This is a genomic window from Spirosoma luteum DSM 19990 (assembly GCF_000374065.1).
Classification (GTDB): Bacteria; Bacteroidota; Bacteroidia; order Cytophagales; family Spirosomataceae; genus Spirosoma; species Spirosoma luteum.
The window spans coordinates 173,015-230,685 of record NZ_KB893301.1; the positions used below are offsets into that span (position 1 = coordinate 173,015).

General features: G+C 52.5%; 45 protein-coding genes (2 of these 45 running past the window's edge). 27 read left to right on the top strand and 18 right to left on the bottom strand.

All coding sequences use genetic code 11. The features are described from left to right. From B156_RS0125480 to B156_RS0125495, 4 genes are all read right to left on the bottom strand, one after another. Positions 1-710: the start of a DUF6056 family protein gene (locus B156_RS0125480; RefSeq protein ID WP_018622632.1), read on the bottom strand. Its footprint begins 781 nt before the window's first position; 710 of the gene's 1,491 nt are visible here — the first part of the coding sequence; its start codon is at positions 708-710; its stop codon lies beyond the left edge, outside the window. 106 nt (positions 711-816) lie between these two features. Continuing rightward, positions 817-1,764: a DMT family transporter gene (locus tag B156_RS0125485; RefSeq protein ID WP_018622633.1), complete on the bottom strand. Its 948-nt coding sequence runs from the start codon at positions 1,762-1,764 to the stop codon at positions 817-819. Positions 1,765-1,876: 112 nt separating this feature from the next. After that, positions 1,877-2,953: an LptF/LptG family permease gene (locus B156_RS0125490; protein ID WP_018622634.1), complete on the bottom strand. Its 1,077-nt coding sequence runs from the start codon at positions 2,951-2,953 to the stop codon at positions 1,877-1,879. Between the two features lie 95 nt (positions 2,954-3,048). Beyond that, positions 3,049-3,702, bottom strand: coding sequence for a metal-dependent transcriptional regulator (locus B156_RS0125495; RefSeq protein WP_018622635.1), 654 nt, complete (start codon positions 3,700-3,702; stop codon positions 3,049-3,051). A 196-nt stretch (positions 3,703-3,898) separates the two neighbouring features. On the opposite strand from B156_RS0125495, the gene B156_RS0125505 reads away from it, so the two are divergent. From B156_RS0125505 to B156_RS0125535, 7 genes are all read left to right on the top strand, one after another. Next, the gene (locus B156_RS0125505) at positions 3,899-5,239 is read left to right on the top strand and encodes an Nramp family divalent metal transporter (protein ID WP_040586357.1); all 1,341 of its coding nucleotides are present in this window, start codon (positions 3,899-3,901) and stop codon (positions 5,237-5,239) included. Between the two features lie 94 nt (positions 5,240-5,333). Beyond that, positions 5,334-7,955, top strand: a complete 2,622-nt coding sequence (locus B156_RS0125510) for a sialate O-acetylesterase (RefSeq protein ID WP_018622638.1) — start codon at positions 5,334-5,336, stop codon at positions 7,953-7,955. A 219-nt stretch (positions 7,956-8,174) separates the two neighbouring features. Beyond that, on the top strand, positions 8,175-9,119 hold the full coding sequence (locus B156_RS0125515) for a hypothetical protein (RefSeq protein WP_018622639.1): 945 nt from the start codon (positions 8,175-8,177) through the stop codon (positions 9,117-9,119). 98 nt (positions 9,120-9,217) lie between these two features. Next, positions 9,218-10,036, top strand: a complete 819-nt coding sequence (locus tag B156_RS29885) for a PP2C family protein-serine/threonine phosphatase (RefSeq protein ID WP_018622641.1) — start codon at positions 9,218-9,220, stop codon at positions 10,034-10,036. A 5-nt stretch (positions 10,037-10,041) separates the two neighbouring features. Then, complete coding sequence (locus tag B156_RS29890; RefSeq protein WP_018622642.1) at positions 10,042-14,163, top strand: FtsW/RodA/SpoVE family cell cycle protein; 4,122 nt, start codon at positions 10,042-10,044, stop codon at positions 14,161-14,163. 26 nt (positions 14,164-14,189) lie between these two features. Beyond that, the gene (locus B156_RS0125530; RefSeq protein ID WP_157627178.1) at positions 14,190-14,978 is read left to right on the top strand and encodes an FHA domain-containing protein; all 789 of its coding nucleotides are present in this window, start codon (positions 14,190-14,192) and stop codon (positions 14,976-14,978) included. An 8-nt stretch (positions 14,979-14,986) separates the two neighbouring features. Beyond that, on the top strand, positions 14,987-16,804 hold the full coding sequence (locus B156_RS0125535; protein ID WP_018622644.1) for a serine/threonine protein kinase: 1,818 nt from the start codon (positions 14,987-14,989) through the stop codon (positions 16,802-16,804). 212 nt (positions 16,805-17,016) lie between these two features. Here B156_RS0125535 and B156_RS0125540 read toward each other — a convergent pair whose 3' ends face one another. From B156_RS0125540 to B156_RS0125550, 3 genes are all read right to left on the bottom strand, one after another. Further along, positions 17,017-18,588 carry a DUF1501 domain-containing protein gene (locus B156_RS0125540; RefSeq protein ID WP_018622645.1) on the bottom strand — a complete coding sequence of 524 codons (1,572 nt, stop codon included), beginning with the start codon at positions 18,586-18,588 and terminating at the stop codon, positions 17,017-17,019. Between the two features lie 85 nt (positions 18,589-18,673). Then, a complete protein-coding gene (locus tag B156_RS0125545; RefSeq protein ID WP_018622646.1) occupies positions 18,674-20,224 on the bottom strand; it encodes a DUF1800 domain-containing protein in 1,551 nt (516 codons plus the stop codon). A gap of 187 nt (positions 20,225-20,411) precedes the next feature. Further along, the gene (locus tag B156_RS0125550) at positions 20,412-21,662 is read right to left on the bottom strand and encodes an MFS transporter (RefSeq protein WP_018622647.1); all 1,251 of its coding nucleotides are present in this window, start codon (positions 21,660-21,662) and stop codon (positions 20,412-20,414) included. A 330-nt stretch (positions 21,663-21,992) separates the two neighbouring features. On the opposite strand from B156_RS0125550, the gene B156_RS0125555 reads away from it, so the two are divergent. From B156_RS0125555 to B156_RS0125580, 6 genes are all read left to right on the top strand, one after another. Beyond that, positions 21,993-23,126 (top strand): Gfo/Idh/MocA family protein, encoded by a 1,134-nt coding sequence (locus B156_RS0125555; RefSeq protein ID WP_018622648.1) that lies wholly within the window; start codon positions 21,993-21,995, stop codon positions 23,124-23,126. A gap of 124 nt (positions 23,127-23,250) precedes the next feature. Next, the gene (locus B156_RS0125560) at positions 23,251-24,396 is read left to right on the top strand and encodes a Gfo/Idh/MocA family protein (protein WP_018622649.1); all 1,146 of its coding nucleotides are present in this window, start codon (positions 23,251-23,253) and stop codon (positions 24,394-24,396) included. A gap of 46 nt (positions 24,397-24,442) precedes the next feature. After that, the gene (locus B156_RS0125565; protein ID WP_018622650.1) at positions 24,443-24,670 is read left to right on the top strand and encodes a DUF433 domain-containing protein; all 228 of its coding nucleotides are present in this window, start codon (positions 24,443-24,445) and stop codon (positions 24,668-24,670) included. Next, positions 24,667-25,029, top strand: a complete 363-nt coding sequence (locus B156_RS0125570) for a DUF5615 family PIN-like protein (protein ID WP_018622651.1) — start codon at positions 24,667-24,669, stop codon at positions 25,027-25,029. The genes B156_RS0125565 and B156_RS0125570 overlap by 4 nt, the downstream gene beginning before the upstream one ends. A 19-nt stretch (positions 25,030-25,048) precedes the next feature. After that, complete coding sequence (locus B156_RS0125575) at positions 25,049-26,101, top strand: sugar phosphate isomerase/epimerase family protein (protein ID WP_026261060.1); 1,053 nt, start codon at positions 25,049-25,051, stop codon at positions 26,099-26,101. Positions 26,102-26,165: 64 nt separating this feature from the next. Beyond that, positions 26,166-27,026 carry a YDG/SRA domain-containing protein gene (locus B156_RS0125580; RefSeq protein WP_018622653.1) on the top strand — a complete coding sequence of 287 codons (861 nt, stop codon included), beginning with the start codon at positions 26,166-26,168 and terminating at the stop codon, positions 27,024-27,026. A gap of 39 nt (positions 27,027-27,065) precedes the next feature. On the opposite strand, the gene B156_RS31610 is transcribed toward B156_RS0125580, so the two are convergent. From B156_RS31610 to B156_RS0125590, 3 genes are all read right to left on the bottom strand, one after another. Further along, on the bottom strand, positions 27,066-27,242 hold the full coding sequence (locus B156_RS31610) for a hypothetical protein (protein ID WP_342664451.1): 177 nt from the start codon (positions 27,240-27,242) through the stop codon (positions 27,066-27,068). Positions 27,243-27,273: 31 nt separating this feature from the next. Then, a complete protein-coding gene (locus B156_RS0125585; protein WP_018622654.1) occupies positions 27,274-27,978 on the bottom strand; it encodes a twin-arginine translocation signal domain-containing protein in 705 nt (234 codons plus the stop codon). Between the two features lie 349 nt (positions 27,979-28,327). After that, positions 28,328-30,070 carry a tetratricopeptide repeat protein gene (locus B156_RS0125590; RefSeq protein ID WP_245563838.1) on the bottom strand — a complete coding sequence of 581 codons (1,743 nt, stop codon included), beginning with the start codon at positions 30,068-30,070 and terminating at the stop codon, positions 28,328-28,330. 295 nt (positions 30,071-30,365) lie between these two features. Between B156_RS0125590 and B156_RS0125595 the strand changes: the two genes are divergently transcribed. The 3 genes from B156_RS0125595 to B156_RS0125610 all read left to right on the top strand — a co-directional run bounded on the left by B156_RS0125595 (position 30,366) and on the right by B156_RS0125610 (position 35,229). After that, the gene (locus B156_RS0125595) at positions 30,366-32,036 is read left to right on the top strand and encodes a putative maltokinase (protein WP_018622656.1); all 1,671 of its coding nucleotides are present in this window, start codon (positions 30,366-30,368) and stop codon (positions 32,034-32,036) included. Between the two features lie 169 nt (positions 32,037-32,205). Further along, positions 32,206-34,248, top strand: coding sequence for a 1,4-alpha-glucan branching protein GlgB (glgB, locus tag B156_RS0125600; protein ID WP_018622657.1), 2,043 nt, complete (start codon positions 32,206-32,208; stop codon positions 34,246-34,248). Positions 34,249-34,455: 207 nt separating this feature from the next. Further along, positions 34,456-35,229 (top strand): hypothetical protein, encoded by a 774-nt coding sequence (locus tag B156_RS0125610; protein ID WP_018622659.1) that lies wholly within the window; start codon positions 34,456-34,458, stop codon positions 35,227-35,229. 69 nt (positions 35,230-35,298) lie between these two features. Here B156_RS0125610 and B156_RS0125615 read toward each other — a convergent pair whose 3' ends face one another. After that, positions 35,299-36,261 carry an alpha-E domain-containing protein gene (locus B156_RS0125615; RefSeq protein WP_018622660.1) on the bottom strand — a complete coding sequence of 321 codons (963 nt, stop codon included), beginning with the start codon at positions 36,259-36,261 and terminating at the stop codon, positions 35,299-35,301. Between the two features lie 413 nt (positions 36,262-36,674). Between B156_RS0125615 and B156_RS0125620 the strand changes: the two genes are divergently transcribed. Next, a complete protein-coding gene (locus tag B156_RS0125620) occupies positions 36,675-37,478 on the top strand; it encodes an NIPSNAP family protein (RefSeq protein WP_018622661.1) in 804 nt (267 codons plus the stop codon). Between the two features lie 57 nt (positions 37,479-37,535). Next, positions 37,536-38,933 carry a Gfo/Idh/MocA family protein gene (locus B156_RS0125625; protein ID WP_018622662.1) on the top strand — a complete coding sequence of 466 codons (1,398 nt, stop codon included), beginning with the start codon at positions 37,536-37,538 and terminating at the stop codon, positions 38,931-38,933. A 26-nt stretch (positions 38,934-38,959) separates the two neighbouring features. Here B156_RS0125625 and B156_RS0125630 read toward each other — a convergent pair whose 3' ends face one another. Then, a complete protein-coding gene (locus B156_RS0125630) occupies positions 38,960-39,568 on the bottom strand; it encodes a hypothetical protein (protein WP_018622663.1) in 609 nt (202 codons plus the stop codon). A gap of 214 nt (positions 39,569-39,782) precedes the next feature. Here B156_RS0125630 and B156_RS0125635 point away from each other — a divergent pair, with 214 nt between their 5' ends. Further along, positions 39,783-40,076, top strand: coding sequence for a YidH family protein (locus tag B156_RS0125635; protein WP_018622664.1), 294 nt, complete (start codon positions 39,783-39,785; stop codon positions 40,074-40,076). Here B156_RS0125635 and B156_RS0125640 read toward each other — a convergent pair. From B156_RS0125640 to B156_RS0125650, 3 genes are read right to left on the bottom strand one after another with little or no spacing between them, the layout of a single operon-like run. Further along, positions 40,071-42,191, bottom strand: a complete 2,121-nt coding sequence (locus B156_RS0125640; RefSeq protein ID WP_018622665.1) for a xanthine dehydrogenase family protein molybdopterin-binding subunit — start codon at positions 42,189-42,191, stop codon at positions 40,071-40,073. The genes B156_RS0125635 and B156_RS0125640 overlap by 6 nt on opposite strands. A 17-nt stretch (positions 42,192-42,208) precedes the next feature. Further along, positions 42,209-43,216 carry an FAD binding domain-containing protein gene (locus B156_RS0125645; protein ID WP_018622666.1) on the bottom strand — a complete coding sequence of 336 codons (1,008 nt, stop codon included), beginning with the start codon at positions 43,214-43,216 and terminating at the stop codon, positions 42,209-42,211. Positions 43,217-43,229: 13 nt separating this feature from the next. After that, a complete protein-coding gene (locus B156_RS0125650) occupies positions 43,230-44,015 on the bottom strand; it encodes a 2Fe-2S iron-sulfur cluster-binding protein (RefSeq protein ID WP_018622667.1) in 786 nt (261 codons plus the stop codon). Between the two features lie 433 nt (positions 44,016-44,448). Here B156_RS0125650 and B156_RS0125655 point away from each other — a divergent pair, with 433 nt between their 5' ends. The 4 genes from B156_RS0125655 (at position 44,449) to B156_RS0125670 (ending at position 49,351) form a co-directional block, all read left to right on the top strand. Next, positions 44,449-46,044 carry a sodium:solute symporter family protein gene (locus B156_RS0125655; RefSeq protein WP_018622668.1) on the top strand — a complete coding sequence of 532 codons (1,596 nt, stop codon included), beginning with the start codon at positions 44,449-44,451 and terminating at the stop codon, positions 46,042-46,044. Between the two features lie 43 nt (positions 46,045-46,087). After that, complete coding sequence (locus B156_RS0125660) at positions 46,088-47,059, top strand: dihydrodipicolinate synthase family protein (RefSeq protein ID WP_018622669.1); 972 nt, start codon at positions 46,088-46,090, stop codon at positions 47,057-47,059. A 150-nt stretch (positions 47,060-47,209) separates the two neighbouring features. Continuing rightward, positions 47,210-48,451, top strand: a complete 1,242-nt coding sequence (locus B156_RS0125665; protein ID WP_018622670.1) for a Tm-1-like ATP-binding domain-containing protein — start codon at positions 47,210-47,212, stop codon at positions 48,449-48,451. 27 nt (positions 48,452-48,478) lie between these two features. After that, entirely contained in the window at positions 48,479-49,351 is an 873-nt protein-coding gene (locus B156_RS0125670; protein ID WP_018622671.1) for a phosphoenolpyruvate hydrolase family protein, read from the top strand. 261 nt (positions 49,352-49,612) lie between these two features. Here the strand turns inward: B156_RS0125670 and B156_RS29895 are convergent, their stop codons facing one another. Then, positions 49,613-50,251 carry a class I SAM-dependent methyltransferase gene (locus B156_RS29895; protein WP_018622672.1) on the bottom strand — a complete coding sequence of 213 codons (639 nt, stop codon included), beginning with the start codon at positions 50,249-50,251 and terminating at the stop codon, positions 49,613-49,615. 910 nt (positions 50,252-51,161) lie between these two features. Between B156_RS29895 and B156_RS0125690 the strand changes: the two genes are divergently transcribed. After that, entirely contained in the window at positions 51,162-52,742 is a 1,581-nt protein-coding gene (locus B156_RS0125690) for an arylsulfatase (protein ID WP_018622675.1), read from the top strand. Between the two features lie 70 nt (positions 52,743-52,812). Here B156_RS0125690 and B156_RS0125695 read toward each other — a convergent pair whose 3' ends face one another. Then, positions 52,813-53,964, bottom strand: a complete 1,152-nt coding sequence (locus B156_RS0125695; protein WP_018622676.1) for an acyltransferase family protein — start codon at positions 53,962-53,964, stop codon at positions 52,813-52,815. 59 nt (positions 53,965-54,023) lie between these two features. Beyond that, entirely contained in the window at positions 54,024-54,542 is a 519-nt protein-coding gene (locus tag B156_RS0125700) for a DinB family protein (RefSeq protein ID WP_018622677.1), read from the bottom strand. A gap of 262 nt (positions 54,543-54,804) precedes the next feature. On the opposite strand from B156_RS0125700, the gene B156_RS0125710 reads away from it, so the two are divergent. The 3 genes from B156_RS0125710 to B156_RS30585 form a co-directional block, all read left to right on the top strand. Continuing rightward, on the top strand, positions 54,805-56,775 hold the full coding sequence (locus tag B156_RS0125710; protein WP_018622679.1) for a sensor histidine kinase: 1,971 nt from the start codon (positions 54,805-54,807) through the stop codon (positions 56,773-56,775). A 482-nt stretch (positions 56,776-57,257) separates the two neighbouring features. Further along, complete coding sequence (locus B156_RS31125; protein WP_281167538.1) at positions 57,258-57,428, top strand: helix-turn-helix domain-containing protein; 171 nt, start codon at positions 57,258-57,260, stop codon at positions 57,426-57,428. A 141-nt stretch (positions 57,429-57,569) separates the two neighbouring features. Then, positions 57,570-57,671 carry the beginning of an FG-GAP repeat domain-containing protein gene (locus tag B156_RS30585; RefSeq protein ID WP_084757882.1) on the top strand. Its footprint extends 1,782 nt past the window's final position, so only the first 102 of its 1,884 coding nucleotides appear in the window; it begins with the start codon at positions 57,570-57,572; its stop codon lies off the right edge, out of view.

Sequence of the window (57,671 nt, forward strand, 5' to 3'; positions counted from 1 at the left end):
GCCCGGAACAACAGCCAGGACGATGCCAGCGCCACAACAACCAGAAATACCAGGAACGGATCGAAAGTGCGCTGAAACAACAGGCGGTACCCCGCAATCGCCAGTAGAAGCAGGAGCAGCAGAATGAGGTTGGTTTCTCCCGAACCAATGCTGGCAAAAACCAGAAATCCGGCCCATACCACCGTCAGCCATTTGTTGGGGCCCGCCGGTTCCCGGTACCAGCGTAGCATAACCGCCAGCAGGTAAATGGTTAAAACCGTGGGTACGGTATAAGTAGCAATGGCCGCCGTCCAGAAGAATGCTTCAACGACACTTTGCAATGCCAGCACAATCAGGAAGAAGAGGACACCGGTTGTTAACAGGCGGTTTTTTAACGACTCGCCCCGGAGCAGTTCACTGACCAGCGTAAACAGCGCCGATAACAGCGCCGTAACAGTCAGCACCGGAATTAGTCTGAAGCCATCATACCAGCCCCATACGAGCGGGTTGGCATGAACGAGCATGTTGGAGAAATAGCGGCCTGTCCATCCGTTGTAATAATAGTTCTGGGCCGACCAGAACCCGTAACGAACGGCTGTATCCGCAAAACAGTAGTCGTCGGCGGCCGACGGGTGGTTGTAAAGCGACAGGCAAAGCAGCGGAATACAGGCCAGCAGAAACAAAAAAACGGCGGTAGCATTGGCAACCCGCCCGGCAAACGATTCTTTCATAGTGTAGCACCCGGCCTGGTGGCCCGGTGTGAACGGTTATCAGCCACCCATATAGTTGAGTGGTCAGCTACTGGCCCTGCGTACGCCAACGTCGCACCCGGCCCGGTTAGCTGTTTCCTTTTATGACTTCGGCAGACTCGATGGTCACGGGACGATTTAGCCGATGGTTCAGCATCGGGTACGCCAGCACAGCCACCAGTATCACGACGGTACCCACGTAGAACCCCGCCGTCATCCGCTCGGAGTTGCCAAAAATGAGTACGGCGAGCAGAATGCCGTATACAGGTTCCAAATTTACGGTTAAGATTGCCATGTACGGCGAAAACTTACGCAATAGCTTTACGCCAACGGTATAGGCATACACGGTACACACCATCGACAGCACCAGAAGCCAGCCCCACTGCCCCAGACTATCCGGCACATACTGAGCCACCAGACTACCCTGAGCGGAGTCGGCCGCACGAATACCCAGCCATAACAGAAAAGCACCCATCGACGCGCCAGCCATCTCGTAGAACGAAATTACGTAGGCATCGAGCCGTTGCGCGAACCGGCTGTTGATGATGGTGAACAGGGACGACAGCATGGCCGAGAAAACCGCCAGTGCCAGCCCGGCTCCTTTGTCGAACTCAAAACGGAAAATCATGTACAGGCCCGCCAGCACTACCGCTCCCAGAATCACTTCCACAGTGCGCACCCGCCGACGCAGGATCAGCGGTTCCAGCACGCTCGCCCAGAGTGAACTGGTAGCCATCCCCGCCAGACAAACCGATACGTTGGCGACGCGGGCGGCCAGAAAAAAAGCGACCCAGTGCAGCGCGATAACGCCACCCGTAGCCAGCAGCCGCCAGCGGTCGCCGGGGGCTACCCGGACCGACTGCCGCCTGACGAGCAGCACAACGCCCATGCCCAGCACGGCCAGCAGCGTACGGAACAGCACTACCGCCGATGAATCGAGCGGCTCCAGCAACTTACCCAGAATAGCCGTAAACCCCCAGATCAGTACAATGAAATGGAGTTGGAAGTAGTCGGAGAGGGAGGGATTTTTCTGCATAGGATGAACGACGAATGATGAATGATGAATGATGAATGATGAATCTGGACTGGTGAGCCGCCTTTCATTATTCACTGTTCGTCATTCATCATCCATCATTTATAATTCATCATTATCTCGGTATCGTATTATACAGCAATACCCCAATTCCTGCAAAAATAGCGTTTGGCAGCCAGACTGCCACAATGGGATTCAGGTTGCCTGACTCGGCAATGCCTTTGGCCAGCATGAAGAACAGCAGGTACGTAAACGCCAGAATAAACCCCAGTGCTACCTGCCAGCCGACACCCCGGCGGCTCTTGCGGGCCGACATGATGACGCCCATCACGGTCAGAATAATGATGGCAAAGGGCCGGGTATCCCGACTGTATTTTTCCAGCAGATACGTTTCTACCCCGTCTGCTCCGCGGCTTTGCAGCAGGTTTATGCGTTTGTTTAGTTCGGGGCGGGTAAGGGTTTCGTACAGGTTGAAATCGGAGTTGAAATCATCCGGTTTCAGGTTCAGCGTTGTATCCATCCGCGCGCCGGGGGTGAGGGTTTCCTTTAACCCATCGATAGCGCGGATTCTATAGTCGATAAGAGCCCACTTCTTCTTTTTTGCATCCCACTCAATCCGGTCGGCAGAGAGTTTCTGCCGGAGGAGGTTGCCATCAATTTTTTCCAGCGTGAACTTGTAGCCTGTGTTAACCGAGTTGTTGTAACTCTCCAGATACGCGTAGGTATTGGGGGCAATTTTTAGATGCACGTTACGACCCGAATAGGTGTAGGAGTCGTTGATATACTTTATCTCGAACGCAATCCTGACTTTATTGGCCTGGGGAATAATGTAGTTGACCATGAAATAGGTAGCCACCGCCAGCACGGTTGCTCCCAGCACGTAGGGAAATAACAACCGGATAAAACTCACCCCACTGCTCAAAATGGCAATAATCTCGGTTCGGGCTGCCAGGCGTGAGGTCAGAAAAACGGTGGCGATGAACACCATCAGCGGGCTGATGTAATTGGCCCAGTAGGGCACAAAGTTCATGTAGTAGTCCCAGAAGATTTCGTTGCCGGGGGCGTGGGTCTTATGGAAATTATCCACCTTTTCGGTGTAGTCGATCATTACCACCACCAGCACAATAACCAGTACCACGAAGATGTACGTTTGCAGGAAACGTTTGAGTATGTACCAGTCTAAGAGTTTCATAAAGTAGGTTAGTCAAATGGTCAGTTAACCGGTCAGTCAGTTGATTGGTTGGTGAGTAATTTACTAGCCACCTGATCAACTACTTAACGACTCAACTAACTCACCAATAAATTTTTGGCGACTTCGTAGCTGACGAATACGGTACGGTCATTCCCTATTTGTACCAGCACCGATTTGTCGAAGGCATTGATTTCACTAACCGTCACGATGGACCCCAGTGTTAGGCTGGAGTGGTTGAGGTGCTGCAAAAATTCAGTCGAGTGTTCCATAACGGCTCTCAGGCAAACGGCTTCTCCGGCTTCGGCATCCGATAGCTTACGGTAGCCCATTTCCGGCATCTGACCCGTTGGCGTTGGAATGGGATCGCCGTGGGGGTCAAACTGCGGGTGACCTAAAAACGTATCGAGTCGAACCACCAGTTCTTCGGAGCGGATGTGTTCCAGTTCTTCCGCCATGTCGTGGACTTCATCCCAGCCGAACCCCAGCTTCTGTACCAGAAAAACCTCCCAGAGCCGATGCCGGCGAATAATCTGAAGGGCCAGCCGCTCCCCTTCTTCGGTGAGCCGTACGCCCTGGTATTTTTTGTAGTGGATAAGCTCCTTGTCGGCCAGTTTCCTGAGCATGTCGGTTACCGAAGCCGCCTTGGTTGCTGTCATCTCCGCGAGTGCATTCGTACTCACCTCTCCCTGCTGCTTACTAGCCAGATTGTAGATGGTCTTCAGGTAATTTTCTTCGGTGAATGACTGCATGAATGTCGGTATTGAATCAAAACGGCAAAAGAACGAAAAACAGTTTGCTCACAAAGGTAGTTTTTATGTTAAACTTTCTAAAAATTTAGGCTGGCCTAAATTTTTATTTCAATTATCCTTATATTTGTTACAGTTGCTTTAACCGTTGGCCGTATCCAGAGCCGGATACAGCAACGATTTTACATACCTGATTGAGATGGAGGTACCCAATACGCCGGTAAAGAACTGGCAAGAGACAATAAACGAAGACGAAGCGACTCAGGGACATGCGTCCGTTCGGGTGCCCGTCGGGAAGGGATTTTTCGAGACGTTACGGGCTTACATCGGTCCCGGCCTGATGGTTGCCGTTGGGTACATGGACCCGGGCAACTGGGCTACGGGCATTGCGGGTGGGGCTCGTTACGGGTACCGCCTACTGTCGGTCGTGCTGATTTCCAATCTGTTTGCCATGTTGCTCCAGCATCTGGCGCTCAAACTGGGTATTGCCTCCGGGCGTGACCTGGCGCAGGCCTGCCGCGACCATTTCAGCCGACCGGTGTCGTTCGTTCTGTGGATACTGGCCGAAATTGCCATTGCCGCCTGCGATCTGGCCGAGGTTATCGGGTCGGCCATTGCCCTCAACCTGCTGTTTGGTTTACCCCTCACGGTAGGAATACTTATTACGGCACTGGACGTATTGCTTCTGCTGTTTTTGCAGGGTAGGGGTGTTCACGTGCTGGAACGGGTCGTAGCCAGTCTCATCTTTTTGATTGTGGGTTGCTTTGGCTACGAAATGCTGGTGTCCCGGCCCGACATGGCGGGTATTCTGGTTGGTTTGATACCCCGTACCGAGGTTGTAACCGATCCGGGTATGCTCTATCTGGCTATTGGTATCCTGGGCGCTACCGTTATGCCGCACAATTTGTACCTGCACTCCAGTATCGTGCAAACCCGCGCCTACAGCCGCGATGATGCCGGTCGGCGGTCGGCCATCAAGTTTGCTACTATAGATTCTACTGTTTCGTTATTTCTGGCTTTCTTCATCAATGCCGCCATCCTGATACTGTCGGCGGCTGCGTTTCACTTCTCGGGTAATCAGCAGATTGCGGATATCACCGATGCGCACCGGCTGCTCGACCCGGTTCTGGGCGTCAAATTTGCCGGGATCATGTTTGCCGTAGCTCTGCTGGCTTCGGGCCAGAACTCCACCCTGACCGGTACTATGGCGGGGCAGATTGTGATGGAAGGTTTCCTGAAGCTACGGCTCAAGCCCTGGCTGCGTCGGCTCATTACCCGCCTAGTGGCCATCGTTCCTGCGCTGATTGTGGCTATTCTGTATGGCGAAAAAGGGACCTCCGAACTGCTGGTATTGAGTCAGGTTATTCTATCGTTGCAGCTCAGTTTTGCCGTTGTGCCGCTGGTTCAGTTCACCGGCGACAAACTGAAGATGGGGAAATTTGTCAACCCGGTTTGGATGAAGGTGCTCTCGTGGGTGGTAACGATACTGATTATTGGTCTGAACGGGTATTTGTTGTGGGACGCGGTCTTGTCCATATAACGCCTTTTCTGCCTGTTCCGGCAAAACCATTCGCCGGGAACGTACGTATCTAGTTACAGGTGTTGTAGAGACAACTACCTTAGCTAATTGCTCTATGAGGGTAAAAATTTTACTCTTCCTGGTGAGTTTTTTCGTTTTTGCGTCAATAGCCCATTGTCAATCGGTTGTAACGTTTGATCAGCTACCGGCCAATTATCAGCTTTTTGCGCGTGACAGTACCAACCAGGCCACCGTTATTGTTAGTGGAACAGCCATAGCGCCGGGGCCTGACTCGTTGTCGGTAGAACTTTGGCGCGAGGGTAAGCTACGGTCCCGGTCCGGCATAACGCTGGCGGTTAGCCGACCCAGTTCGTTCAGCAGCAGTGTCCGGATCAGGGCCGAAAAAGCCCAGTATGCCATTCGTGTCTACGCCCACATGGGGCGTGATTTCACGTTGATTGCAGAACGTACCCGCCTTGTTTGCGGGGATTTTATTCAACTCTATGGCCAGTCGAATGCCGCTGCCTTATCGCCAAACTACGCATTCGATGACACCTATCTACGGAATTTCGCTACTTCGGTCACATCAGATCCTTCTGAGGGGAAGGTAGTCTGGTACCCGGCCAAACAACCTTACGGCGGGTCGGGTATGATTGGCTGGCGTTTGCAGGAGTTGATTCTGGAGCACTTCGGCATCCCTACCTGCATTGTGAACGGAGCGGTTGGGGGGGAAGGAATCGACTTTCTGCATTACCGAAATGCGCAAAATCCAGCTGACCTCACTACAGCTTACGGGCAACTGTTATATCGTCAGCAACAGACACAGGCACTTTCCTCTCTACGGGCTATTATCTGGAAACAGGGTGAAACGGATGCCGGTGGTGCCTTCAAGACTGCCGACTATTACAGCCGCGAATTCGATAAGCTATATAAAAACTGGCAGCAGGACTATCCATCCAAGCCCCGCATTTACCTCAGTCAGCTCAATTTCCTGCCCGACCGTAACCCCAGCGCGGGCCGCATCCGCGATTTTCAGCGACGGACAAAAAAAATATACCCTAATCTGGAAACCATTGCCACCGTTGGCACATCCGGGTTTGAAGGAATCCACTACGCACAGCAGGGTTACCTCCAAACGGCCAACGAGTTGTTCCGCCAGATTGCCCGGGATCTCTATCAGTCCCCGGATACGGTACAGATTAATTCCCCGGATATTCAAAAGGCGTATTACAACAGTCGGAAGGACACCGTTACGCTGGTTTTTGACGACCGGATGCAGATGGTCTGGCCCGCTGATTCAACCCTGAATGATATAAACACGGGCGAAGCCTACCAGCGCCGGATGAAGGACTTCTTCTATCTGGACGGGCAGGCTAATCTGGTAAGCAGCGGCTCGGCTAACCAAAAGAGAGTTACCCTGGCCCTGACGTTTCCCGTTTCGGCTACGGCCATAACCTACCTGCCGCCGTTTTTTGCGGACTCGCACGTAACATTTTACAATGGGGTTCACCTGACGAATAGCCGGGGGATGCGCGCTTTTTCCTTTGCCGATGTCCCGATTGGTAACGTCCTGCCCGTTGTTGCTCTGAAAAGTGCCGACCTGCTGCCCGGAAACAGCGTATCTCTTTCCTGGAATGCTGCACCAATGCCCCCTGATACCTACGAGATTGAACGGGCTGACAGCCCGAATGGCCCGTTCGTTATGATTGGCCGTACCAGCGGCCAGTCTACCAGTTTCACCGATACCACAACTAAACTCCCGGCTGCTGTTGTCTATTACCGGCTGCGGGCTACCACTGCTACGGCTGAGTCACCCCCCGGTGCGGCCCTGAGGGTACAAACGACCGATATAGCCTCTGCCACTGAGTCCGCTGATTTACAACTGGCTATGACTACGTCGACCAGAGTACCCGTTGTGGGTAGTCCATTTGAGGTAACGCTAACGCTGAGAAACACGGGCTCAACTGCGGTTACGCAGGCCGTTGTAGAGAACCGACTCCCTAAAAACATGATCTTCGTTTCCGGTGGTCCGACGGTTAGTTACGCAACGGGTGTGGTATCCATCACGTTCACCTCCTTAACGGCGGGGCAGACTGTTAGCTTACAGTACGTAGCAACGGTGCAACAACCCGGTCGGTATGTGAACGCGGCACAGGTAATCCGGTCATCCCAACCCGACCCCGATTCTACACCGGGCAGCGGTACGGCAGATGGGGAAGATGACATGGCGGTAGTCGAACTGCGAACACAACCCGCCAGTGATACGGCTGTTTTTGTCTCGCCCAACCCAAATCAGCGGCCTATCCCTTCGGTCATCGGCCATAATCCACCCGCTTCGGTTGGTAGCACCGATCAGGCCGATTTGAGTCTGGCCATGGTGAGCAGCCGTCTGGTTGCCCGGCTGAACGAGGTTATTAGCTTTACACTGACGGTGAGCAACGCCGGTGGTGCTCAGGCAAAGGCAATTACCGTTGTTGACAGCTTGCCCTCCGACCTGGAGCTGGTAGACGCACCCGGCTGGCAGGTCAACGGGAATCAATTGTCCATTAGGCTAGCGAACCTAAACCCCGGCGAGAGCCGTGCGGTTGTTTTCAGAGCACGGGCCGTTGGCACAAAAGTCGTAGTGAATGCCGCTCAAATAAACCAGGCCGACATCGCAGACCCCGACTCTATACCGGGCAACGGCACCACAAATGGCGAAGATGATACCGCTCAGGTGTTCATCCGCAGGTACTGAGAAGCTGCTTGAGTTAATCACTTTGGCCTACCAATAAGCCTGGTTATGAACGGGCCTTTTGTCCGTACAAAGCAGGCACAGCGCTTAGTATTACCCACTTCCCGACACGTTCCTGGTGATGGGCACGGATACAGCTTAAAACACCGCGTATGGCTGATTTAAAACATCCGGTATCTTGATTGGTTCTTACAGAAAGCACGATTCTGTAGAAACCCCGCCATGAAATCAAAAGTACCCTTTTGGCAACGTCTGGGCTTACACTCCTGGTTTCTTAAAGATTCAGCCGTGGCCGATGAGCAGATGATGCCTACGCCGGATATGGTGTATCAGTATATTGTCGACAAATTCAGCGAGTCAATTGAACAGTTGTCTTTCGCTAACCGAATCGTTTTTTATCACGAATACATCATATGTCTTAACGCGGACGATTACGGCGAGTTCATGGCCAACAAACAGGGCCTGTTCGGGCTTATTGCGCAGGAATCGGTTCGGGTGTTTTACGGGCTGCTGAGCGACTGGCGGCTGGCGGGAAAAACGGTCGAACCGTCGGCCGCAAAATGGGTGTTCCGGTTTGTATCCCACCCTGATTATGACCGGGGTGACCTGGGATTTATCGGTAAACTTCTGCCTGGTAGCGACCAGCGGGACGATAACGTCCGGGTGACGTTTATTCCACGCCAGACCGGGATTGCAGAAACATTCGACGTCAATCAGGATATTCTCAAAGGGTTTACATTTTACAGCGAAGGTTATTACGAAATTCCGTATGGTGATGATTTGCCGTATGACCAAAAGAAGCCCGTCGTAGACTCCCGGCCTAAGTTAGCCCGCCTGGAAACCATTTTGCCCGACAAAGCATTCAGCGGTCGTAAACTCGAGTACATCATTGTCGATGAGGAGGTTATTGTTACCGGTGCGGCAGAAACGAAGGAGACCCTGGCCACATTTCGGGTACCATCGGACTGGGTTGATACCCCGCATCTGCACATTCGCTATAGCCCGCCTGCCAACCAGTTTTATCTTGCTTCGTATGGGGAGAAAACGCTCCTGAACGAAAAAGAAGTGGTTCGAAGCGACATCAACACTACGTCATGGGTGGAACTGCCTTTTAACTCGAAGATGCTGCTGAATGGCATCGTAGGTATCAATCTGTTTAAACCCTGAACAAACCATGTCGACCATTTTATCGGTAGCCTTACTGGGGGTTGGCTTGCTGCTGCTGGTAGCCAATTTTGTCGATATTAAAAAGACCCATAACCGGAATGACTGAAAACTTCATGGGCCTGACGGACACCGGACGGGTGCGGGAAAATAATGAGGATACCTTCATTGCCGAACGAATCCAGAATAACGGCTTGGTTCTGGCCTGCGTCATCGACGGCGTGGGCGGCTATGCCTATGGGGAAGTGGCGGCAGCGGTCGCCCGTGAAGCTATTCTCAGTTACTTTACTTCGGGAGATAGGGTTACCCTGGATATGGTCTCCCTGAATATGGCGTCTGTACTAAAGGAGACGCTAATCATGGCTAATAACAATATTTTTGCGGTTAAACAGCAGAATAGTGGCTACAGTCGGATGGCCTGTGTGCTGACGCTGGCTCTGGTCGACATCAGTAACAACCTGTTTTTCTACGCCCATATTGGGGATACCCGACTGTATCTGCTGCGGGATGAATCGCTGATAAAAATAGCGAAGGACCATTCGTTCGTTGGTTTCCTCGAAGACACCGGTCGATTATCAGAAGCGGAAGCCATGCGGCACCCCAAACGCAATGAAATCGATAAGGCGCTGGGTTTTTACCCGCAGATTGATACCCCCGATGATTACATCGAGACCGGTCAGTCGCCTTTTCTGCCGGGTGACTTGCTCCTGCTATGCAGTGACGGGCTAACCGACTTCGTGCCCAAAGGGGAAATTACGGCCATTTTGGCGGGGGACGGATCGCTGGCCGAAAAAGTAGCGCAGCTGGTGGCGGCAGCCAATGAAAGGGGTGGACGCGATAATATCACCGTTGTGCTGGTACACCATGACCAACCTTCCCGTACCCTTCAGGCGATCCGGTCCGGTCAACAAAACGGATAAGCAGCATGGTTCAGAAAACACCCCCACCGACTGGCAGGAAAACAGAGCGATTCTTTTTAGCGCTGATTTCCACCGTGCTGGGGATGCTGTTCTATACGGTATTCATGGTGCTCCAGAACGACTTCCGGGATGTCGATGAGCGGTTGCAGAGCGGAACAATCGTAAACCTAAACGGCAAAAACAGCCCGGCAAATTTGGCAGCCCTACTGGAAAAAGGCTATTATTTTGACGACAACCAGGATGTCCGTTTCATTCAGGAAGCCCTTACCAGCGCCCTGCGTGCCGATTCGTCGGTCATTGACAACGTCGGTGAGTTGAACAAGCACCGATTTGCTGTTTTAGCGGATGATGCGTTCATCCGGGGTGGAAACTCATTTAAGAAACGGGCCGCTTTTTCGCGGTCGTTACTGGGGCTTACCGATGATGATTCGCTTAAATTTCACGCCGTACTGCCGTCCTCGTTGCCATCCGTCACCGACGTTGGTTTGCGGGGTTACCGCCTGAGCGGCACCGTTCGCAGTGGGACGGATAGTGTGGCAAGGGGCGTAACAGTCCGGTTAACACTGGTTTTGCCGCCCGACAGCACCGACCTCGGCGATGGAAATGATGGAGTCGAGGCAAAAGAGAGTACGGAGCGTAAACCGGGAGTCACCGCCGTATACGGAGTAGATGCGGGTCATAAGCGATCCTTACGGGCATTGACCGCCCTGGCCCGGACGGACGCGCAGGGTGGCTTCGCCTTTATTAACCTGCCTGCTGGCCGGGCGTTCGAAGTGGGGCCCCTACAGCCGGGCTATCAGTTTGGTTCCTCACAAGGGGTGTCCGCCCTGACCCGCGACGTTTCATTCACATTTTATCGGGCACCTCACACCATCAAACTCTTGTCGACCCGTGAGTTTATCATCCTCAAAAAAGAAAGATCACTGATTGTCCGAACGCCCGCCGAATTTAACGAGTGGTTTAAATGGATAGTGGGTGGCTTTTTCGGCGGATTTCTCTTACTGCATCTGCTCGTTAGCTTCCGGCTCCCGCAGGCCGATCCGCTCATTATGCCCGTCATTATGCTCCTGACCGGGTTGTCCTTCCTGATTCTGCTCGGCCTGCAGGACCCCCTCCGCGATCGGTTTCTGGCTAAATCCACCCTGCTGTATTTTGGTGTAGCGGTGGTTGGCATGAGCGTCCTCTTGAGTATCAATCTGCGTCGATTCACACCGGATTCGGGCTTATACCGACTGTTTATTTTTAAAAGAATCCACTCGGCAGCCAACGGGTGGCCCTGGGCTATGGTTGCTACAGCCCTGTTGATTGGTACAATTCTGTTTGGTACGGGACCGGAGGGCAGCGGAGTTCGGGTGAACCTGCTTGGTATTCAGCCGAGTGAATTCGTTAAGTTTTTGCTCATCCTTTTCCTGGCGGGCTTTTTTACAACCAACGAAAAATTGATCAGCGAGTATCGCCGTTGGCAAAAACGGTGGTCATTTTTCTCCTTTGCCCTGCTGGCTATTGGCGTGTGCATTCTGCTTTTTCTGTTGCTGGGCGATCTGGGGCCAGCCATGGTCGTGTGCTTTACGTTTATCATCCTGTTCGCGTTTTCGCGGGGCGACTTTAGCTTCATGGTCGGTGCGGTGGTGTTCTACGTGCTGGCTACGTGGCTGCTGAAAAATCCCTGGTTAGCTACCGGACTCACCGCTGCGGGTCTCCTGCTGGCCCAACTGTTGCTACCAAAAGGGGTAAGCGAGTCGGCGCTGATGGCCTTGGTTGTCATTGCCGGGTTTCTGCTGATCGATCAGCTTCCATTTGTCGATACGTTGTTTCCCGGCCCGGTGCAGCGGTTGGTGGAGCGCAAAGCCATCTGGCAAGACGCCTGGGACAATGAAGTGTACGGGGGCGACCATGTAGCGAATGGCATATGGGCGATGGCCGGTGGAGGGCTGACGGGGCAGGGTATTGGGCAGGGATTTTCCCGAACTATACCAGCCGCGCATACGGATATGGTGCTGCCCGCCATTGGTGAAGCCTTGGGCGGGGCTGGCATCGCCTGCGTATTTATCCTGTTTCTGATCTACCTGCACCGGTCGGTTCTGATCGGTCGACAGACCGGTACGCCATTTCTGTTTTACGTCTGTGCGGGCATTGGCATCAGTACGTTTGTGCAGTTTCTGCTCATTGCGGGCGGTTCCACGGGCGCGCTACCCCTGTCTGGTGTTGCCCTGCCGTTTATCAGCTACGGCGGGTCGTCACTGATCGCTAATTTTCTGGCCGCCGGTTTCCTGCTATCGGCTTCTGCGGTTCGGGGTACAGCCGTTCAGATGACTTACATTGCCAACCAGCAGGACAAACACATCATCCCGGCCCTGGTGGCGGCCTGCGTTGGTCTGGCGCTGCTCATCTGGTACATAACGCCGTATGTTATCGACAACCGGAGTTGGATTGTGCAACCCGCTTTAGTGGCCGACCGAAGTGGGAGACGTATGTTCAGTTATAATCCCCGCATCGGTATCCTGATGAACAAACTACAGGCTGGTTCACTCTATGACCGGGAAGGCCGCCTGCTGGCCACGGGCAATCCCAAACTCATTCGGGAGCAGCCGAAGCGGCTACTCCCCGCCGGTATTCCTGCCTATAATCTGGACTCTGCTATGCGTAAGCGGCTGGACCGGTTTTACCCTTTAAATCAGCAATTATTCTTCTGGGTAGGTGACGCCAATACGGATGTGTTCCGGGGTGGCACCAATGGTTATTTTGCTGAGTATAAACATGCCGCCGACCTTCGGGGGTTTGCTTCTCCCGAAACGACGTACCCGGTTGTGGCGACCCAGTTTCGGGAAGACCGGTTTTTGCCCCGGCATTTGCAGCAGATGACCGTGAGCCGACAGGATTACAGCGCCCTGACGCCGTTGCTGCTGGCGGGCATAAATAGCCCGCAGGTAGAAGCGTTCAGGAAACGAAACCGCGATGTGCAGCTTACGGTAGATGGGGGCTTGCAGATTCAGATTCAGCAGTCTATAGCGCGGGACTCGTCGTTGCGCGACAACCGGGTTTCGGTAGTGGTTATGGAAACGGCCACGGGCGATGTGCTGGCGTCGGCGATGTATCCACTGCCGCCGGTAAATGACGAGGAGCTACTCACAATGACTTCATTCGAGCAAAATCGTCTGCCCAACTGGGTAACAACCAATGATCTAGGGTTTACCCACGCCACGCAGCCTGGCTCAACAGCCAAAGTGCTGACTGCACTGGCGGCTTTCAATAAGCTGGGCCTGGAGGCAACCAAAAAAACATTTATCGTTAGGGGCTACGAACGGATTCGCACGGGGGGCGGGGAACCCGACGAGACTGGCCGCATCGGCCTGGAGCGGGGATTGGTCAAATCCAACAACGTATACTTTATCAAGCTGGCCAACGAAGCGAAGTTACAGGACGAGATGGCTCGGTTATACCTCAAAACCGGCATGTTTCTGCACGGTGTGGGCGGCTATTATTACGAAAAGCCTTCCCGTACCGATTTGGAAGCCAGGTGGTGGGCGTTATGGCGCCAAACCGAATTCAACACCCGTCCCCGCTACAATCCGGGCAACATCCGGCGTACCCGATCCAAAGGAATTTCGGGGATGGCCTGGGGACAGGGTGAACTGATTGCCACTCCGGCCGCCGTGGCCCGGCTGGCAGCGGGGGTCGCCAACCACGGCCTGCTGATGCCCAGCCGCTATGTGCTGACGGTAGGTGGTGTGAAGCAGGCGCCAAAAAAGGGGATTACGCTGGCGAACGACCCGGCGTATGCTCACCTGCTTACTGGCTATATGATAAAACAAAGTGCGGACCGTACCCGTGAATTAGGGGTTGCTGTGGCGGGCAAAACGGGTACTCCCGAGCGAATCTGGAAACGAAAACGGATCAACGACGGCTGGTACGTGTTTTTTGCTCCAAAAGCAACGGGCATTGGTCATGTGGTTGTCTGCGTACGAATTGAAGCGACGAAGGGGTCACGTGATGCCATCAGACTGGCGGGTAAACACGTAACGCCTTTTCTTCGGCAAAACGGTTATATCAAAAGTTTTGGGGCAGTAGCCCCTGAATCGGTCAGCATACCGGTTGCTCTTAACCGCTTGAGCAATACCGATCGTTGAAAAAAGTCATGTTAACGGACAGGGTCATGTTTGATTTTTTTAAGAAAAGGCTGGACAGTCACCCACCCGATGCCAAAACACTACGGGTGGCCCTGCTGCGGTTTCTGAAAGAGAGCCTGCAGCAGGTAGAAGGTGGCGAAGGCCGACACATCAAAGGACTACAGCTTTTTGTGGCTTGTTCGGGCATCCGGCAGCACCTCTATGAAGCCGCCTTGTACCAGCAGGAACCAGGACGCTTCCAGGCTGAGGTGCAGAAAATTGCCGATGATTTTGCCCTTGAGCTGCCCACCACCTGGGTAATGGAAACGACGTTTGTGGACGACCTGCCCCCCGAAGCCCTGAAAAGCCCAACGTTGGATGTCGCCTTGTTTATCCGAACCCGGACTGCTTCGGTTCATACCTTAACGAAGGGGTATATAAGGGTGCTGAGTGGCGAAGCCGAACAGGAAACCTATACCCTCACCGCATCAGACGGGCCGGTCACGATAGGGCGGGAGAGAAAGGCACAGGGCGAGAACGGGTTTGTCCGCATCAACGCCATTGCGTTTCCGGCCAATAGCCCTCAGGAAGGGAATCGGTACATTAGCCGACAGCACGCGCACATCGAGTGGGACAATGGGTTGGGCCGTTTTATGCTTTTTGCCGATGAGGGTGGGGTGCCTCCCCGTAACAAAGTAAAAATAAAATCCGCCGGGGCCGATACGTCCATAAAACTGTACTCGACACATATCGGGCACCCGCTTCGGGAAGCGGATCAAATCGTGTTGGGCGAATCAGCGGTACTCGAATTTAGTTATATAGGCAAACCGGACTAAGCAACGCAATGGGCAGACTATTTACGATAGCGGAGGGGTTGGAAAACATGGGTGCATTGCGCACCGGTGGGCAGGGGTCTGTGTATAAAGGCCGACGCATCGGCGAAATTTTTACGGCGGTAAAGATTCTGCCAACGCCCGTTCATACGGAAAGCGACGACGACAAAAACTTCCATGATTTTCAGAATGAAGTCCAGAAACTGAAGAAAGTCAACGAAGCACCTAATCCAAACGTGGTTAAAATCCTGAACTCGGGCATTACCGAAAGTGGCTCGTTTCCGTTTATTGAAATGGAGTTCATCGAAGGCCCCGACCTCGAAGAACTTCTGCGGCCCCCGCATGATCCGGTTTTTTCGATTCGGGAAGTGGTGAAAGTAGCCGACCAATTAGCCAGCGCCCTGGCCCACTGCCACAAAGTAGACGTCCGGCACGGCGACATCAAAAGCAACAACGTTAAGTTCAACGTTCATACCGGCAACTATGTCCTGCTCGATTTTGGGTTATCTGCCATGTCTGACGAGCAACGGCGCACCAGCCTCAGGCATGCCGGTGCTATCGAATTTATGGCACCCGAGCAGAACGAAGGCCGTATGCTTTTTCAAACCGATGTGTATAGCTACGGAATTATCCTGTACGAACTGCTGGCCGGTACGGTTCCGTTTCCCCTGCTCAATAAAGGGGAGACGACCCGCAACGGGGTAATGGTAGCGCACATGGAAACACCCGTGCCCGACGTGCTGAGCCTGCGCCGGGAACACCTGCCCGACTCCTGGCCAGACGACCGCAAAGAGCGGGAAATGCAGATACCGGAATGGCTGCTTTCGGTGATTGCTACCTGCCTGGAGAAAGACCCCGAAAAGCGATTCGCCACGGGTATCGAACTGCACGAAGCGATCATCCGGGGCAGTACACTAGCCGTAAAAAGCGTTGACGAGCGGGTAAACGGCGCCACGGTTCTCCAGGGCGAGAACGGGCGGCTGCTCAGCTTAGTCCGGTATTATCAGGAGCGGGCTATTGACGGCGAGCGGGCAGGAGCAGAGTTAAAAACCCTGCTGGCGCAGAAAGAAGAGGAAATCAGGACACTAACCGAGGCCGCGCAGTCTCGCCCGGTAGGGCAGCCGCGTCCGGTTGATCCCTCGGCCAAATTATTGACGGATAGTTCGGCTGTCCAGCCGTCCGTACCCGGCAAATCAAGACTACCGTTTCGCCGGGCGAAAATGGCCTGGTTCGCCGTTATCACCCTGCTGGTTGGCTTAGGTATGTGGGGGGCTTATTCTCAGTTCAGGGCAAAGCCGACAACGAATCAGGCCCGCCCAATGGATGCGGATACAAGCCTGGCAACCAATGCAGAACCAGCCAATCGTAATCGGGTAGATGCGCCCAACGCTAAAACCAAGGATATCTCCGATAAGCAACCCATAAAAAAAGTAGATAAACCCGTTCCCAGACAAACAAGTGTAACACAGCCTTCCCCGGCGGATAGGCCAAAAACGGCTTCCAGGCGTCCTGCTAACCCACAAGTCGTCAGGCGTGACAGCGGCAGGACGGGGTCCGTTCCTGCCCAACCTGTAACCGTTCCCGGCACCAGCGACCCCACTTCGAACGGTAAGGGTAAACGCTACACCTTGTCGTCCAAATATGCTTACTTTCATAATGAGCCGGATCAAAGCACCCGCCGGGCGGCTAACATCAATATTTGGAACAATGCAAGATTGACTCCCTTAGATGAACGTAATGGGTTCATCTACGTAGTTTATACCAATGAGCAGGGGCAAACGTCGAGAGGCTGGTTGCTTAAACGAGACCTTAAGCCCATTGATAAATAAACCCTACAGGAAGTCCTGTAGATACTGCCTCAGGGCCAACATGTAAGGCTGATTGAGCGGGTCGATAACGCACGTATCCTGGGTTGTAAATAGCTACGAGTATCGTTATCTACTGAGTAAAGTGTAAGTTATACGGAGTTATTCTACTTGTATAAATACCGAATGGTGCGCACTACGATTGGCCGTTCGTAAATTGAAAAACAAGCTTTTGTTTACCGGACTATTACCAGCCGCTTCGTTAATAGTCCCTGAGCCGTTTCAACACAGAGCGTGTAGTTGCCGATGGGTAGGTTGCTGACGTTCATCTGTACCGAGGTAGCCGTTGGCCGCGACATATCGACGGATACAAATCGTCCCTGCATGGTAGTTAACTGCACCGATTGTACACCCTGAGCCAGCCAGTCCGATTCCAGCACAGCCACCGTCGATGCAGGGTTGGGGTATAAACGGGCTTCGGTGGCTGTAGGAGTAACGGCCGTAACGATTTGCGGTGCCCGAAATACGGTGGCTACCGGAAAGTCCCGAAATAGCGTTGTGGATTCGGTAGCCGTGTCGGTCCCGAACCAGTCGGTCAGGATGGCGGCATACACCTGCCGAAAGTCAGTCTGCATTTTCAGGTTGTTATTGTCCAGATCGCTCAGGTTTGGATTTTTGCCCACCATGGGCGATTTGACGGCCGTGCCAAAGATAAACATAGGGGCCGAGGTGCCGTGGTCGGTACCCAAACTACCATTCGAGATAGCCCGACGGCCAAACTCCGAAAAAGTCATTCCGACCACCCTATCCTCTATCTTTAACTGCGACAGGTCATTCTGAAAAGCCAGTACCGCATCCGAGAGCGTCCTGAGCAGATTGGCGTGCGTACCCGTAGTGGTATCGGTGCCCACTACCTGAGCGGCATGGGTATCGAAACCACCCATAGTGACGTAATAGACTTTCGTCTGCATCCCACCCGCAATGAGTCGGGCAATAATTTTAAGCTGATCGCCAAGGGCATTGGCGGTTGGGTAAGTAGCCAGATTTTTGCTTTTGCCAGCCGCCGTTTTGATCTGACCGGCGTAACTGACCGAGCTGGCCTGCTGCTGCCGGATGAACTCGATCTGCTGCCCGGCATAGCCCGTCAGATTAGTAGCCGGGGCATTGGGTTTATCCCCCACCAGCCGGGCAAAGGTGTCCGGGTCCTGGAGTACTATCGCCATCGAATCCGTGGGGCCGAGCAGCGACGTAGCGGTTGCATACCCAATCTGAATAGCCGGTGGATCGGGCATCTGGGCGGTTGGGTAATTATCGGGGTAACCGGGGAAACGTTTGTCGAGGTAACGCCCAGCCCAACCAGAGGCAGCGGTTTGGGAGGAGTCGACAGCAGTCATCCAGATATCGCTGGACCGGAAGTGCGAAAAGTTGGGCGTTGGGTACGAAACGCCCTGCACAATACTGAGTTTGCCGTCGTTGAAAAGTTGCTGCATGCCGGTCATGGCCGGGTGCAGCGCCGTTTGTGAATAGTTTTTCAATCGGAGGACTTTTGCTTCGGGAATGGCTATGTTTCCCCGGAATTTTGGGTCGGTATACACGCCCATCTGGTCGAGCGGAATAACCATGTTCAGGCCATCGTTGCCCCCCTGCAACTGAATGATGACTAAAACCCGGTCCGACTGGTCGGCCAGATCGACCAGAGACTGAATGAACGACGAAGGCCGGGCAAAGGCTTTGGCTCCGTAACCATCAATCAGGACAGGCAGCAGCAATGACGAAGCCGCATGTTGGAGAAAAGTACGACGCTTCATGGGTAAAGAGCGAAAGAGTGAATGAGTGAAAGAATGAATGAGTGCCGCGCCTTTTCGCTCTTTTACTCATTCACTCTTTCACTATTTAGATTACCTGATACTCCGCCATACGGAAAATGTATTGCAGGAAAGCCGTCAACTTCATCTGAACGGCCTGTTTTTTAGCGGCATCATTGGGTGACTGGATGTAGTCGTTCCATTCGCCGGTCCACTCATAGCGTGGAATCGAGTTGAGCAAAACGGTATCGGTCAGAAAGTCCAGTTGCGATTTGTCGAGCGGAACACCTAATAGCTGGCTGGTTATATTAGCCACCAATACACCGGCATCGGCGGGATTGGAAAGCGTTCTGGCATAGGCCACTGAATCAATCACAACCTTGCCATTCAGTTTCAGGGCGTTGGTTGTCAGGGCATCCCCAAAGAAGCCGCGCAACCCCAGGGTAGTCGAGTTGATCCACTGTTGATAATAACCCGTCTGGTAATAAGCCGTCCAGCCAAAAACCGTGGGGGGATTCAGGATCTGCTGTTGCTGTTCGGTAATACGGGCAAAAATGTAGTTGCCAATCTGGTAAAAGGGGGTTATGTTCTGAGCCGGGTCAGGCGCCTGTACCCCCCAAAAACGGAACGTACCGATTACCAGCTCGGTGGGTGATTTGATCATGCCCCCCCGAATGGCCTCGTCGTAGAAATGCTGACTCTGGAAAAGGGCCGTCAGCACGGGTTTAATCTCAAAATTAGCTTTTCTGAACACCTCGGCCAGCGGCTGGATAAAATCAGTTTCGACGGTGGGGGTGATATCAGAATTAATAAACCAGCGGTAAAGCTGACGGCAGATATAACGGGGTGTTTCTGCATGGCTCAGAAGCATATTGATCAGGTCGTTCAGTTCATCCAGCCCGGCAGTAACCGTCGAACGTCCTTTGATAACCGTATTCTGATAGGTAGCCGAAAAGGTTTTGTCCGTTTTGTCGTGCTGATTTAACCGAAACGTACTGCCTATCGGCGTGGTGGTGGCGCTCCGGTAACTGACATCGGTCCAGCCGGTCAGTACTCTGGCCGCTTCGCGAACATCGGTTTCGGTATAGCCACCGTTTCGGCCAATAGTAAACAGCTCCATGAGTTCGCGGGCGTAGTTCTCATTGGCCCTGCCCACTATATTCTGATTCCCGTTCAGAAACCGGAGCATGGCCGGGTCCTGCGTCATGGCAACGGCAAATGATTTGAAATTGCCCAGCGCATACTGCCGTAGCAGGGCGTTATAGCGGTACATGAACCGGTAATCGTTAACCGTCGAGAAGTTCGTTACAAAATGATTCGACCAGAAGAGGGTCATCTTTTCAAGCAGCGATATGGGCTGATTGAGCATCAGATTAGCCCACCAATAGGTGAGATACGCAGTAAACTTCCCGGCATTCGTCGTCTCGAACGGCTGGTCGTGGAAGGGTTTGCCCGTTGCCAGATTGAGCGGGGGAGGGGGTACGGGCTGGTCGGCCAGTAGTTTTGTCATGAGCTGGGCCGCCGTTTGCCCGATCAACAGTTTAACCTGATCCGCAGTAGGTCCGAATGTGGCCCGTCGGAGCAGGTGAGCAACCTGGTCTGCCGTCAGGGGTTTTGTGTATGCATCGAGTAGGCCCACAGTATGCCGTAGTTAGCGGGTTAACGAACGTTCACCGCTGACTGACAATAAAGGTACTTACAAGGTTCAATCCGTTACTCATAATTAATTGATTTTTAATTATGTATGCAGCAAAACGCCCTGTAGCCAGCTGGCTACAGGGCGTTGATTTTCTACCTGCTTGCAACCGTCGTGATTGCGACTACTATTACAATTGCGGCTGTTCCAGTACTAAGTTTTCGTCAACGTGGCCCGCTTTCTTGTTGCGCATCCAGAACCACAGAGCCGTAAACGCAAAAATTAGAATAATCGGAAACGTCATCATAGTCGAGAGAGTGGCTTGCCCCGCTGCTAATTCAAGTTCTGATCCGGTTAGACCTTTGGCCGCGTTTGCCGCATGATCACTATCAATCCACCGACCAATGATTGGCTGGAAAATAGACGTTGACAGCATACCCACCCCACCAATGATAGACATTCCTAACGCTCCGCTTAATGGAACTCGCTGGGCAACAAAGCCGATCATAGTTGGCCAGTTAAAACACACGCCAAGGCCGAATATAACAGCGGCTAAATAGGCTATTGGGCCCGTTACGGTACTGAACATATAGATACCGATGGTTGCTAAAACGGCTCCTCCGAGCAAAACACCTGTTTGCCCGAATTGTCCTACAACTGGACCCGTGAAAAGACGACCAATAGTCATTACGCCGAATGTCAAGGCCAGAACCAGCATAGCATCTGCTCCACTGCTGCTTAATACAACGGCTACCCACTGGTTAGGACCAAATTCGGTAATGGCAGTCAGTGCCATACAGCAAAACAGGGCGATGTACAAAGGAGTCAGCATGGCCTGGAAGTTCTTCGCTAAAGACGTTACACCCTCCACTTTTGGCTTTGGGAAAGGCTGGCCAAAAAATAGGAACGCGTAAACAATGGTCGGAAGCATAAGCACCCATATTTGGGTCTGCCAGGTGGAACCTGCATCAGTCATGAATTTGGATATCAAACTACCAATCACAATACCTCCGGGAAACCACATGTGAAACCGTCCCAGCATTTTATTCAGCTTGTTGCTGGAATACATATCGGCAATCATTGGGTTACAGGCAGCTTCAGTACAGCCATTACCGAAGCCGATAAAGAATGTTGAGAACAACAGACCTGTATACCCACCCGCATAAATAGTCAGTAAAATTCCTAATGTGTGAGCAACAACAGCTACCTGCATGATAATTTTTGGTCCTATTGTGTGATACACTATGCCACCAATCACCATTGAAATAGGAAAGCCAAAAAAGAACATGGAATTTATAAAGCCCAACTGCTCGGCAGTCAAACCAAATTCGTTTCCTAGTTGGGGCAGAATACCAGCCCTGATACTAAAGGAAAAGGCTGTGGTGATAATAGCCAGGCAACTTGCCAGAAACAGCCGTGAGGGGTTAACAGATTGATTCATTATCTGCGAGAGGGGATTTAGTGGTTTATTACTGTATCAACGAGCAAAAGACGAAAGGAAGAATAAACTCACTGTCCCTTTGTCATTTTTGTGCAAAATTTCCGAAAAATTAGAGAAAACTACTAATTTTTCGGCGGGATAAACTAGTTTGACGGTGCGCGAAGCAGTTCAATTAACTGCATGTTAACCTGCCTAGACCGCTTAGTGCTACTAGGAACCATAAACTGAATACCATATACCGTAAACGGATTTACAGTAAACTCCCCCCTGTGTTTCCCTTTTCTTACCTGTTTACACTCAACACAACGACCTATGCATAGAAAATTAAGAATGGGCATGGTGGGTGGCGGACTGGATGCCTTTATTGGTGCCGTTCACCGCCGGGCCGCTGCTTTCGACGGCGAAATCGAACTGGTTTGTGGCTGCTTCAGTTCATCGCCCGACAAATCGAAGGCAACGGGGCACGCTCTCTATTTGCCCGAAAACCGCGTTTATGCCTCCTTTGAGGAAATGATTATGACAGAAAAATCCCTGCCCGAGGGCGAACGGATGGATTTACTGTCGATTGTGACGCCCAACAACTTGCACTTCCCACCCGCCAAAATGGCCCTTGAAAATGGATTCCATGTGATGTGCGATAAACCGATGACGCTGACGCTGGATGAAGCCAAAGAACTGGCCGAAATCGTGGAGAAATCAGGGTTGGTATTCGGACTGACGCACAACTACACTGGCTACCCGATGGTGAAAGAAGCTCGTGCCATGATTAAGAACGGTATCCTGGGCGAACTTCGGAAAGTGGTAGTGGAGTATCCGCAGGGATGGCTGTCGAAGAAAGAAGAGGATACGGATTACAAACAGGCTATCTGGCGTACCGACCCGGCTCAATCGGGCGCGGCCGGGTGCATGGGCGACATTGGTACCCATGCCGAGAATCTGGCCGAGTATATCACCGGCTTGCGAATCAACGAACTCTGCGCCGACCTGACCAGCTTTGTACCCGGCCGCCAGCTCGATGATGATGGCAATGTGCTGCTGCATTTCGAGGGGGGTGCCAAAGGGGTTTTGCACGCCAGCCAGATTGCAAATGGCGAAGAGAACGGGCTTAAAATTTACGTGTATGGCGAATTGGGTGGCCTGGAATGGCATCAGATGGAGCCGAATACGCTGAAGTATAAAACCCAGGAAGGCCAGCGTATCATCCGCCCCAATGTAGGCACCTTATCTGAATCGGCCAAAGCCCACTGGCGTATGCCGGCGGGTCATCCGGAGGGGTTCTTTGAAGCATTTTCCAATCTGTATCGCAACTTTGCCTACGCCGTAAAAGCGCACATGGAAGGCCGCGACCCCGACCCGCTTTATGACTTCCCTGGCGTTCAGGACGGTATCCGCGGGCTGGCGTTCATCGACACCGTTATAGCCTCGAATCAGTCGGATAAGAAGTGGACGAAGTTTGTTCAATAGTATTTTTTATTTTTTTTCGCCGTAACGTTTTCCCGCAAGCCAGCGAATTAATTCGCTGGCTTGCGGGAAAACAGCCAATTCGCCTGCTGACGAAACGGCGCTATACTTTATACCTTTTCCCCTTATGCAAAAAATTAACATTGGTGTCGTTGGCACCGGATTCATCGGCCCGGCGCACATCGAAGCCCTGCGTCGTTTACCCAATACGAACGTTCTTGCCCTGTGCGAGGTAACCCCCGAACAGGCCCGGCAGAAAGCCGATCAACTGGGCATTGAACGGGCCTGTACATTCGACGAACTGCTGGCTATGGAGGACATTAAGGTAGTGCACATCTGTACGCCCAATTTCCTGCACTACTCGCAGTCAAAGGCAGCTCTGGAAGCAGGTAAGCACGTCGTGTGCGAAAAACCCCTGGCCAAAGACCTGCACGAAGCCGAGGAACTGGTGAAACTGGCAAAAGAAACCGGACTGGTCAACGCCGTCCATTTCAACCTGCGATACTACCCACTCGTTCGGCAGATGAAAGTGATGCGGGAGCAGAACGACCTGGGCGAAGTGTACTCCATTATTGGCTCATATCTACAGGACTGGCTGTTTTATAACACCGATTATAACTGGCGGCTCGAACCCGATAAGTCGGGCGACTCGCGGGCCATTGCCGATATTGGGTCGCACCTGATGGACAGCCTGGAGTACATTACAGGCTTAAAAACCGTAGCGGTCATGGCCGATTTCAATACGGTGCACAAAGTCCGGAAGAAGCCGCTGAAGCCCGTGGAGACGTATTCGGGCAAGATGCTCCAGCCGGAAGACTATGCCGACGTGCCCATCAATACCGAAGATCACGCCAACGTGCTACTGAAATTCGATAACGGGAACCGGGGGGTCATTACCGTGTCGCAGGTATCGGCAGGGCGCAAAAATCAGATGAAGCTGGAAATTGCCGGTTCGAAGAAAACCTACGCCTGGAACTCCGAAGCCCCCAACGAAATGTGGATTGGCAACCGCGACGGGGCCAATCAGTCGTTCATGCGCGACCCGTCTCTGGCGCACCCCGAAGCCCGTTCGGTCATCTCATTCCCTGGCGGGCACAACGAAGGCTTCCCCGATACCTCGAAGCAACTATTCAAAGAAGTGTACGACGCGGTGGCAGCTGGCAAACAACCCGAAAATCCGACCTTCCCTACCTTTGCCGATGGTTACCGTGAACTGCTTATCTGCGAGAAAATCCTGGAAAGTAACCGGAAGCAGGCGTGGGTGGAAGTTTAATGGAAATCGTTATCTTGGCGTAGCGTACAGATTATTCTAAAAAGTCATGAATTATCGAGACATTATTTCAATCAACCCAAACATCCGGTTCGGTCGCCCCTGCATCACCGGCACCCGCATTTCAGTAGGTGATGTGCTTGGCTGGTTGTCCAGAGGGATGTCACACGAAGAAATTATCGAAGATTTCCCTGAACTGACCAATGAGCAAATTATGGCTTGTCTGGCGTTTGCTGCCAGTCGGGAACGAAACATTAAGGTAGTTGTCTCGAAATGAACACGCCCACTTTTTCGTTGCTCTTCGATGAAAATATTTCATATCGGGTGGTGAAGCAAATTCTTCATTTATTTCCTGGAAGTCAGGCGGCAAAACAAATAAAGCTACTGGCTAAAGAAGATTTTCTGATTTGGGAGACAGCGAAATCGGGCGGTTTTACCATCATTACCTACGATGAAGATTACGAACTGTTGAGCAACCTGCGTGGCTGGCCACCTAAAGTGATTTTGATCAGGTCCGGCAACCTGAGCAATACGGAAGTTATAGCTATGCTCCAGATAAATTTCGATGCTATCTCCGATTTTCTCCTTGATATAGAATTTGATGCACGGGGTGTACTCGAACTGTATCAGTCCTAAGTAAACTACTGATAAGAATATGAAAACAATGAAAGGTCCGGGCATATTTCTAGCCCAGTTTCTGGGTGACGAAGCCCCGTTTAATTCGCTTGATTCTATTGCCAAGTACATGGCCGACCTCGGCTACAAAGGCGTTCAGATTCCTACCTGGGACCCGCGCATGATTGACCTGAAGCAAGCCGCCGAGAGTCAGACCTATTGCGATGACTACAAAGGAAGGCTGAAGGAAATTGGTGTGGAGATCACCGAACTGGCCACGCACCTGCAAGGGCAATTGGTGGCTATGCACCCGGCCTACATGGCCATGTACGACGGATTCGGCCCGGCCGAACTGGCGGGCAAACCCAAAGACCAGCAGGCTTGGGCGACCGACCAACTCATTATGACGGCCAAAGCCAGTAAAAATCTTGGCCTGAAAGTCAGTCCTTCTTTTTCGGGAGCACTGCTGTGGCCGTTCATGTATCCGTGGCCGCAGCGTCCGGCGGGTTTGGTGGAAACTGGATTCAAGGAATTGGCCAGCCGCTGGATGCCCATTCTGAATGCGTACGAAGATGCGGGTGTCGATATCGCCTTTGAACTGCATCCCGGAGAGGACCTGCACGATGGTGTTACCTTCGAGATGTTCCTGGAGCAGGTAAACAACCACCCGCGCGTAGGCATCAACTACGACCCCAGCCACTTTGTGTTGCAGCAACTGGATTACCTCCAGTTCATTGATTTTTACCACGACCGTATTTTTGCGTTCCACGTTAAGGATGCCGAGTTCAACCCCACGGGAAAACAGGGTGTATACGGTGGTTTCCAGGGATGGGTAGAGCGGGCCGGGCGGTTCCGTTCACTGGGTGACGGACAGGTCGATTTCTCCGGTATCTTCAGCAAACTGGCGCAGTACGATTACGATAGATGGGCGGTGCTGGAATGGGAATGTGCCCTCAAACACCCCGAACAGGGAGCGGCCGAAGGAGCCCCCTTCATCGATAGTCACATTATTCGCGTAACCGAACGCGCCTTCGACGACTTTGCCGGAACCGGTGCGGATGATGCATTCAATAAAAAAGTACTGGGTTTGTAAGTGTTTACGATGGGTTGTAGCGCTAGCGGTACAACCCATCGTCATTTAAAAGTAACTGTACTCTATGCGTGTATTCGGTCATGTAGTAGGGATTCCCGAAGGAAGTGAATTTGAAAATCGGTATACCCTGTCGCAATATGGAGTTCATCGTCCACTACAGGCAGGAATAAGTGGTTCACAAGACGAAGGTGCCGATTCAATTGTGCTATCGGGCGGATACGAAGATGACAAAGACTATGGTGATGTTATCATCTATACGGGGCATGGCGGGCGTAGTCAGGTAACAGGACTTCAAGTTGCGGACCAAAAACTAACCCGGCAGAATTTAGCATTAGCCCTTAATTGCCAACGAGGGACGCCCGTAAGAGTAATACGTGGCTATAAACATACTTCCCCTATATCGCCAAAGGAAGGCTACCGATACGATGGTTTATATCGGGTTGATTCTTATTGGCAAGAGCAGGGTTTGTCTGGTTTTGTCATCTGGAGATTTCGTCTGGAGAAAATTCACGAACAGTTAGCTACTGATACTGTCGAAGAACCCCCATCTATATACGAAAACTCTGAGCGCATCGAGATAACCATTCAACGGATAATGCGTGATACGAAACTGGCTTTGTCGGTTAAAGAAATGTATAATTTCGAATGCCAAGTATGCCAGATTCGTATTCTAACTAACGCGGGTCTTTATGCAGAAGCGGCTCATATCCAGCCATTGGGCATGCCACACAATGGTCCAGATAGTATCGACAATATCCTCTGTTTATGCCCAAACCATCACGTTATGTTCGACTTTGGGGGTTTCAGTATTGCAGATGACTTAACTCTGATTGGACTGGAAGGAGGGTTGTATAAAGAGCCAAAACATTTCATTAACCCTCGCTATCTACAGTATCACCGTGAACATTTTGCTGATAAGATTTAGTGATTTGTTATTGCGAACATTTTGTAGCCGATTATCAATTCAAGTGCTTCGAGTAGATAAGTATTCTGTCATCCAATAAGCTGTAGACAGAATAGGGCTGATACCCAGTAGATACACCAGTACGGGAATAGTGAGCAGGCTGCCACCACCCATTAGTCCCAGAATAAAGCCGATTAACAGCGAACTTAAAAAGCCAGTGATCTGTAAAAGCGTCATACCCTGGTAGTTTGTACAGGCCAGTGTGCAATTATCCCGCAAAAATGTACGCGCAACCTTTTTCCTGAGCCCGGCCCAGAGCCCATACGCCGGATGGCACAACCTGAATGCCCGGAAGCAGTCCCGCCAGCCAGTCTTTTTTTACCTCGTCGACCTTCAGGTTCATCATTGGGGCCAGGGTATTCGCCATTACGGTCATGGCCACATCGCATACGCAGAACTTGACCCCACTGGCCTGTAATTCATTGATGCCAATAGCTACATCGCCGATCCCCGGTACTTTAAAATCCCCTTGTTTCGGTTTGGCGAATGGGTTACGCATAGCGGGCTTACCCGTAGCGGGGTCATCTGCTTTCACAATATCACCAAACTTATATTTTTCCCAGATGCGGTCTTCAAACGCATACGGAATCGCATAATGGCGCAACACAACCACCACGCTGTTGTCGGCTTCGGGAGTGCCGGTAGCCGCGTTGGTCAGCAGAAATACCCGTGGCCAGGCAAACGGTAGCACTTCATGCGGCCGGGTGGCATCAAAAACAACCTTGTGTTTTCCTTTGATGTCGTTGAACCAGGCGTCGGCCTCGTGGATATTCCCCTCCGCTACCGGTTCCGGATTGGCTGCTGCTGGCTTTGGGTTCACAAAAGCCGCAATTCCCAGCGAGGCTACACCGGTAGTAAGTGCTCCTAAAAATTCGCGACGGGGGGTTGACTGTTGCTCTTTAATTGATTCCATAGTGGTATGATTTATTGGGTTAAGCGGTTTAGTTTAAGACGCGTCTTACCGGCTCCAAAAAGGCCTTTTGGATGAATCGGTGATTTACGGCTGGGCTCCTGAAAAGACAGAATGAATTTATAACCCCTTGATTAGTAGTTGTAAAAATCTTGATTGAACGGTTGGCTATTTAATTCAGCGGCTAGTTTCCCATGTCGAACAGTATCCACATCGACGTTATTATTCAGGCGTTTTTACAGCTCAAATGGGACCAGTTAGAACGGTGCTGATGGGGTAAGCGGGGAATAGAAAAGATAGCTGCGCCATTGTCATTCGTCCCCTGCGAAAAAGGGATTAGACGTTTACGTACCTAGTCGGCATTCACCCTGCCTGATTGCAGGTCCTTATCGGCCCATTTCCGGGCCTGGGTCAATAAGACTTGTGTTTGCTGCGCTTTGCTGGTAAAACCCTGACCTGCCTGCGCCTGATACAGGCCTGATAACGCCCAGCCATTGCGTGGGAAAACAGCCAAATCATCAGCAAAAACAGCTTCAGCGTCACTATATCGTTTAGCTTTTAGCAAAACTGCGCCCAAGTTATGACGTAGCGAAAAGAACCAGTCCGGAGGCTCATTGTAGCCTAAAGCATCCTCCAGGGCAACAGCTTCCCGGAGCAAGTTGATACTATCATCCAGGTGCCCTTCCTTCGCCAGAATTTCGGCCCTTAGCACACGACGGGCTATTTCCAGAATGGAATGCATCGAATTAACAGGACCGATAGTTAATTTGGTCATTGCCGGATTCGTCGTCAACTTATCAAGTTGGTTTAGTGCCAGCTTTGCCTGCGGAATTTGCTGTCTGTTAACCAGCGCCAGACCACGGGCGTAGTGGCGAATGGCGGTCGGGTAAGCTAACTGAACTGTGTCGGCTTTGCTCATGCGCAGCAGTTCATCCCATTGCGCAAACTTAATGGCCACATGGTAGGGAACGGTGTAAAAATGCTGAAGAAAGCACCAGGCAGGCTCGGCCATCAGCGTTTTATTCGTATTATCGGCCACTTTTCGCGCTGAACTCATTGCCCAGTTGTAGTTGCCTTCCAGCGTAGCCGTAGCAACCAGCAGGTGGTAATTGTGCGGAAAATAAACCAGCGGAAAAGCCCCCTGCGCATGAGCACTCATCAGGTAATTACTGTCTACACGTACCGCCTGCTGGTTAGCCACTGAACCTTTGTGATAGTCGCCCGTTCGGATGTAAATGTGCGACGGCATATGGACCAAATGGCTGGCCTTCGGCGCTACCTTACCAAGTACAGCCGCGCTCTTTAGTCCCCGTTCCGGTGTTTGAGAAGCTTCTACTGCGTGAATGTAATAGTGATTCAGCGCAATATGATCGGGGTTACGAACCATCAACTTCTCCAGTGCAGCCACTATAGCAGGTGTCCAAGACTTCGGGCGACCATCTTTCTCCCATAAATCCCAGGGATGCAGATCCATTAACGATTCGGCATAGAACCCGGCAATATCCGCGTCGTCAGGGAACCGTTCATGGACTTGTTTTATAGCATTAGCATAAGCCAGATCATACGGTTTTCGGTCATTGACCGGCTTGGCCGGGTACCGTTTTGCCAGCGCATTGATCAACGCCTTTTCTTTATCGGTGCAATTTGCCGACAATCGAATCGCCCGCTGCACAGCCACATACGCTCGCTCATAATTATCGGGTTCCATACCCGCGTTATAGTTTGGCCCCAACACATAACTAAAACCCCAGTAGGCCATCGCGCAGGTAGAATCTAAGCGGGTAGCCTCGTAAAATGACCGGGCTGCTTCGGCATGATTAAAGCCCACCGCCAGCATGAGCCCCTGGTTGACATACCGCTGCGCATCAGAACTTGTTGTCGTAATGGGGAAGTTTATGTTGCCCAACCCGTCGAAAAGCAGTGCTCTTTTACCAGAACTATACCAGGCTTTATCTGTAGGGGCCGTCCCACAAACAACGATTGACGTAGGTAAGGTTTCTGCGGGTTTCTGCCGGGGTTGACAACTGATCAGCAGGCATACATTTGCTAGTATAGCGGTTAACCACCGTGATGAGAATTGCTGGTGTATAGGCATGATTCAGGGAAGCAGAGGAAAAGGGCTGCGCCGTAGAAACCTTCGTAGTTAAGTAACGTATCAGACAGTTCAACGTTGCTGCACGGTTCAAGTTATCGATTGTGGAAGTTGAAGGGCAGGTATTTTTAGTTACCGGTTCGTATATCCGGTTGCTACATCAATAATTTTCACATTTACAATTGATTAGCCGCTACTATGACTGACTATCCACTCAGAAGGCCGGGTATATTCAACCGCTTTTTTGAAAACAATACGGGGTCGAAACGACTTGATTAAAGTAACATGCTATCTGCTTATGAACGAAACAAACGCTTTAACATCCTCAACAGCATGGTCTGATAGTGCGCCGGATACGTCGTTCTGGTCAATGCTCACCCAGACAATTTTACCGCCTTATGTAAATACCTGTCGCTGGTTTGCGGGCAAGGCCCGGCAGCAGACGGGATTTGTCATAAAAACGGTACACACCCTTCAGCTAAGTGGTCATGACGTGGCCTATCTGGCCATTCTGGAGGCCAGCTATACCGAGGGTGTACCCGAAAACTATCTCCTTCCTTTATCATTCATTCCCGATTCATCGGCAGAAACGCTCACCCATATACCGGAGAAAGGACGCATTGGCGAAATTACCCTGGCTGGTCAAACGGGTCTGCTGATCGATGCTATCTATGACGAACGTTTTCGCCGGGCGCTGTTCACGAATGTCTATGCAAATACTACCATTCCCCAGGCTGGTGGGAAACTAGTATTTAACAGGGGTAAAGGGCTGGAAGAGGGCGATGGTGACCTACCCTCGCAGGTGCTGCCGGTCGATTCGAGCAATTCGGCCATGACCTATGGCGACAAATACTTTCTGAAGCTCTACCGCAAACTGTTTCAGGAAACGAACCCGGAAGTGGATATGGTTGCCTTCCTGACCGACAAAAGCAACTTTTCGCACATTCCCGCCTTCGGGGGTAGTATTATCTGGCAACAGAGTAACAGTGCCGACATAACCCTGGGCATGGTGCAGCGTATGGTGCCGAATGACAAAGACTCCTGGATGCAAACCGGGGATTATCTCAACGATTTTCTGTACGGGGTACCGGAGCGAATGTTTGCCATTCGGGAAGATGTGTTCGACAAGGTGGAACTGCTGGGTCAGCGAACGGGCGAAATGCACTGCGCCCTCTACAAGCCGGTCCGGGATGGGGAAGCATCCGATCCTGCCTTTGCCCCAGAGCCATTTACAGATGAGTACCGGGCGTTTATTATCAAACGGATTGAGGACCTGCTCGAACGACGGTACGCGCTGCTGGTAGACAACTACACCAAACTCGACCCGCAGGCGCAGCGGCTGGCGTGGGTATTTATGGAAGCCAGGGAAATGATTGAGAACTTCATTGCCGATTTCCGAACCCGCCCCCTCGAATCGCTCCGTATCCGGATTCACGGCGACTACCACCTCGGTCAGGTGCTGGCTACGAGTACTGATTTTGTGATGATTGACTTTGAGGGCGAACCTGAAAGCACCATTACCGAACGCAAAATCAAACACTCACCACTGAAAGATGTGGCTGGTATGATCCGGTCCTATCATTACGCCGTTTCGTCCAAACTATTTAACTCATCCGAAACGGAAGGGCTGGATGCACGGCACCTCGAGCGGGTGTCGGACCGGTGGTTTTCGCTCATCCGAAGTACCTTTCTGGACGCTTATCTAGACGTTTTTGGCGCACCGCATCCGCTGTTCAAGAACAACACAGAGATTAACTTTCTACTCCTGATCTACCTGCTCGAAAAGGCGGTGTATGAATTAGGCTACGAAATTAGCTACCGACCATCGTGGGTGAAAATCCCGCTGAAAGGTATTCTCAACGTAATCCGGGAGATAGAAAAAATCCGCCTGAGCGACGGCAGCGCGACGAGTGATATACCCATGCTACAAACGAATCTGCTTCAACCAACCCCGGGGCAGGATAGTTAACCTGCCCGGTCGGACTTATTTTATCCCTTGATACTCTTTATTTTCCGGCTACTCATAAATCATGTAAACAAACCGTATCTGGAATGAAGTAATATCGTTGTTAATCTGCTTTTTTCTAACTTTCCGGCTCTCAAACCCTTGACCGACGGAATCCTATTCTATTTAACCTATGGCAAAACGCAAAACCACGGCGGCATCGTCTCCTGACTCTGAAACCGACCAGCCTGTAAAGGCTGCTTCCTCTAAATCACCCAAAAGTAAGGCTACGCAGGAAACGCTTCCGGTAGCTGTCGAAAGCAATTCTGATTCTGGCCATTACTCCCGGTTTACGGATTTCGACATTCATTTGTTCCGGGCCGGAAAACACCGCCGACTTTACGAAAAATTTGGCTCACACGTCATCGAACACAATGGTGTGAAGGGTACTTATTTCGCCGTATGGGCACCATCGGCCCGGTATGTGTCGGTTATTGGTAATTTCAATAGCTGGAACAAAGGCAGCAATCCCCTGAACGTCCGGTGGGATTCGTCAGGCATCTGGGAAATGTTTATTCCGCATGTCGACCAGGGGGAATCCTACAAATACTTTATCGTGCACGAAGGGGGCCGGGAAATGGAAAAAGGGGACCCCTACGCCCATTGGTGGGAGGTGCCGCCTAAAACGGCTTCGCTTGTCTGGAACACCTATTACGAGTGGAACGACCAGGAATGGATGGCTAACCGCCACGCCAAAAATGCGCTGGATGCCCCCATGTCGGTGTATGAGGTGCATCTGTCTTCCTGGCGACGCGACCCCGGCAACCCCGAACGGGAGCTGACCTACGTCGAAATTGCCGATGCAATGGTGCCCTACGTAAAAGACATGGGCTTTACGCACGTGGAATTCATGCCGGTGATGCAGTACCCGTATGCTCCTTCGTGGGGCTATCAGATTACGGGTTATTTTGCGCCCAGCAGCCGGTTTGGTACACCGCAGGAGTTCATGCAGCTTATCGAGCGGTTGCACCAGGCGGGTATCGGCGTGTTGCTGGACTGGGTTCCTTCGCACTTTCCCGGCGATGCCCACGGCCTGTACGAGTTTGATGGGTCGCACCTGTACGAACACCCGGACATGCGGAAAGGCTACCACCCCGACTGGAAAAGTTATGTCTTCAACTACGAACGGCCGGAGGTACGCTCGTTTTTGTTGAGCAATGCCATGTTCTGGCTGGACCGCTGCCATGCCGACGGTTTACGGGTTGATGCAGTAGCCTCCATGCTTTATCTGGATTATTCACGTAATGCCGGGGAGTGGGAGCCAAACATTTTTGGTGGCCGCGAGAATCTGGAGGTCGTATCGCTCATTAAAGAAATCAACGAGGCTATCTACGCAGACTTTCCGGATGTGCAGACCATTGCCGAAGAATCGACCGCGTTTCCCGGCGTATCGCGTCCGGTGTACACCGGTGGCCTGGGCTTTGGTATGAAGTGGATGATGGGCTGGATGAACGATACGCTCCGGTATTTCGAGCGCGATCCGGCTTTTCGTAAATTTCACCAGGACGAGCTGACGTTCAGTACGGTTTATGCGTTCACCGAGAACTTCATGCTACCGCTTTCGCACGATGAGGTGGTATACGGCAAAAAGTCGCTGGTGGGAAAGATGCCCGGCGATGAGTGGCAGCAATTTGCAAACCTTCGGTTGTTGTTCTCCTACATGTTTACGCACTCCGGCACAAAGCTCCTGTTTATGGGTGGCGAGTTTGGGCAAACATCGGAGTGGAAATTTGATGCCAGTCTGGATTGGCACCTGCTGGAGTTTGGTCCTCATAAAGGGATGGCTGCGTGCGTAAGGGCCTTAAACAACCTGTACCGAACAGAACCGGCGTTGTACGCCCTGAACTTCTCACCCGACGGTTTTGAGTGGATTGACACCACCGACCGGGAGAATACGGTAGTGACCTACATCCGCAAAAGCAATGACTCTGCCGATACCCTGCTTATTGTGTTGAACATGACCCCCGTGCCGCGCACCAGTTACCGTATTGGGGTACCGTCGGCGGGTTCGTACAAGGAACTGTTCAATAGCGATGCTACGGAGTTCTTCGGTAGCGGTATCAGTAACACAGTACCCATCAAGAGCGAGAATGAACCCTGGCACGGACGGAAGCAGTCTATCCAACTGAATGTGCCGCCGTTGGGCGCTGTGGTGTTGAAAATGAGTAACCAGTAAATTCCCTATAACGGGTAATATTGGTGATGTTAAGCAGGTTATTTCCCCGGATTTTACAGCCCGGGGAGATAACCTGCTTTCTTGGTTAGGGTAGCTGATTCCACACGATAAAATGCCTGTTCATTGGACCCTGAAGCCCGTTCTTTCATTTCAGACCAATTGGTAATACCCCTATCTTTGCCCGCCTTAACAGCCTGTCTTGCCTGCATGAAGAAAATACTCGTTGCGTTTTTACTAATAGCTTCCTTTACCAGTTTTGCTCAATCGCCGGTGGCGGCTCGCCTTAGCAGCGGTTATGATATCGGAATGGCCTATTCCACCGGCCACTATAATCCGTCGGTTTCCTATTACCAACTCCTTACTGTTGGCGAGCGAAAGCTGTTTGCATTTGGCTGGAATGTGCGGCTGGGAGCCTTTTACGGAGATAATCTCAATTATTATACGGCACCCGCCCGCCTTACGCGGGGTAAATCGGGATTAGGCTCAATTGGTTTACCCCTTATACCGGCCAATATCGACACGGTTCGCTTCGATCATGTATCCATGACCTCACTCAGTATTGGCGTTCGGGCAAAAATTAGTCTGGGACGAGTGGAATTAGGGGCCAGTACTGATCTGCTGGGGTTTACTTTCGGCAAATCACGCACGGGGCAGTACCAGTCATCGACGGGTCAGTTCGCTATCCTGTCAGCCTCCGGGGCCGATTCGCTGCTGGTTCCGTTTCAGGGAGCAAACGCTTTGCAGAAGGCTTCACCCGGTGTTATTATCGCGCGCTTGCTGGGCGACAACAACAGGGGAACCCTCTCAACCCAGGTATATGCCAACATTCGCCTTACCCCGCGGGTTGGCGTGAAGCTGGGGTATCAGTGGCTCATCACCGAAATGTCCGTCGCCAATCGCGATGTTGTGGCTGATAATAACCGATTCCGGCATACGGCGGGTATGGCTTACCTGGCGCTGTCGTTACCCATATTTCAATGAGTGGTTGAGTAGTTAACTGATTGAGCCGTTGATCCTATTCAACCACTGAACCACTCAACCAGTTAACCGTTACACCTCTATCGGCTTAGAGTCGAAGTAGGTTTGGAAGATGGCCGCACCAATATCGTTGATGCGTGTCTGCAGATCATCCAGATACTGGTGCAAACCCGCTCTGAAGATATCGGCTGTTTCGGTAAACTCAATGTCGGTGCGGAGTTTGGAGATTAACCGCTCGGCCGAATTGCCGAAGCCATTGGTGATATTGTTGCCCGAAATTTCGTAGAGCGACAACTCCGCCTGTCGGATGCAGTGTCCTACTGCCCGGGGAAACATGCGGTCCAGAATCAGGAATTCAATGATACTCGATGGTGTTAGGGAGCGATACTGCTGCCGGTGCATGTTGTACGCACTCACCGACTTGAGCACGGCCGACCAGATCATCAGGTCGATGGTAGAACCCACCAGTTCTACTTCGGGCAACAGCGTAAAGTATTTAACATCCAGAAAGCGGGATGTCTTATCGGCCCGCTCCATAAACCGACCCAGCCGCCCAAAGTGCCAGGCTTCATTGCGGGTAATGGTGGCGTCAATAATTCCGTAGAACAACTGCGTACTGTTTCTGATTTCTGTCAGAAAAGTCTGCGTTTGCCCCAGCTCCCATTGTTGCTTGGGGGGGGTATCGCGCACCATCATGTAAAACTGATTGAGGTGTTCCCACATTTCTTTCGAGATGATCTCCCGAATGGTACGGGCATTCTCGCGGGCGTTGCTCAGGCACATGAGAATGGAGTTGGGATTCCGCTTATCAAACGTCATAAACTGAATAACGTTCTCCCGCGTTGGCTGCTTGTAATACTTCTTAAACAGGTCATTATCTGCCGTAGCGATCAGGAGTGGTTCCCATTGCTGATCTACATTCGGGGGGAGATCGAGAGCCAGATTGAAGTTTACACTCATAAAACGGGCATAATTTTCGGCCCGTTCAATGTATCGGTGCATCCAGTAAACGGAGTTGGCAACGCGGCTAAGCATAGGTGAGAAAAGGTGGGTTAAAATGACGGCTAACCAACAAAAATAAGGATTTGGGCCGAACTGGCAAGATAATGCGCTTTGTTTCGGGCAGAGTGCAAAATAATCATCGTTAAATAAAGTAATTCACAAGTAATTTCGGGAGTTGTTTTGGCTCTTTCGTCGCTACCTTAATGAGATTGGGCAGCTGATCAAACTTTTGTTTGCTTACCGTTGGCGTTAGGCATTAGCCAATTGATTAAAAGCCCCGACAAGACTTAATTTAGTCAGTCCCTGGTAACTGTTTATGAATAGCCGCTGGCCTTTAGCCAACGGAGCCGGGTCATCACATCGAAATCTAAACAGCCTCACGGTTAGAAAATCGCTCCTTTACCCTTATAGCGGTACTAACTTATTATTTTTAGTCAATAGATAACATGATCGCCAATCTGTATTCAGTATTAATGGGTAGCCTGCTGCTGAGCATCAGCACGTTCGCCTTACCAGCTTCTACGCAACCCGACAAACCCGGTTCCAACCCTGCCAAGCCCGGATCGAAACTCTACGAAGTGCGCATCTACCATCCCACTCCCGGAAAGTATGCCGAAATAGTGGACCGTTTCCGGCAATACACCACAAAGATTTTTGAAAAACACGGCATGGAAAATATTGGCTATTGGACCCCAACCGACACCACCAATAAAGAACTGATCTATATCCTGGCCTATCCCGACCGGGCCGCCCGTGATGCGTCCTGGAAAGCGTTTGGGAGTGATCCGGAATGGAAAGCTGTAGTCGCCAAAACCGAAGCCAATGGTAAACTGGTGGATCACGTCGATCAGATTTTTATGACCGAATCCGACATATCACCCAAAGTTAAAGTAGCTCAAAAGTCGCCCGAACGCGTATTCGAGCTGCGTACATACACACCCACACCGGGCAAGATGCCGAACCTGCTGTCGCGCTTTCGGGACCATACCATCAAATTATTCAGTAAGCATGGCATGACGAATGTTGGCTATTTTATTACGGAAGAAAAAGAGGCTGCTACCCCGCCTAAACTGGTCTATATTCTGGCCCACCCCAGCGAAGCCGAAGGAAAGCAGCATTTCGATGAGTTCCGGAAAGACCCCAAGTGGATAGCGGCCAAAGAGGAATCGGAGAAGATGGGTGGTGGTTCGCTGACGACCAAAGTAGAGTCTGTTTACATGAAACCCACGGATTACTCGCCGATGAAATAAGAATTCGGCGAACAACCTGTTTTATGAATCGGTTTCATACAGTAAATACCCTACTGTATGAAACCGATTCCTGATTTAATACAACCCCTGTTTAAGCACACGAAACCAGTCGATTTATCCCGGCAGCAATTCCTGCGACGGGCTGGATTGGGGCTGGCGACCGGTGCTATCGGCAGCATACTGGTTGCCTGCGGTGACAAAACAGGTGCCAGCGTCAACTCCTCTGTTTCTACGGCAGTCTCCAGTGGCTCTGTACCTAAACTGCCCGCTACCTCGCCACCAGCCGAAGTGCCCGCCGATTCCACCAAGCCCATTAAGCTGGAGCCAATAAAAGCCGCCACCGAGCAGCAGGACCCGCCCCCGCCTACACCCCTGCCCGATGCAAAACGGGTGGGATACGCGCTTGTAGGGCTGGGTCACCTGACACTTAATCAGCTATTACCCGCATTTGGTGCCTGTACAAAATCAAAAGTGGTTGCTCTGGTGAGTGGTAGTCCCGAAAAAATGAAGAAAGTAGCCATGCAGTACGGCATCAAAAGCGGAAGTTGCTACAGCTACGAAGACTACGACAAGATACGGGACAACCCGGAAGTGGATGCCATATACATCGTACTGCCCAATGGTATGCACGCCGAGTACACGGTTCGGGGAGCGCAGGCGGGGAAACATATCCTCTGCGAAAAACCAATGGCCAACTCGGTGGCAGAGTGTCAGACCATGATTGATGCCTGTAAAAAGGCCAATCGAAAGTTGATGGTTGCGTACCGGATCCAGTATGAGCCGCACCATAGAATAGTGCGGGACATGGTGCAGAAGGGAGAATTCGGTAAGGTGAAAAGTATTATGGCCAATAATGGGCAAAACTCCGATAACCCGTCGCACTGGCGTTTTGATAAGAAGCTGGCCGGGGGAGGGGCATTGCCCGATGTTGGTCTTTATTGCCTCAATACGATCCGGTATTTGCTGGCCGAAGAACCGACCGAAGTAATGGGCTTTATTCACAGCACACCGGATGATCCCCGTTTCCGCGAAGTGGAAGAACAGGTGAACTGGCTCATGAAATTTCCGAGTGGCGTACAAACCAGTTGCGCCACCAGCTACGGCCACCACGAGGACCGGCGTTATAAAGTGTTGGCCGAGACCGGCTGGATGGAGATGGACCCCGCCTTCTCGTACGAAGGGCTACAATTGCAGACCAGCCAGGCGGAGGGTAAGGAAAACCGGCTCACCCAGCATAAAATAGCGGACATAAATCAGTTTGCTGCCGAAATTGACCACTTCTCGGAATCCATTATTAGAAATACCATACCCTACACGCCCGGCGAAGAAGGATTACAGGATCAAAAGATAATGGAAGCCATTTACAAGTCGGCGCGGGAAGGCAGGCCGGTAAAGCTACCGGCTGTCAGTAAGAAGGACGCGTTTCGGGGGGCAGAGCCAAAAACGAATGCGTAGGTTACGCATTCGTTTTTGGTTAGCTGTTACTTTGTGGCTGTTGCCGACACGGGGGGATTTATCATGATGTGTGCCCGGTGGGTGCCGGGGTCCATAATCCAGGGCATTCCCGGTGCTTCGGGTTTCAGGGGTAGTCCGGTGCTTTCGGCGGTAGCGTAGGGGATGTAGACTACGTAGCGCAGGTAGCCATCTTTTACATTGCCGGTGGCCGCGTCGTACTGCTCATCCTTGGCCGAGTAGGAATACAGGGTTGATGGGTGCTCCGGCATCATCAGCTTCTTATCCTTCACCTCCTGCTCGCGCATGGCTAGTATTTCCGGGGCTTTTTTGCCATCCTTTTTCAGCACGCGGCCCCGTTCCATGAAGGGCTCCAGGTCTTTGTGGTAGCAGGACACACTCAGCCCCTTTTGCGTTGGGTCATCGGCCAGACAAACCAGTTCGTTGGTGCCTTTGCGTAAAACAACAAATTCATTTTTAGGGGAGTAGCCATACACCATCGCTGCGTCGCGCTTGTCGGCCGGGGCAGCTAGTAAAGCGGTTTTGATTTGTATATCGGGCGATGGAACAGCGGGCGTTTGGGCCATACCTGCCGATGCCAGGCCGCAAAGGGTCGCTAGTGTCAAAAGAGTTTTCATAGTCATTGTTAGTTTGACTAAGTAAGGTCGACAGGGGACTAAATTACTCAAAAGTGTACCGGGGCTGAATGGCCCTTCCGGGATTTAACGAAGGGTATACAACCCCCGTTTGATTTTTCGGCTGCCATTCTAGTGAATTTACCGGCCTTATTTGGTGAATTGGTCAACGTAACTTACTATGCGCCGAATAAAGCATAAACTACGTCCAACAAGAATGAGCCAATCCAACAACCCTGTCCGACACCCGTTGACACTAACGGAACAGCTAGCCGCCGACCGAACCCGTTTGGCCAACGAACGCACACTGTTAGCCTACGTCCGAACGGCTTTAGGGCTGATTGCCAGTGGAACGGGATTCGCCGAATACCTGGATTCTCCGTCTCTACGCGTGGTTTTCATCCTGTTTATTCCGGTAGGTGTTTTGGTTTTACTGATAGGGATAAGGAGCTTCCTGAAACGCCTGAAGGGGCTGAATGAATACACCGAAGAACACCCGTCAACCTCATAACAGCTTGTCGGGTGTGATGGGTAGCTCCCGAACGCGCTTGCCGGTGGCGTTGAACACCGCATTGGCAACGGCGGCTGCTACTCCCACGATACCCACTTCCCCGATTCCCTTTATCCCCATCTTGTTGGCGAGGGTATCTTCTTCCCGAATAAAGATAGCGTCCAGGTCGCCAATGTCCAGATTGGATGGAACGTGATAATCTGCCAATGACCGGGTCACGAAATTGCCCCAGCGCGGGTCGAGCACCGATTCTTCGGTTAAGGCCATGCCGATGCCCCATACATTACCACCGATTATCTGCGACCGGGCCGTTTTGGGATTCAGTATTTTGCCCGCTCCCGTTACGGCCAGAAACCGGGAAACCCGGACCATACCCGTTAACTTATTGACCCGGACTTCGGCGAAATTCGCGTTGAAACTATGGGCCGAGTATTCCTCCGCGCTCGCCAGTGGCTTGGAATCCACCCTTGTTTGGTGCGTAGGTATCTTTTCCGACACCATCAACTGCGAAGCGGTAGGGCGGGCGTAGTATTGCTTGCCTGATTTGGCAATCAACTCATCCGTAAGCTTGATGCAGGCATCGTTCACCACGTTGGCGTAACTGGTGGCGCCTACCGAACCCACCGACCCGGCGGCTGGCGGCAGGTCTGAGTCACCAATATGAACAGTTACATTTTTGATGGGCAGGTCCAGCGCGTCAGCCGCGGTTTGGGCCAGTATGGTATAGGTACCCGTTCCCAGGTCGGCCGCGGCCAGTTCTACAATGGCGGTAACGGTACTGCCCTCCCGGTTTAGCTTTACGATGGCCGAACTTGGCCGTTGGTGCGCCGGATACGTGCCAGCCGCTACGCCGTAGCCAATCAGGTAATCACCATCCTGATTTTGCCGGGGTTCCATCTTACGCTTATCCCAGCCGAAAGCTTTGGCCCCCGCCTGTAAACACTCCACCGCTTTTCGCGACGACCAGGGTTTGCCGTTTGACGGGTCTTTTGCCGGTTCGTTTTTAATGCGAAACACGATGGGGTCCATCTTCAGCTTGTACGCCAGTTCATCCACCGCCGATTCAAGGGCAAAGCTGCCCGTCGATTTTCCCGGACCACGGGTGTAGGTCGGCAGGATAACGTTCATGGGTACCACCTTATACGTAATGAGCGCGTTGGGGGTGTCGTACATGATTTTGGAACAGTCTCCGCAGGGCTCCACAAACTCCGTGTCAATGGCGCAGTGGGTCGTAATTTCGTGCGCCAGCGCGGTCAATTTGCCTTCTTTTGTTGCCGCGAGACTTACCTTCTGGAAATTTTGCTGGCGTAGCCCAACCGAATTAACCATCTGGTTGCGGGTCAACGCCAGTTTTACCGGGCGGTTGGCCACTTTGGCCGCTACGGCCGTGAGCACCAAATTGGCCCACTGGCCCCCTTTTGAGCCGAACCCGCCCCCAATGTACGGTGAAACGATTCGGACGTTTTCCGGGCTAAGGTTTAGGGTGGCAGCCGCTGCGTTCTGCGCGCCGTTTACGATTTGGGCGCTGCTGTAAAGCGTCACCTGGTTGCCCGTCCATTCGGCAATGGCCGCGTGGGGTTCCATGGGATGATGGTGCTCAATGGGGGTGGAGTAAGTCTCTTCAACGGTATAGCTGGCCGTGCCGAGTGCCGCTTTTGCATCGCCCCACTTCTCGTCATGATTGTCTTTCGGGGGTTTAGCCTCGCTGGCCAGTTTGTCGAAATCAGCTTTCGGCGTCTTTTTGTCGTAGTCAACTTTTATGAGGTGTGCGGCATGGCGGGCCTGCTCGAATGTGTCTGCCACGACGATACCGATGTTCTGGCCGTAGAACTCGATTGCAGGGCTTTGCAACATCGCTCCCCCCCGAATGCCGCCTTTCACGTTTAGTTTGGGCGCATTCTTATGCGTGATAACGGCCAGCACACCCGGCGATTTTTCGGCTTCTGCCGAGTCGATGTTCGTAATGGTTCCGGCGGCAATAGTACTCTTGAACAAAATGGCGTAGGCGGCATTCTTAATCGGGTGGTCTACCGAATAATCTGCTTTACCCGTCACTTTTAGAATACCGTCGATACGACTGACGGGTGTACCGACTAGTTTGTCTTTTTCGCGCATGGCATTGAATGATTAAATCAGGACTTGCTGCCGTTCAGGGCTTGTTGCAGGGCCAGGACAATACTCCGATTGCCCAGTTCTACTTTGAATTTATTATGCTCCAGGGGGCGGGCATCCGCCATCCCGGCCGTGGCTGCCAACCGGAAGTTCGCTTCAGTTGCTTCTTTCCCGACGAGCAGCTGCTCGGCTTTCAGCACGCGCCAGGGCTTATGCGCCACCCCACCCATCGCAATGCGGGCCTTGCTGATTTTATTCCCATTCAGTTCCAGCGCAGCAGCTACCGAAATCAGGGCAAACGCGTATGAAGCACGGTCGCGCACTTTCAGGTAATAGGAATGATTAGCAAAGTTGTTTTTGGGCAGTTCGATGGCCGTGATGAGTTCACCCGGGTTCAGGCTGGTTTCTTTTTCGGGCGTATCGCCGGGTAGCCGATGGAAATCGGCAAAGGGAATAGCCCGTTCCTGTCCGCTGGCATTCCTGACGGTTACGACGGCATCCAGCGCGGCCAGGGCTATCGACATATCGGACGGGTAAACCGCTACGCACTTCTCCGACCAGCCAAAAATAGCGTGCAGCCGGTTGACGCCCTGCAGGGCGCTACAGCCCGTACCCGGCTCCCGTTTGTTACACGGCATGGACACCTCGTAGAAGTAGGGGCAGCGGGTCCGTTGCAGCAAATTACCACCATTGGTCGCCATGTTCCGTATCTGCCCGGATGCACCGGCCAGGATAGCCTGGGTCAGCAACGGGTACTGCTGGCGAACCAGTGGATGGTTGGCCGCGTCGGTATTCTTACCCAGACCACCAATGGAAAGGCCACCCTGGTTGGTACCGATGGTGATGGTTTTGATGTTAGTGAGGGGCAGTCGGTTGATGTCAATTAGTTCATCGGGCCGTTCCACATCCTCCTTCATCAGGTCGAGCAGGTTGGTGCCTCCCGCCAGAAATTTGGCGTTTGGCTTCCCCGCCAGCCCTTTTACGGCCGAAGAAATATCGGTGGCGGACGTGTATTTAAATGGTCTCATAAGGTGAAAGGCGTTAGTCGGCGAAGTGCCAGGTTTGTTCTACGGGTTCGCCGCTGTGTACTTCCTGAATGGCCGCCACAATATTGGGGTAGGCACCGCACCGGCAGATATTCCCCGACATCCGCTCCCGGATCTCTTCGTTGGAGAGTTGAACCGGCCCGGCTTTCCGGCGAACGTTTTCGGTCACGTAGCTGGCATCTCCCCGTTTTGCTTCGTCCATCAGGGCCACCGCCGAGCAGATCTGGCCGGGGGTACAGAAGCCGCACTGGAACCCGTCGTGTTTCAGAAAAGCGGCCTGTATCGGGTGCAGGTCATTACCCTGGGCCACGCCTTCGATGGTTTTAACGGAACGGCCCTCGCAACTGGCTGCCAGCGTCAGGCAGGACAATACCCGCTGCCCGTCCACAATAACCGTACAGGCCCCGCACTGCCCGTGGTCGCATCCTTTTTTAGAGCCGGTCAGTGCGAGCCGTTCGCGCAGGGTGTCCAGCAGCGTCATTCTGGAATCGACCGTTAATTTTCGGGCCGCACCATTGACACGGAATGACACGTCGACCCCGTTTTCGATAGCGGCCAGGGGAGCCGTGTCCAGTGGAATGCTGTGGGGGCGGGTAAAAACCTGCTCGGCCACCGCCGACTGAGCCGCCAGCATGCCACCACCGGCCAGCGTCATCAATTTCAGAAAATGCCGCCGGTTGACACCCGTATCCAGGATGTCGTTGAGGTCCTCCGGCATCAGGTCTTCGAAGAGTTTCTTTTCGTCTTCGGTTAGTTGGTGTTTTTCATCTCCGTTCATCATGCCGGTTTTTGGACGTGCCGTTGTGGCGTTAGTCTGTTGAGAGAGGTTGTTTCTGGGAGGGGGTAATCAGTAAACAACTTATCATATAACGAAATTGTTACGCGAAACCATCGGCTATTATTCGTGCAGACCCCGTTAAAAAGGCGATAATAATAAACTCACCGTTGCGTAGCCAGCATGTCAATGAAAACCCTGTGAAAAGGTGCCTTCCTATTCAACTAAGCCAACTTGATAATTTAGTACACTAATGCGGTAATTGTTGAGAAGTAAACCTGTTGAATCGCGTATAACTTTATTAACAAAGTTAAAAAACTATCCTATTAGTCATACCTATGTGTCCTGCTTCGCCGATTGACATCAGAAGTTAACTAGTATCTTTCGTCCATAATCGGATAATTTATCCGGCAACTTCGGTCAGTGAGAGCCTACAGCCATGAAAACATTACCTGCGCTTGACTTGTCGGTTATACTGGTTTATCTGGCCGGTATGATTGCCGTTGGTGTCTATTTCTCCCGAAAAACGGGGAGTGCCGACCAGTTTACTACGGCGTCGGGCAGGATTCCGGGCTGGGCCATTGGCATGTCGCTGTATGCTACTTTCCTGAGCAGCAACACGTTTTTGGGGGTGCCGGGAAAAGCCTTCGGGGCCAACTGGAACTCGTTTGTCTTTAGCCTGTCTATGCCACTGGCAGCCTGGGTAGCCACCCGATTTTTTGTTCCGTTCTACCGCCACACGGGCGAAGTATCGGCCTACACGCATCTGGAACACCGGTTTGGGCCCTGGGCAAGAACCTACGCCGTGGTTTGCTTTCTGCTGACCCAACTGGCCCGCATGGGGTCCATATTCTTTGGTATTGCCCTCAGTTTGCAGGCCCTGACCGGCTACCCCATGGCGACTATCATGCTGGTGGTGGGCAGTTGCATCATTATTTATACCGTACTGGGTGGCATGGAAGCCGTTATCTGGACGGAAGTGGTGCAGGGCGTCGTGAAAACATCGGGGGCTGTAATCATCCTGTGGCTGGTGGTGCAGGGAATGCCCGGCGGAGTGAGTCACATCATGGATATTGGTACGACCGACAACAAATTCAGCCTCGGCAGTTTCGCCCCTGATTTTACCCAACCCACGTTCTGGGTGGTGTTGCTGTATGGTTTTTTTATGAATCTCAACAACTTCGGCATGGACCAGAACTACGTGCAGCGGTACCACACGACTACGTCTATCAACGAAGCCGCCCGGTCGGTCTGGCTGTGCGTTTATCTGTACGTACCTATCTCGCTGCTGTTCTTTTTCATCGGCTCCGCCCTGTATGCTTATTACCAGACCAACCCCGATTTGATGGACGCCGTCCGGCTACAGGTAGCCACCGAACGGTTACCTGCCGGGAGTCAGGCAGCTATCCGTCAGTTGGCCGGTACGCTCAGCGCAGCCGATATCGGCGATAAGGTAATGCCCCATTTTATGGTCAATAAAGTACCGGCGGGTTTGCTGGGCCTCATCGTAGCGGCCATTATGTCGGCGGCCATGAGTACCATCAGTTCCGGCATGAACGCGTCGGCCACCGTTTTCTCGATGGATATTTACCAGCGGTACATCAACCCTAACCTGTCGGCCAAAAACTCGCTGCGGCTTTTGTACATCGCGACCACCCTGTTTGGCGTTTTCGGGATGCTCACCGGCATTGCCATGATTGGCGTGAAGAGTGTGCTGGACGTCTGGTGGCTGCTGTCCGGTATCTTTGCCGGGGGGATGCTGGGGTTATTTCTGCTGGGTATCATTTCCCGGCAAACCCGCAACGCCGAAGCCTTTACTGCCACGGTTGTGGGTGTGCTGGTTATTGTCTGGCTAACGTTTTCGGGTCAGTTACCCGCTGAGTATACTTATTTACGCAACCCGCTCAACCAGAACATGACGATGGTAATTGGCACGCTTACTATTTTTCTGGTCGGTCTGCTGCTCACGAAACTGCGCTCCAGAAAAGGCGAACCGGTACCGACAACACCACCGCACCGTAGTCTCACAAATTGAATTTTCTCCTCTATCAACTCCCGTATTTTCGAATCCTACTGCTATGACTCCCTCCAATCACACCGCCGACACATTGCCGCGCGGCTTTATCCCCGTCATGCTCACACCCTTCCTGGAATCGGGTGCCATCGACTCGCCGGGTCTGGCCCATCTAACCGATTACTACATCGCGTCGGGGGCTGCGGGTTTGTTTGCCAATTGTTTGTCCAGCGAGATGTACGAGCTGACCGATTCGGAACGGCTGTCTATTACCAAACAGGTAGTGGAGCGGGCGGGTGGTCAGGTGCCGGTAGTCGCTACGGGTACGTTTGGCGGGTCCATTGCGCAGCAGGCCGATTTTGTCAAACGTATCTACGACACCGGCGTACAGGCCGTCATCGTGATTACGAGTCACCTGGCAAGTGAGGCCGAGAGCGATGCCGTTTTCCTGGACCGGATGCACCAGTTGATGGCTCTGACCGAAGCCATCCCGCTGGGATTCTACGAGTGTCCGGTACCCTACAAGCGACTCATTAACAGTGATATACTAAGGGAATTGTTGCCTACGGGTCGGCTGGTGTACCACAAGGATACGTGCCTGGATGCCGACGAGGTGAGCCGTCGGTTAGCGGTGGCGCGTGGCTATAATTTTGCGCTGTACGATGCCTACATGGTCAACGCTGTGTCGTCACTGCGGGCGGGGGCAGCTGGTTTGTGCTGCATTCAGGGTAATATTTTTCCGGAACTCATCACCTGGCTTTGTACCCATTTCGATGATGCCGCCCGTCAGGATGGCGTGAACGAGGTACAACAGTTTTTAACCGACAGTATGGATCTGGTGCATACGGCCTACCCAACCATTGCCAAGTACAGCCTGAAAAAGCAGGGACTTCCCATTACGTTGAAAACCCGCCGGGTGGTGGAGCCGCTCACCCCGGCGTTGCAAAACAATATGGACGACCTGCTAAAAACGGTGGCTGAACTCCGCAAGAACCTGGGCATTGAAGCGTCTTTCCCCGTTAGCTCAAAGGCTTGAGAGGAAGTATAGACGAATAACAGGTAATAGGGGAGGATACCGTTTAATTTGCCGGCCCGGATTCCTTACAGCCTCAACTGGCGGCCTGCGCCATTCCATTAACCGCCCCGGCACAGGCAGTCAACGAGCGCACAAAAACCGAAACCCACCATGAACCAGCATATTTTACTGATTGGCTGTTTCGATACGAAAGGAGCCCTTTTTGCCCATTTGCGACATTGTATCCTGGCAAGGGGAGAACAGGTCATTGCTATTAACACGGGTGTTATGGACAGTACCACAGCGTTTCCCGTAGAGTATGAAGCCAGTGCCGTTGCTCAGGCCGCAAACTATACACTTGACTATCTCCGAAACCGGCAGGACAGAGGCCTGGCCATCGACGTGATGGGTCGGGGAGCCGCGGTCATTACGAAGCAGTTGGTTGATACCGGCCGGATAAAAGCCGTTATTGGTATGGGTGGTGGAGGTGGTACGTTCATTACGCTGCTGGCCATGCAGGTGGTACCGTTCGGTATTCCGAAACTGTGCCTGACCACGCTGGCAGCCAAAGATTTATCCCGACAGGTTGGTCAGAAAGACATCACCCTCATGTCGTCGGTGGTGGATATTGCCGGTTTGAACAGTATTATTACCCCGTTGATTGAGCAGGCAGGCGCAGCCATATGCGCCATGGCGAATGTTGACACTACAGCGGGCCAACCAACGTCAGCAGGCCGGGTTGCCATTAGTATGTTCGGCAATACAACTGCCTGCGTTGCGCAATGCACGATTCTTTTGCAGAAACAGGGCTACGAGGTACTGGCTTTTCATGCTACGGGCGTGGGTGGTAAAACGATGGAAGCGTTTATTCGGGAGGGCTATTTTGATGCCGTTCTGGACGTCACCACTACCGAACTGGCCGACGACCTGTGCGGGGGTATTTGTAGTGCCGGACCAGAGCGGCTGCTGGCGGCTGCCCACCTGGGTATTCCAGCGGTGGTGGTGCCGGGGTGTCTGGACATGGTTAATTTTGGCCAGCCCGATACGGTGCCCGTTGCGTACCGGAACCGAATGCTGTACAGTTGGGCACCGGACGTAACACTGATGCGAACCAACGAGGCAGAAAACAACGAACTGGGTATTCGATTGGCGCAAAAAGTCAGCCAGTCTACCGGACCCGTAACGGTAGTTTTACCCATGAACGGTATTTCACAGATTGATGCAGAAGGTGGCGTTTTCTACTGGCCTGCTGCCGATGAGGCACTTTTCAGGGCCATAAAAAACAATATAGCGGCAACGGTGAATCTAATCGAATCAGCGGCTCACATCAATGATACGGTTTTTTCAAACCTGCTGGTCGGTTGCCTGCTTGCGCTGATGAAGCAACGGAAACCGGCCGCTGAAACTAACTAGACGTTAACAACACCAAACCACTACAGTATGCCAAACCCATGGACGGGGAAAGGAAACCCCTACACCCGGCAGGAAGTAAGAGACCGGTTACAGGCTACCCTGAACCAGAACAAAGCCATTATTGCCGCTGGTGCGGGAACCGGTATCAGCGCTAAATTCATCGAAAAAGGCGGGGCCGACCTGCTTATTATTTACAACTCCGGTCGTTTTCGTATGTCGGGGCACGGCTCCACGGCGGGTCTGATGGCCTATGGTGATGCCAATGCCGTAGCCATGGAAATCGGCGAATTTGAGGTGCTGCCCGTCGTGGAAGAGATTCCGGTTATTTGTGGGGTACACGGCTCAGACCCGCGTCGGCGGATGTGGCATCATCTGCTTAAAGTGAAAGAGATGGGCTTTTCGGGCGTGAACAACTTCCCGACGCACTCCATTGTGGATGGGCACTTCCGGCAGGTACTGGAAGAAACCGGCATGGGCTTCGACAAAGAAGTGGAGATGATACGGCTGGCCAGCAAAATGGAGTTGTTTTCCATTGTGTACGTAGCCACTCCGCACGAGGCCCGGCAAATGGCCGAAGCCGGGGCCGATGCCATCATTGCCCACGTAGGGACCACCGTTGGCGGCTCCATTGGCGTAGTGGATGCCTCCTGCTCCATGGATGAGGCCGTTGAGCGCACCCAGGCAATAATTGATGCTGCCAGAGAGAGCAATCCCGACGCTTTTTTTCTGGCGCACGGCGGCCCCATCAACACGCCGGACGATGTTCGCATGATGCTGGAACACACATCCGCCCATGGCTTTGTGGGTGCTTCCTCGCTGGAGCGCATGGGGGTAGAACAATCGTTGACGGACCTGACCAACCAGTTTAAATTGATTACGTATTCGACAAATCCTTCCTGAAAATTTAGCTCAAAACTCCGGTCCAGCAGTTGCGCCCCTGCGTGGCATTTTCCGGTCAAAATAGGACAATGACCCGTATGTTACCTGGTGTCACGAACCATGACTGCGTTTCGGGTAGCGGCTTATTCGTGAAACAGGTAAAGCATTTTGGCCGATTGATTTATGGGTATTAATGCTTCCATACATTGTCCCGAAGGAAGCTACGGTGTTGCAGCCACTAACCGCCGTTCAACTCAACCGGTAGCATACGCCCCCATCTGGTCACTTTGAGCACTCCAGGGCCACCGCCGACTGAAAACGGGCAGGGTCTTCTACATGCCGAAACATTGGGTCTGCCGAGTCATTGAACGTACAGGCACGGATATGGGTGAATCCGGTATCCCGCAACTCGTTGGCTAATGAGCAGTGGTCCCACATCCAAAGATGGTTCGAATTGCCCAGCAAGGACTTTAGCAGGCCCTTTACTCCCCGTGGGCGATTCTCGGCACCCAGCATTGTACGTTCACCCCAGGGCGATAAAAACCGGTGACTGGCTTTTACATCACCTGATTCGAGCTCCGCAATGTACTGGCGGGTATACGTCTCTAAGTCAGGAACGATGCATCGAAACCACCCACCGGGTTGTAGTATGGTATACGTATTTTTCAGAGCCTTCCGAAAATCGCTGAGGCTTAGGTGCTCTAACGTATGTGAGCTGTAAACGCCCAGGCAGGAATCTGCCGGTATCGGTAACCCCGTTATAATGTCGCCAACGAGGGCATTGTTGGGGAAAACGCAGTAAAGCTTTTTTTTAATCAATGGCCCTAATACCGGTATCTTCTGGACCCGAAGTGTGGGCGAAGTATCGAAGTTAATCCACTCTTTCGGTGTCGTTAGGCCACAACCGTACTGTACGTACAAACCCTTCAGGGGCGTATCCTATAAATGTTTCATGGGTGAACTTGTTAAAATAGGTGGCTATGAATAGGGAATTGTTGACTTATATGGGTTGCTCAACGGTTCACAAAAGTGGGTCCTGAGCAGCTGATTTTGGAGTTCAAACGCTCAAACTACCCTGATGCTCTATCGGCCTATCTGGTAAACTTTCGCCGGGCAAAAAGTGCTGTGGTAAATTTTGTTGCTCCTCAAAATCTGGCAACGTAAACACGCCATCCGAGCTATAAGTAAGGGGTAGCTGACACAAAGCCTCCTTTCTACCGCGAAACTGGTTTGAGCTAGTAGGGTCTACTCACTTTTAAGAAATCATCTGCTGTTGATGACCATGTACCGCTAGTGATAATTTTGCCGTTCGAATAGGTGCAGAAGCAGTCAATTTCGATGCTTGTATGACTCGAATCAATTTTGAGGGCAAAGTCACCTCTAAAATGACAGGGCATCAATAGTGCCTGACTCTCTCAAACAAAGTTTGATAAAATAGTCTGGAAAGCAAGTGGTTAAATTCGCGTAATTACTTAACGGTAAGGTTTGTAAAGAATAAATGCCTCAGGTTGCCCCACAGCGTTGATTGGTCTATCAACGCGTTACTTAATCGGTCGAACCGCCGATGGATGGGGTAGCATAGTTCAGTGAAATGCTTTATCAATTTAGCGATAATCGCCTGGCTGAATTTGCACTTTTGTGCAGACATATAATTGATTTTTAGCTTAAACACCAGGTTTCTGACTCTTTGTGCCGGTTCCTGACTAATCGTGTGGTTACGTTTACCGGCGACCTGAATAACCACTCCCGAACGCTGCAACTTCCGCAACGACGGAGGGAGCCCCTGAGAAACAAAAAACACCCTTCTCTTATAAAACGATACACTTCCGCCATGAGAATTATCCTGATTACCCTATTCTTACTTTGCCGCTCAGCCGTATCAATCCAGGCTCAGCGGCCCAACGTGGTCATCATCATGGCCGACGACATGGGCTGGAGCGACATTGGAAGTTACGGCGGAGAAATTCCCACGCCCAACCTCGACGCCCTGGCCAAAAACGGCCTGCGGTTTTCGCAGTTTTACAACAACGCCCGCTGCTGCCCCACGCGGGCCAGTCTGCTCACGGGTTTATATTCGCATCAGGCCGGCATCGGGCAAATGTCTGAAGACCCCGAACGCCCGGATGCTTTTCATTGGGGAACACCCGGCTATCAGGGGTTTCTGAACCGGAATTGCGTAACCATTGCCGAAGCCCTCAAAACCAATGGCTACCATACCTACATGGCCGGTAAATGGCACGTAGGCATGCACGGTAAAGAAAAATGGCCGCTGCAACGGGGGTTCGACCGGTACTACGGTATCCTGGCCGGAGCTACCAGTTATTTAAAACCGCAGGGTGGGCGCGGACTAACATTAGACAACCAACCCCTCGACCCGCCCACCGACCCGAATTACTATACGACCGACGCCTTCACCGACTATGCCGTCCGCTTCCTACAGGAACAGAAAGATAAAGCACCATTTTTTCTGTACCTGGCCTTCAACGCGCCCCACTGGCCCCTCCACGCCAAACCAGCCGACATTGCGAAATTCAACGGAAAGTACAGTGCGGGCTGGGATGTGATGCGGCAGCAGCGGCTGGCCCGGCAGCAGAAAATGGGCCTCTTCAGGTCCGGTACCCCCGTGTCGGCCCGCGACAACCGGGTGCGGCCCTGGGCAGAACTTTCCGCCGGAGAAAAAGACAGCACCGCCTATCGTATGGCCGTCTATGCCGCTCAGGTATCGTCCCTCGACCAGAACGTGGGTAAACTGGTTGCTACGCTGAAAGAACGGGGGCAGTTTGATAACACCCTGATTATCTTTTTATCGGACAACGGAGCCTGCGCCGAAACGTACGATGAGTTAGGTAGTCGGCCCATGGCACTCATCAACGAGCCTGATTTTTCAGGGCCGGTTTCCTATGGCATTGGCTGGGCCAACTCCTCCAACACGCCGTTGTTCGAGTATAAAGTCAAACCGTCTGAGGGCGGGATGCGCGCGCCGTTTATCGCCCATTATCCGGACGGCATCAAGTCGCAGCGGGGAACGATTACGCCGGTAAAAGGCCACATCATGGACCTGATGCCTACCATTCTGGACCTGACGGGTACTACCTACCCCAAAACGTTTCATAATGGCCAGTCCATCACGCCCCTGTCGGGGCGGAGTTTGCTGCCCACGTTCAAAACCGGCAACCAGCCCGACCCGGAATACATGTACTGGGAACACGAATGGTACGGGGCGGTTCGGAAAGGCGACTGGAAGGCTATCTATCACCTCAAAAAAGAAACCTGGGAACTCTATAACGTCATCACCGACCCTATCGAAGCCCGTGATGAGGCTAAAAGCCAGCCAGCGCTACTCGCGGATTTGCAGCAGCACTGGCGCGATTGGGCCAACACGCACCAGGTTTTTCCGAAGAAAAGTCAATAGAAAGTGGGTGTCAACCGGTATGCCAGTCTGTTGCCGGTGCTGTTTGTTTCGCCCGATGATACTCCCGTAACTACACCCGCAGAAACGTTTTTTTGCGGTACAGAAAGTAAAGAAACAGCCACTTCACGGCCAGAAACGCCAGTACTCCGCCAAGGCCCGTTACCACATCGGACGAAGACAGGCTGAGCAGGCCGCCAAAAAAGAAGCGGGCCGCATACTCGAAGTCGATGAACGCACCTGCCAGGTAAATCAGGATGGAATTCATGCCGATGATGGTGAAGAAAAACGTCCAGCCTTTTATTCCTTTCACGTCGATAATCCAGTAAAACAGGCCCAGCAGCAGTAAACTCAGTCCGCCCGTTATCAGCACAAAAGAACTGGTCCAGAGGTTTTTATTGATGGGAAACACGAAATTCCAGAGGTAACCGAGTAGCACCAGGCCCGCCCCCGCCCCCAGCAGCCAGGCCGTTTTCCGGTTTCCGGTTTTGACTGACTTTTGCAGAAACATACCCGCAAAAATGCCGAGCAGGGCGTTGCCAATGGCGGGTATGGTCGAAAACAACCCTTCCGGGTCGTGGATGGTTTTGTACAGATGTCCCGGCACCACCATTCGGTCAATGTAGCTGGCCAGGTTGCAGGGCATTGTGAGCACACCCGCCCCACAGCCGGGTACCGGAATCAGCATCATACAGGCCCAGTAACCCAGTAAAATTCCAACAAACCAGCCGTATTGGGTGCGCGGCCGGGCGTAGAGATAAATGAGTTGGGCAAACATACCTGCCAACCCAATGCGGCCCAACACGCTCGGAAATCGCATGTCGTGGAAGGCTTTGGTAAACAGGCCGTTGTTATAAATAATACCCAGCACCACCAGAATGAGACCCCGGCTGATAATTTTCCGGGCAATCAGGGCTTTGTCATCCCCTTTTGCCAGCCGACTCCCAATGGAGAACGGCGTGGAAACGCCCGCCATAAACAGAAACAGGGGAAAGATGAGGTCGTACGCCCGGAAGCCGTTCCAGTCCGGGTGGGAGAACTGATGGGCCACGCTCTCAGCCCAGCCCCAGCCGGTAGTTTTGGCCAGTACGTGGAATAGCTCTTCACCCCCCATAATCCAGAACATATCGAAGCCCCGCAGGGTATCGAGGGAGAGAAGCCGTTTAATGGGAGCGGGCTGGGCAACGGCCGGTTCGGCCTGGGTAACGGATACAGGGTTGGGCATGAGGGATGGTTTCCGGACTGGAAACGGGTCTGATAGAGAGAAGGGTATGTTTGTTGTTTTTAAGCGAGGGCCAGCCGGATATGCGCCAGGTGATGCTGCACGTGCCAGGCCGACATGGCCAGCGCCTGCGCCTGATTGAAAAGCCGTTGCCGAACGGGATGATGGTACGTTACGGCCAGCATCGGTTCTGTCAGTGACCGGGCCAGGTACAGATAACGCCGGTTAATGCCATCCAGCATCAGCAGGGAATCGGCTACGGGTGCCTCCAGCCCGTCCGCTGTTCTGGCCCAGCCGTCCATGTTTATCAGGGTAACGTCCGTGTAATCGGGTTCGGTCAGGGCTTTCTTCATCCGCAGAAAGTGCAGCAGGTGGATATCGGCCACGTGGTGAACCAGTTGCTGTACCGTCCAGCTACCCTCCCGATACCGCTTCAGCAGGTCGGCGGGGGGAAGTGACCCGACAAGCGGCTGGTACTCACCAACGCTGCGGTCGATGGTTTGGAGCAGGCCGGTGATTTCGGCCGGGGTGTAGTGTTCCTGCGTCACAAAGGGGCCAATGGGAAATTTACGGTCGGTCATACACACGGGAAGATCGAAAATGCAAGGTACTTAATTTTCGGTCTGATTGACAAATAAACCCGTTTTTGGCCCTCCAAAGCCGTTTTTTTTGCTCGCTGGCACACCGGTAGCAGGGGATTTTTCCAGCGGAACGAAAACGCAGTTGCCGTAGGGGCCGAATGATGCGGTAAGGCCGGATAAGCCATTGATTTTTCTGGCCGAATTTTTGTGGTGTGTACTATGGGGTAGGGTTACTTTAGTAATTTGTTACCGTATTCGCCTTATGCGTATCATTTTCTGCGCCTTCCTGTTACTGTTCTGCTTTCCTGTGCTAGTTAGTAGCGGTCAGGCAATTCCGCCTGCTGTTTTGTTGCAGGATACAACCCGCTTTGTTCCCGTTGGGCGCAGGCTGTCTCTGCTGGAAGATAAAACGGCCCGGTTAACGTTCGCTCAGGTACGGCAACGCACTGATTTTTTGCCCAGCCATTCCGAAAAATTTCAGTACGGCTTTACCAGCAGTGCTTACTGGTTTCGGTTTGAGGTGACCAACCACAGTAGGGCAAACCAAAAGCACTGGCTGCTCGGCCTGCCGGATGCCCTCTCGCTTGATTACGCAGACCTGTATGTGGTTTATCCGAACGGGCAGGTAATACACCAGCAAAGTGGGCTTAAACGGCCCTACGGGAATCAGGGCTTTTTTGCCACAGCCCCGTTTTTTCGGGCTACCTTCCCCACCAACCAGCCCGTAACGGTTTTCCTTCGTATCGAAAGTAGCCTGAGTATGCACGGTAACGTAACGGTTTGGGACGAATACTACCACCTGAGCAAACAGCAGGTTGTTGTGTTCGTTATCTGGCTGTTTCTGGGGTTGGTTATCCTGCGCGTTTTGAACAGTTTTGTGCTGATCCGCTTCATTCCTGATCCGCACTTCCGGTTTTATACCCTCTGTACTTTTCTGCTCTACACGGCAACGCTGGTCCGGGCCAGAGTGTTCTCCCTTTTTCTGGTCAATTATCCTAATCTGCTGGACTGGATGCAGCATGGAATGGTACGCCTGCTACCCATGGGGCTGGCGGTCTGGATGTATAGCCTGCTGGATGGGCAGCCGTTCTTTAAGCCGCTTCGGTGGTCGCTGCTGTTGGTTATGGGCCTTAGTCTGATAGGGGTCTTTTTGCCTTTGTCCGTTCAGAATGCGTCCATTAGTGCGTTTTATGCCACCCTGACGCTGGCTACGTATGGGCTGTTTTTTATTGGTGCGGTGTTTGTCTGGACCATGGGCAGGCAACCCTCGCCGTATTTCGTGCTGCCCATGACGCTGTGTATCATCCCATTTGCCTTTTACCAGATGGCAACTCTGCGGATAATTACCTACGTCCCCCTGCTTAGCCAGTTGCCCGTGCTGGCGCTTAGTATCGAAATGGTGGTCATGTCGCTGGTGCTGGGACGGTTTGTGCAGACGCACATGAAGGAACGGATTGCCACCGCCAATGCCCTGATGCTGAAAAAAGTGGAAGTCGACAAGTTACAGGAAATGGGCGTGCTGAAAACCAACTTCTTTGCCAGTATATCCCACGAGTTACGCACGCCCCTTACCCTGATTATCAGTCCACTATCGGAGTTGAGAAAGCGATTTCCCGATGAGCCGATGCTCCCCATGATGGAACGCAACAGCAACCGGCTGCTGGGACTGATCAATCAACTGCTCGATATAAGCAAACTGGAGGCCGGCCAACCGAAAGCCCAACCCGAACCGGACGACATTGCTGCCTTTTTCCGGACCCTGGCTGGTTCATTCCAGGCGCTGGCCGATACCCGCCGGATTCACTTTTCCTTTACCCAGAACGAACCCGAATACTGGGCCCGTTTTGACCGGGATAAGGTGGAGAAGGTAGTGACCAACCTACTGGCCAACGCCTTTACGGTTACGCCCTCGGGCCACGAGGTAGGCATGGATGTTCTGCTGGCAGCCGGTTCGGTACAGGTCAGCGTATCCGATACGGGAATCGGGCTTTCCCCCGCTACGCTACCGCCTGGTTTTAACCGGTTTTATCGGGCAGACGGCAAGGTGGACCGGACTTACGAAGGAACGGGTGCCGGACTGGCCCTGGTGCGGGACCTGGTTGAGGTGTTGCAGGGAACTATGTCAGTTGGTAGTAGCGCGGGCAAAGGCACGACCTTCTGTATCCGGCTCCCTTTATCCGTAGCCCAGCCAGCCAGGAAAACAATGGCCCCGGTAGGTGTCGCGGTCACGTAGGCCAGCGCCAAACGCAAATCCGTCAGTCAGTCCGCTACACCATCCCGTGCCGGAAATCAGGCTGCTTATCAACAACGACAAGGCCGGTTTCCGGCAATAGGCGCGGATGCATCTTCAGGGAGTATGAGAAGTGGAACGGTATATCCATCGCTTTGCCGATACAAACAAGTTGCGCACTTACGTTCAGTTTAATGCAACTGTTGACTCGGTAAACTACAACTTGGCCGAGAGGACAGGTACAATTTCGGTAACCGATACGATAACCGGTCTAGAAGGCGATCAACGGTTCAGCCAGTTGGTAGTCTGGAACAGCAGAGCGCATGCCGAAGCGGCCGCAGACGTAATCGGCCCCCAACTTTTACCGGTGGTTAATGCGATAGCCAAAGGACCACTAAAACCGGTTACCTGCAAGGTACACCAGTCTCTGGTGTGACCCCTGGGGTTTCAAATTCGACGAGCAGGGTCACCCCATAAGCAAGCAGCTGGGCATGAGCCGGACTACCCTTCACAAAAAGCTGACGGCCCTGACGGGGATGTCCTTCAGTCACTACGTGCGCGCCCTGCGGTTACGGCAGGCCCAGGTGCTGTTAACCACCACGAAACTCAACGTGTCGCAGGTGGGCTACGCCGTGGGCTTCAACAATCCCACGTAGTTCAGCCGGTTGTTTTCCGAAGAATTTGGCATTTCGCCCCAAAATTATCGCCTTTTGGCCGGGGGCTGAACAATAGTGCACCTTTTCGGAACAATAGTGCACCTTTTTTAAATCAGGGAGCCGTAGTCTTGTGCTGCTGTTTTGTCGTTACTAACCCACTCTCCTGCCCCCGTTACGTTTTCCTACAATGGCACAAATGGTTCAGACGGTTCAGCCCAGACCTACACTATCCCCGCCGGTGTC

Bases quoted from the DNA above. Each gene is read 5' to 3' on its own strand.
- B156_RS0125515 (WP_018622639.1), top strand. From the start codon at position 8,175: ATGAAATCAAAAGTACCCTTTTGGCAACGTCTGGGCTTACACTCCTGG.
- B156_RS0125555 (WP_018622648.1), top strand. From the start codon at position 21,993: ATGGGCATGGTGGGTGGCGGACTGGATGCCTTTATTGGTGCCGTTCAC.
- B156_RS0125540 (WP_018622645.1), bottom strand. From the start codon at position 18,588: ATGAAGCGTCGTACTTTTCTCCAACATGCGGCTTCGTCATTGCTGCTG.
- B156_RS0125650 (WP_018622667.1), bottom strand. From the start codon at position 44,015: ATGATGAACGGAGATGAAAAACACCAACTAACCGAAGACGAAAAGAAA.
- B156_RS29885 (WP_018622641.1), top strand. From the start codon at position 9,218: ATGACTGAAAACTTCATGGGCCTGACGGACACCGGACGGGTGCGGGAA.
- B156_RS31610 (WP_342664451.1), bottom strand. From the start codon at position 27,242: ATGACGCTTTTACAGATCACTGGCTTTTTAAGTTCGCTGTTAATCGGC.
- B156_RS0125530 (WP_157627178.1), top strand. From the start codon at position 14,190: ATGTTTGATTTTTTTAAGAAAAGGCTGGACAGTCACCCACCCGATGCC.
- B156_RS0125485 (WP_018622633.1), bottom strand. From the start codon at position 1,764: ATGCAGAAAAATCCCTCCCTCTCCGACTACTTCCAACTCCATTTCATT.
- B156_RS0125610 (WP_018622659.1), top strand. From the start codon at position 34,456: ATGAAGAAAATACTCGTTGCGTTTTTACTAATAGCTTCCTTTACCAGT.
- B156_RS0125710 (WP_018622679.1), top strand. From the start codon at position 54,805: ATGCGTATCATTTTCTGCGCCTTCCTGTTACTGTTCTGCTTTCCTGTG.
- B156_RS0125580 (WP_018622653.1), top strand. From the start codon at position 26,166: ATGCGTGTATTCGGTCATGTAGTAGGGATTCCCGAAGGAAGTGAATTT.
- B156_RS0125635 (WP_018622664.1), top strand. From the start codon at position 39,783: ATGAGCCAATCCAACAACCCTGTCCGACACCCGTTGACACTAACGGAA.
- B156_RS0125575 (WP_026261060.1), top strand. From the start codon at position 25,049: ATGAAAACAATGAAAGGTCCGGGCATATTTCTAGCCCAGTTTCTGGGT.
- B156_RS0125640 (WP_018622665.1), bottom strand. From the start codon at position 42,191: ATGCGCGAAAAAGACAAACTAGTCGGTACACCCGTCAGTCGTATCGAC.
- B156_RS0125625 (WP_018622662.1), top strand. From the start codon at position 37,536: ATGAAACCGATTCCTGATTTAATACAACCCCTGTTTAAGCACACGAAA.
- B156_RS0125585 (WP_018622654.1), bottom strand. From the start codon at position 27,978: ATGGAATCAATTAAAGAGCAACAGTCAACCCCCCGTCGCGAATTTTTA.
- B156_RS29890 (WP_018622642.1), top strand. From the start codon at position 10,042: ATGGTTCAGAAAACACCCCCACCGACTGGCAGGAAAACAGAGCGATTC.
- glgB (WP_018622657.1), top strand. From the start codon at position 32,206: ATGGCAAAACGCAAAACCACGGCGGCATCGTCTCCTGACTCTGAAACC.
- B156_RS0125670 (WP_018622671.1), top strand. From the start codon at position 48,479: ATGCCAAACCCATGGACGGGGAAAGGAAACCCCTACACCCGGCAGGAA.
- B156_RS0125660 (WP_018622669.1), top strand. From the start codon at position 46,088: ATGACTCCCTCCAATCACACCGCCGACACATTGCCGCGCGGCTTTATC.
- B156_RS0125505 (WP_040586357.1), top strand. From the start codon at position 3,899: ATGGAGGTACCCAATACGCCGGTAAAGAACTGGCAAGAGACAATAAAC.
- B156_RS0125645 (WP_018622666.1), bottom strand. From the start codon at position 43,216: ATGAGACCATTTAAATACACGTCCGCCACCGATATTTCTTCGGCCGTA.
- B156_RS0125620 (WP_018622661.1), top strand. From the start codon at position 36,675: ATGATCGCCAATCTGTATTCAGTATTAATGGGTAGCCTGCTGCTGAGC.
- B156_RS0125690 (WP_018622675.1), top strand. From the start codon at position 51,162: ATGAGAATTATCCTGATTACCCTATTCTTACTTTGCCGCTCAGCCGTA.
- B156_RS0125630 (WP_018622663.1), bottom strand. From the start codon at position 39,568: ATGAAAACTCTTTTGACACTAGCGACCCTTTGCGGCCTGGCATCGGCA.
- B156_RS0125510 (WP_018622638.1), top strand. From the start codon at position 5,334: ATGAGGGTAAAAATTTTACTCTTCCTGGTGAGTTTTTTCGTTTTTGCG.
- B156_RS0125695 (WP_018622676.1), bottom strand. From the start codon at position 53,964: ATGCCCAACCCTGTATCCGTTACCCAGGCCGAACCGGCCGTTGCCCAG.
- B156_RS0125595 (WP_018622656.1), top strand. From the start codon at position 30,366: ATGAACGAAACAAACGCTTTAACATCCTCAACAGCATGGTCTGATAGT.
- B156_RS0125565 (WP_018622650.1), top strand. From the start codon at position 24,443: ATGAATTATCGAGACATTATTTCAATCAACCCAAACATCCGGTTCGGT.
- B156_RS0125570 (WP_018622651.1), top strand. From the start codon at position 24,667: ATGAACACGCCCACTTTTTCGTTGCTCTTCGATGAAAATATTTCATAT.
- B156_RS0125665 (WP_018622670.1), top strand. From the start codon at position 47,210: ATGAACCAGCATATTTTACTGATTGGCTGTTTCGATACGAAAGGAGCC.
- B156_RS0125700 (WP_018622677.1), bottom strand. From the start codon at position 54,542: ATGACCGACCGTAAATTTCCCATTGGCCCCTTTGTGACGCAGGAACAC.
- B156_RS0125490 (WP_018622634.1), bottom strand. From the start codon at position 2,953: ATGAAACTCTTAGACTGGTACATACTCAAACGTTTCCTGCAAACGTAC.
- B156_RS0125590 (WP_245563838.1), bottom strand. From the start codon at position 30,070: ATGCCTATACACCAGCAATTCTCATCACGGTGGTTAACCGCTATACTA.
- B156_RS0125535 (WP_018622644.1), top strand. From the start codon at position 14,987: ATGGGCAGACTATTTACGATAGCGGAGGGGTTGGAAAACATGGGTGCA.
- B156_RS0125615 (WP_018622660.1), bottom strand. From the start codon at position 36,261: ATGCTTAGCCGCGTTGCCAACTCCGTTTACTGGATGCACCGATACATT.
- B156_RS0125655 (WP_018622668.1), top strand. From the start codon at position 44,449: ATGAAAACATTACCTGCGCTTGACTTGTCGGTTATACTGGTTTATCTG.
- B156_RS0125560 (WP_018622649.1), top strand. From the start codon at position 23,251: ATGCAAAAAATTAACATTGGTGTCGTTGGCACCGGATTCATCGGCCCG.
- B156_RS0125550 (WP_018622647.1), bottom strand. From the start codon at position 21,662: ATGAATCAATCTGTTAACCCCTCACGGCTGTTTCTGGCAAGTTGCCTG.
- B156_RS0125495 (WP_018622635.1), bottom strand. From the start codon at position 3,702: ATGCAGTCATTCACCGAAGAAAATTACCTGAAGACCATCTACAATCTG.